Annotated in this window: 55 protein-coding genes and 1 tRNA gene (2 of these 56 cut by a window edge); 33 read left to right on the top strand and 23 right to left on the bottom strand. The window is 70.9% G+C overall.

The window, feature by feature from the left end:
- The 3 genes from BM342_RS01320 to BM342_RS01310 form a co-directional block, all read left to right on the top strand.
- On the top strand, positions 1-567 hold the 3' portion of the coding sequence (locus tag BM342_RS01320) for a formylglycine-generating enzyme family protein (protein WP_092966355.1). It extends 327 nt beyond the left edge of the window; 567 of the gene's 894 nt are visible here — the last part of the coding sequence; its start codon lies beyond the left edge, outside the window; it ends in the stop codon at positions 565-567.
- A gap of 91 nt (positions 568-658) precedes the next feature.
- The gene (locus BM342_RS01315; RefSeq protein WP_143109721.1) at positions 659-1099 is read left to right on the top strand and encodes a hypothetical protein; all 441 of its coding nucleotides are present in this window, start codon (positions 659-661) and stop codon (positions 1097-1099) included.
- Positions 1100-1154: 55 nt separating this feature from the next.
- Complete coding sequence (locus tag BM342_RS01310; RefSeq protein WP_092963735.1) at positions 1155-1766, top strand: DUF305 domain-containing protein; 612 nt, start codon at positions 1155-1157, stop codon at positions 1764-1766.
- Between the two features lie 71 nt (positions 1767-1837).
- On the opposite strand, the gene BM342_RS01305 is transcribed toward BM342_RS01310, so the two are convergent.
- Positions 1838-2341: a DUF805 domain-containing protein gene (locus BM342_RS01305; RefSeq protein WP_092963734.1), complete on the bottom strand. Its 504-nt coding sequence runs from the start codon at positions 2339-2341 to the stop codon at positions 1838-1840.
- 35 nt (positions 2342-2376) lie between these two features.
- Positions 2377-3513 (bottom strand): LLM class flavin-dependent oxidoreductase, encoded by a 1137-nt coding sequence (locus tag BM342_RS01300; protein WP_255368446.1) that lies wholly within the window; start codon positions 3511-3513, stop codon positions 2377-2379.
- A gap of 326 nt (positions 3514-3839) precedes the next feature.
- On the opposite strand from BM342_RS01300, the gene BM342_RS01295 reads away from it, so the two are divergent.
- The 6 genes from BM342_RS01295 to BM342_RS01270 all read left to right on the top strand — a co-directional run bounded on the left by BM342_RS01295 (position 3840) and on the right by BM342_RS01270 (position 13174).
- Positions 3840-5261 (top strand): pyridoxal phosphate-dependent decarboxylase family protein, encoded by a 1422-nt coding sequence (locus BM342_RS01295; protein WP_369823085.1) that lies wholly within the window; start codon positions 3840-3842, stop codon positions 5259-5261.
- Positions 5258-6673, top strand: coding sequence for a lysine N(6)-hydroxylase/L-ornithine N(5)-oxygenase family protein (locus tag BM342_RS01290; RefSeq protein WP_092963732.1), 1416 nt, complete (start codon positions 5258-5260; stop codon positions 6671-6673). Before BM342_RS01295 ends, BM342_RS01290 begins: the two co-directional genes overlap by 4 nt.
- Positions 6670-7254 carry a GNAT family N-acetyltransferase gene (locus tag BM342_RS01285; protein ID WP_092963731.1) on the top strand — a complete coding sequence of 195 codons (585 nt, stop codon included), beginning with the start codon at positions 6670-6672 and terminating at the stop codon, positions 7252-7254. The genes BM342_RS01290 and BM342_RS01285 overlap by 4 nt, the downstream gene beginning before the upstream one ends.
- A 5-nt stretch (positions 7255-7259) precedes the next feature.
- On the top strand, positions 7260-9164 hold the full coding sequence (locus BM342_RS01280) for an IucA/IucC family protein (protein WP_143109720.1): 1905 nt from the start codon (positions 7260-7262) through the stop codon (positions 9162-9164).
- A gap of 10 nt (positions 9165-9174) precedes the next feature.
- The gene (locus BM342_RS01275; protein ID WP_177232007.1) at positions 9175-11964 is read left to right on the top strand and encodes a GNAT family N-acetyltransferase; all 2790 of its coding nucleotides are present in this window, start codon (positions 9175-9177) and stop codon (positions 11962-11964) included.
- A gap of 163 nt (positions 11965-12127) precedes the next feature.
- Entirely contained in the window at positions 12128-13174 is a 1047-nt protein-coding gene (locus tag BM342_RS01270) for an NAD(P)-dependent alcohol dehydrogenase (RefSeq protein WP_092963728.1), read from the top strand.
- Between the two features lie 69 nt (positions 13175-13243).
- On the opposite strand, the gene BM342_RS01265 is transcribed toward BM342_RS01270, so the two are convergent.
- A complete protein-coding gene (locus tag BM342_RS01265) occupies positions 13244-13588 on the bottom strand; it encodes a hypothetical protein (protein WP_092963727.1) in 345 nt (114 codons plus the stop codon).
- Between the two features lie 99 nt (positions 13589-13687).
- On the opposite strand from BM342_RS01265, the gene BM342_RS01260 reads away from it, so the two are divergent.
- Positions 13688-13999: a hypothetical protein gene (locus BM342_RS01260; protein ID WP_092963726.1), complete on the top strand. Its 312-nt coding sequence runs from the start codon at positions 13688-13690 to the stop codon at positions 13997-13999.
- Here the strand turns inward: BM342_RS01260 and BM342_RS01255 are convergent.
- From BM342_RS01255 to BM342_RS01240, 4 genes are all read right to left on the bottom strand, one after another.
- Positions 13987-14766, bottom strand: a complete 780-nt coding sequence (locus BM342_RS01255) for an inositol monophosphatase family protein (protein ID WP_255368741.1) — start codon at positions 14764-14766, stop codon at positions 13987-13989. The genes BM342_RS01260 and BM342_RS01255 overlap by 13 nt on opposite strands.
- Before the next feature lie 104 nt (positions 14767-14870).
- Positions 14871-15284 carry a nitroreductase/quinone reductase family protein gene (locus BM342_RS01250; RefSeq protein ID WP_092963724.1) on the bottom strand — a complete coding sequence of 138 codons (414 nt, stop codon included), beginning with the start codon at positions 15282-15284 and terminating at the stop codon, positions 14871-14873.
- A 65-nt stretch (positions 15285-15349) separates the two neighbouring features.
- A complete protein-coding gene (locus BM342_RS01245; RefSeq protein WP_092963723.1) occupies positions 15350-15937 on the bottom strand; it encodes a GrpB family protein in 588 nt (195 codons plus the stop codon).
- Positions 15934-16356, bottom strand: a complete 423-nt coding sequence (locus tag BM342_RS01240) for a MarR family winged helix-turn-helix transcriptional regulator (protein WP_092963722.1) — start codon at positions 16354-16356, stop codon at positions 15934-15936. The genes BM342_RS01245 and BM342_RS01240 overlap by 4 nt, the downstream gene beginning before the upstream one ends.
- Before the next feature lie 55 nt (positions 16357-16411).
- Here BM342_RS01240 and BM342_RS01235 point away from each other — a divergent pair, with 55 nt between their 5' ends.
- Positions 16412-16750, top strand: a complete 339-nt coding sequence (locus tag BM342_RS01235; RefSeq protein WP_143109718.1) for a DUF2316 family protein — start codon at positions 16412-16414, stop codon at positions 16748-16750.
- A gap of 182 nt (positions 16751-16932) precedes the next feature.
- Here BM342_RS01235 and BM342_RS01230 read toward each other — a convergent pair whose 3' ends face one another.
- Entirely contained in the window at positions 16933-18285 is a 1353-nt protein-coding gene (locus tag BM342_RS01230; protein WP_092963720.1) for an MFS transporter, read from the bottom strand.
- Complete coding sequence (locus tag BM342_RS01225) at positions 18282-21281, bottom strand: alpha-mannosidase (protein ID WP_092963719.1); 3000 nt, start codon at positions 21279-21281, stop codon at positions 18282-18284. The genes BM342_RS01230 and BM342_RS01225 overlap by 4 nt, the downstream gene beginning before the upstream one ends.
- A 95-nt stretch (positions 21282-21376) precedes the next feature.
- On the opposite strand from BM342_RS01225, the gene BM342_RS01220 reads away from it, so the two are divergent.
- The 3 genes from BM342_RS01220 (at position 21377) to BM342_RS01210 (ending at position 24218) form a co-directional block, all read left to right on the top strand.
- On the top strand, positions 21377-21643 hold the full coding sequence (locus BM342_RS01220) for a hypothetical protein (protein WP_092963718.1): 267 nt from the start codon (positions 21377-21379) through the stop codon (positions 21641-21643).
- Positions 21644-21650: 7 nt separating this feature from the next.
- Positions 21651-22661, top strand: a complete 1011-nt coding sequence (locus BM342_RS01215; RefSeq protein WP_092963717.1) for an SDR family oxidoreductase — start codon at positions 21651-21653, stop codon at positions 22659-22661.
- A gap of 84 nt (positions 22662-22745) precedes the next feature.
- The gene (locus BM342_RS01210) at positions 22746-24218 is read left to right on the top strand and encodes an NAD(P)/FAD-dependent oxidoreductase (protein ID WP_092963716.1); all 1473 of its coding nucleotides are present in this window, start codon (positions 22746-22748) and stop codon (positions 24216-24218) included.
- Between the two features lie 7 nt (positions 24219-24225).
- Here BM342_RS01210 and BM342_RS01205 read toward each other — a convergent pair whose 3' ends face one another.
- From BM342_RS01205 to BM342_RS01195, 3 genes are all read right to left on the bottom strand, one after another.
- The gene (locus BM342_RS01205; RefSeq protein ID WP_092963715.1) at positions 24226-25302 is read right to left on the bottom strand and encodes a DUF2278 family protein; all 1077 of its coding nucleotides are present in this window, start codon (positions 25300-25302) and stop codon (positions 24226-24228) included.
- Positions 25303-25420: 118 nt separating this feature from the next.
- Positions 25421-27277, bottom strand: a complete 1857-nt coding sequence (locus tag BM342_RS01200; protein ID WP_092963714.1) for a threonine/serine exporter family protein — start codon at positions 27275-27277, stop codon at positions 25421-25423.
- Positions 27278-27390: 113 nt separating this feature from the next.
- Positions 27391-28143 (bottom strand): IclR family transcriptional regulator, encoded by a 753-nt coding sequence (locus BM342_RS01195; protein ID WP_092963713.1) that lies wholly within the window; start codon positions 28141-28143, stop codon positions 27391-27393.
- A gap of 127 nt (positions 28144-28270) precedes the next feature.
- Between BM342_RS01195 and pcaH the strand changes: the two genes are divergently transcribed.
- Genes pcaH through BM342_RS01155 form a run of 8 tightly spaced genes read left to right on the top strand, consistent with a single transcriptional unit; the run spans position 28271 to position 35010 of the window.
- Positions 28271-29083, top strand: a complete 813-nt coding sequence (gene pcaH, locus BM342_RS01190) for a protocatechuate 3,4-dioxygenase subunit beta (protein WP_092963712.1) — start codon at positions 28271-28273, stop codon at positions 29081-29083.
- A gap of 1 nt (position 29084) precedes the next feature.
- A complete protein-coding gene (pcaG, locus tag BM342_RS01185) occupies positions 29085-29663 on the top strand; it encodes a protocatechuate 3,4-dioxygenase subunit alpha (RefSeq protein WP_092963711.1) in 579 nt (192 codons plus the stop codon).
- On the top strand, positions 29653-31041 hold the full coding sequence (locus tag BM342_RS01180) for a lyase family protein (protein WP_255368445.1): 1389 nt from the start codon (positions 29653-29655) through the stop codon (positions 31039-31041). The genes pcaG and BM342_RS01180 overlap by 11 nt, the downstream gene beginning before the upstream one ends.
- The gene (locus BM342_RS01175; RefSeq protein ID WP_092963710.1) at positions 31038-31853 is read left to right on the top strand and encodes an alpha/beta fold hydrolase; all 816 of its coding nucleotides are present in this window, start codon (positions 31038-31040) and stop codon (positions 31851-31853) included. Before BM342_RS01180 ends, BM342_RS01175 begins: the two co-directional genes overlap by 4 nt.
- On the top strand, positions 31840-32289 hold the full coding sequence (pcaC, locus tag BM342_RS01170) for a 4-carboxymuconolactone decarboxylase (protein ID WP_092963709.1): 450 nt from the start codon (positions 31840-31842) through the stop codon (positions 32287-32289). Before BM342_RS01175 ends, pcaC begins: the two co-directional genes overlap by 14 nt.
- On the top strand, positions 32286-33071 hold the full coding sequence (locus BM342_RS01165; RefSeq protein ID WP_092963708.1) for a 3-oxoacid CoA-transferase subunit A: 786 nt from the start codon (positions 32286-32288) through the stop codon (positions 33069-33071). Before pcaC ends, BM342_RS01165 begins: the two co-directional genes overlap by 4 nt.
- A complete protein-coding gene (locus tag BM342_RS01160) occupies positions 33068-33799 on the top strand; it encodes a 3-oxoacid CoA-transferase subunit B (RefSeq protein WP_092963707.1) in 732 nt (243 codons plus the stop codon). The genes BM342_RS01165 and BM342_RS01160 overlap by 4 nt, the downstream gene beginning before the upstream one ends.
- The gene (locus BM342_RS01155) at positions 33796-35010 is read left to right on the top strand and encodes an acetyl-CoA C-acetyltransferase (protein ID WP_092963706.1); all 1215 of its coding nucleotides are present in this window, start codon (positions 33796-33798) and stop codon (positions 35008-35010) included. Before BM342_RS01160 ends, BM342_RS01155 begins: the two co-directional genes overlap by 4 nt.
- Before the next feature lie 57 nt (positions 35011-35067).
- Here BM342_RS01155 and BM342_RS01150 read toward each other — a convergent pair whose 3' ends face one another.
- The 5 genes from BM342_RS01150 to BM342_RS01130 all read right to left on the bottom strand — a co-directional run bounded on the left by BM342_RS01150 (position 35068) and on the right by BM342_RS01130 (position 39769).
- Positions 35068-35331 carry a hypothetical protein gene (locus BM342_RS01150; protein ID WP_092963705.1) on the bottom strand — a complete coding sequence of 88 codons (264 nt, stop codon included), beginning with the start codon at positions 35329-35331 and terminating at the stop codon, positions 35068-35070.
- A gap of 57 nt (positions 35332-35388) precedes the next feature.
- Positions 35389-36024 (bottom strand): TetR/AcrR family transcriptional regulator, encoded by a 636-nt coding sequence (locus BM342_RS01145; protein WP_092963704.1) that lies wholly within the window; start codon positions 36022-36024, stop codon positions 35389-35391.
- On the bottom strand, positions 36021-37406 hold the full coding sequence (locus BM342_RS01140; RefSeq protein ID WP_092963703.1) for an MATE family efflux transporter: 1386 nt from the start codon (positions 37404-37406) through the stop codon (positions 36021-36023). The genes BM342_RS01145 and BM342_RS01140 overlap by 4 nt, the downstream gene beginning before the upstream one ends.
- Before the next feature lie 18 nt (positions 37407-37424).
- Complete coding sequence (locus BM342_RS01135; protein ID WP_092963702.1) at positions 37425-38423, bottom strand: phosphotransferase family protein; 999 nt, start codon at positions 38421-38423, stop codon at positions 37425-37427.
- A gap of 134 nt (positions 38424-38557) precedes the next feature.
- Positions 38558-39769, bottom strand: coding sequence for an MFS transporter (locus BM342_RS01130; RefSeq protein WP_218154875.1), 1212 nt, complete (start codon positions 39767-39769; stop codon positions 38558-38560).
- 30 nt (positions 39770-39799) lie between these two features.
- Between BM342_RS01130 and BM342_RS01125 the strand changes: the two genes are divergently transcribed.
- Positions 39800-40573 carry a DeoR/GlpR family DNA-binding transcription regulator gene (locus tag BM342_RS01125; RefSeq protein ID WP_092963701.1) on the top strand — a complete coding sequence of 258 codons (774 nt, stop codon included), beginning with the start codon at positions 39800-39802 and terminating at the stop codon, positions 40571-40573.
- Between the two features lie 62 nt (positions 40574-40635).
- Here BM342_RS01125 and BM342_RS01120 read toward each other — a convergent pair whose 3' ends face one another.
- Together BM342_RS01120 and BM342_RS01115 are read right to left on the bottom strand one after the other, a co-directional pair.
- The gene (locus tag BM342_RS01120) at positions 40636-41511 is read right to left on the bottom strand and encodes an AraC family transcriptional regulator (protein ID WP_092963700.1); all 876 of its coding nucleotides are present in this window, start codon (positions 41509-41511) and stop codon (positions 40636-40638) included.
- Positions 41512-41723: 212 nt separating this feature from the next.
- Positions 41724-41807: transfer RNA gene (locus BM342_RS01115), tRNA-Leu, on the bottom strand.
- A 160-nt stretch (positions 41808-41967) separates the two neighbouring features.
- On the opposite strand from BM342_RS01115, the gene BM342_RS01110 reads away from it, so the two are divergent.
- From BM342_RS01110 to pknB, 9 genes are all read left to right on the top strand, one after another.
- Positions 41968-42945, top strand: coding sequence for an HAD-IA family hydrolase (locus BM342_RS01110; protein ID WP_092963699.1), 978 nt, complete (start codon positions 41968-41970; stop codon positions 42943-42945).
- Positions 42942-45458: a glycoside hydrolase family 65 protein gene (locus BM342_RS01105; RefSeq protein ID WP_092963698.1), complete on the top strand. Its 2517-nt coding sequence runs from the start codon at positions 42942-42944 to the stop codon at positions 45456-45458. The genes BM342_RS01110 and BM342_RS01105 overlap by 4 nt, the downstream gene beginning before the upstream one ends.
- A gap of 65 nt (positions 45459-45523) precedes the next feature.
- Positions 45524-46261, top strand: a complete 738-nt coding sequence (locus BM342_RS01100) for an FhaA domain-containing protein (protein ID WP_092963697.1) — start codon at positions 45524-45526, stop codon at positions 46259-46261.
- Entirely contained in the window at positions 46258-46797 is a 540-nt protein-coding gene (locus BM342_RS01095) for an FHA domain-containing protein FhaB/FipA (protein ID WP_092963696.1), read from the top strand. Before BM342_RS01100 ends, BM342_RS01095 begins: the two co-directional genes overlap by 4 nt.
- Before the next feature lie 3 nt (positions 46798-46800).
- On the top strand, positions 46801-48033 hold the full coding sequence (locus BM342_RS01090; RefSeq protein WP_177232005.1) for a PP2C family protein-serine/threonine phosphatase: 1233 nt from the start codon (positions 46801-46803) through the stop codon (positions 48031-48033).
- Between the two features lie 91 nt (positions 48034-48124).
- Positions 48125-49459: an FtsW/RodA/SpoVE family cell cycle protein gene (locus tag BM342_RS01085; protein WP_092966345.1), complete on the top strand. Its 1335-nt coding sequence runs from the start codon at positions 48125-48127 to the stop codon at positions 49457-49459.
- Positions 49456-50913, top strand: coding sequence for a peptidoglycan D,D-transpeptidase FtsI family protein (locus tag BM342_RS01080; RefSeq protein ID WP_092963695.1), 1458 nt, complete (start codon positions 49456-49458; stop codon positions 50911-50913). The genes BM342_RS01085 and BM342_RS01080 overlap by 4 nt, the downstream gene beginning before the upstream one ends.
- Positions 50910-52637, top strand: a complete 1728-nt coding sequence (locus BM342_RS01075; protein WP_092963694.1) for a protein kinase domain-containing protein — start codon at positions 50910-50912, stop codon at positions 52635-52637. The genes BM342_RS01080 and BM342_RS01075 overlap by 4 nt, the downstream gene beginning before the upstream one ends.
- Positions 52638-52718: 81 nt before the next feature.
- Positions 52719-54413, top strand: coding sequence for a Stk1 family PASTA domain-containing Ser/Thr kinase (pknB, locus tag BM342_RS01070; RefSeq protein ID WP_143109717.1), 1695 nt, complete (start codon positions 52719-52721; stop codon positions 54411-54413).
- 89 nt (positions 54414-54502) lie between these two features.
- Here the strand turns inward: pknB and BM342_RS01065 are convergent, their stop codons facing one another.
- Genes BM342_RS01065 through BM342_RS01060 form a run of 3 tightly spaced genes read right to left on the bottom strand, consistent with a single transcriptional unit; the run spans position 54503 to position 56124 of the window.
- Positions 54503-55144, bottom strand: coding sequence for an anthranilate synthase component II (locus BM342_RS01065; protein ID WP_092963692.1), 642 nt, complete (start codon positions 55142-55144; stop codon positions 54503-54505).
- Complete coding sequence (locus BM342_RS19730; RefSeq protein ID WP_177232004.1) at positions 55141-55299, bottom strand: hypothetical protein; 159 nt, start codon at positions 55297-55299, stop codon at positions 55141-55143. Before BM342_RS19730 ends, BM342_RS01065 begins: the two co-directional genes overlap by 4 nt.
- Positions 55300-56124: a class E sortase gene (locus tag BM342_RS01060; protein ID WP_255368444.1), complete on the bottom strand. Its 825-nt coding sequence runs from the start codon at positions 56122-56124 to the stop codon at positions 55300-55302.
- Between the two features lie 71 nt (positions 56125-56195).
- Here BM342_RS01060 and BM342_RS01055 point away from each other — a divergent pair, with 71 nt between their 5' ends.
- Positions 56196-56435, top strand: coding sequence for a cell division protein CrgA (locus BM342_RS01055; protein WP_092963691.1), 240 nt, complete (start codon positions 56196-56198; stop codon positions 56433-56435).
- 139 nt (positions 56436-56574) lie between these two features.
- Here the strand turns inward: BM342_RS01055 and BM342_RS01050 are convergent, their stop codons facing one another.
- Positions 56575-56843, bottom strand: partial view of a rhomboid family intramembrane serine protease gene (locus tag BM342_RS01050; protein WP_092963690.1) — the final stretch only. The gene runs 595 nt beyond the window's last position; only the last 269 of its 864 coding nucleotides appear in the window; the start codon falls outside the window, past its right edge; it ends in the stop codon at positions 56575-56577.

Genomic DNA, 56843 nt, shown 5'->3' with positions numbered 1-56843 from the left:
CCCGGGTCGGGCATCGACGACCGGCTGCGGCATCCGGTCGTGCACATCGCGTTCGAGGATGCCACGGCCTACGCGACCTGGGCGGGCAAGCGACTGCCCACCGAGGCCGAGCACGAGTACGCCGCCCGAGGCGGCGTCGACGGTGCGCGCTTCGCGTGGGGCGACGAGCCGTATCCCGATGGCGTACCGCAGGCGAACTCGTGGCTCGGGCGGTTTCCGTACGACAACCAGGGCGTCGGCGGCACGGCCCCGGTCGGCTCGTACCCGGCCAACGGCTACGGGCTCTTCGACATGATCGGCAACACCTGGGAGTGGACGAGCGACTACTACACGCCCCGGCACCTGCGCCTCTCGGACTCCCCCGTCGATGCGGGCAGGCGCGAGAACCTGCTCGCTGCGGCGAGCGCCCAGGAGGGCTTCGCCGGCACTCCGCGGCGCGTGCTCAAGGGCGGGTCGCACCTCTGCTCGCCCGACTACTGCCTGCGGTTCCGGCCTGCCGCGCGTTCGCCGCAGACCGAGGACACGGGCATGTCGCACATCGGGTTCCGCTGCGCGCGCGACGCGTGAGGCGGCCTTCCTCCAACGCACGGTGATACCCTCTCGGGGTATCGATCGAGCGGATGCCGCGGCATCCGTCATGCGAACGGAGGGGCCGAGCATGCCGCACGCGTTCGCCTCCCGCCTGCTCGGCGTCGTGGCGATCATCATCGGACTGCTCGGCATGCACGCGCTCGGCGCGGCGCCCGCCGATGCGGCACCGCACCATACGGCGTCATCCGCGATGCCCGCGCCCGCCGCATCCGGCCACCACCTCGCGTTGCCCGCCGACTTGGGCGCGCTCGGTGGGGGTGGAACGATCGCCGACCCGACCTGCGATGCCGACTGCATGAGCGGCATGGCCGGCATGCTCGGTTGCGCCGTGCTCGCGATCGGATGCGTCGCGCTGGTCGCGCTCTCGGTGCTCGCACTGCTCGGCCGCCGACGCGTCGCTCCCCTCACCGCACGCACCGCCTTGCGCACCGTGCACGAGTTCGTCGGCGGTCCGCCGCCGGCCCACCTGCGCCCCGACCTGGTCGCCCTCTCGATCAGTCGCACCTGAATCGAACGTGTCGCACCGTTCGATCCAGCTGTAACCAGATGAGAAGGAATCACCCATGAACACCACACGTACGCTCGTCGTGCTCGCGGCCGCCGCAGCGACGACCCTGGCCCTCGCCGGCTGCACCGCCGGCGACTCCGGCACCTCCATGGAGGGCATGGACCACGGGAACGACTCGACCGAGTCGTTCGATGCGGCCGCCGCCTTCGACGACGCCGACGTCATGTTCGCGCAGATGATGATCCCCCACCACGAGCAGGCCGTCGAGATGAGCGACACCGTGCTCGCCATCGACGGGGTCGGCGACCGGGTCATCGCGCTCGCGGAGCAGATCAAGGACGCCCAGCAGCCCGAGATCGATCAGCTCGAGGCCTGGCTCGACGAATGGGGCGCAGGCGCCGGCGACTCCGACGGCATGGCCGATATGGGCCACGGCGACGGCATGATGACCGCCGACGACCTCGCGTCGCTCGAAGCCGCGACCGGCGACGACGCGTCACGCCTGTTCCTCGAGCAGATGATCGTGCACCACGAGGGCGCGATCGACATGGCCGAAGCCGAGGTCGCCGACGGCGAGCACGCGGGCGCCGTCGAGATGGCCCGATCCATCGTCGAGACCCAGGCCGCCGAGATCGACGAGATGCGCGACATCCTCGCGACGCTCTGACGCTGCGCCTCACGGGGGCGTGAACGACGGATGCCGCGGGCCGAGGGTTCGGCCCGCGGCATCCGGTGGGGTCACAAGTCGAAACGAGCACCCTCAGGTCGTGAACTCCTGGCAGCGAGGAGCAGGAGCACGAACCCTCCGGGCGGGATGAGGGCGAGCAGCGCCCACCAGCCGGAGAGGTTCGAATCGTGCAGGCGCCGGACCGCGATCGTGAATCCGGGGATCACGGTGACGATGAGCCAGAGCAGCGCGAAGAGCAGGAAGACCGTCACCGCCGGTGAGCTGGGAGCCACTCCCTGCGACACGCTGAACAGGTGGACGTTCGCGAACAGCCAGGAGCCGAACGGCCCGACCACCAGGTTCGTCTCCGGCATCCGACCCGTGATCAACGTCGGGATGAGCAGCTGTGTCGTGCCGAGGAAGACGACGTTCACCAGCATCCACCACCAGTACTCGCTCCGGCTCGCGCGACCTCTGAGCCGAAACGTCCCGGCCATGAAGCGCCCCATGGCCTGCGGGAGCGACGCACCCGGCCACGGGGCGGTGTCGGATGCTTCGGCGATGGCGTTGTTCACGAGCCGACGCTAGCGAACGTCGAGAGACGTAGCCGTCAGGCGCGACGCGGCGCGAGGTCGAGCAGCGGGGCGACGCCCTCGGCGAACCAGTACGCCTCCTCGAGGTGCGGGTAGCCCGAGAGCACGAACTCCGTGAAGCCGACGGCGCGGTACTCGCGGATGAGCGCGGCGACCTCGTCGAAGCTGCCGACGAGCGCCGTGCCCGCACCGCCGCGCACGAGGCCGATGCCGGCCCAGAGCCCGGGGTGCACCTCGAGGTCCTCGCGACGCAGGCCGCCTCCGACGAGCTCGGCCTGTCGGCGCTGGCCGACCGAGGCGGAGGAGAGGAACGACTCGCGGGCCTTCGCGACGACCTCGGGATCGAGCCCGGCGACGAGTTCGTCGGCGAGACGCCAGGCCTCCTCGCTCGTGGGGCGCGCGATGACGTGCAGGCGGATGCCGTAGCGGAGCGTCCGTCCGCGGGCCGCGGCGGCCTCGCGTACGCGGGCGATCTTCTCGCCGGCCTGCGCCGGGGGCTCGCCCCAGGTCAGGTAGACGTCGCAGTGCTCGGCCGCGACGTCGATCGCGGCATCCGATGAACCGCCCAGGTAGATCTCGGGCTGCACGTCGAGCTTCGGGATCTGCGCGCCCTCGATGGTGTGGAACTCGCCGTCGAGGTCGACGCGTTCGCCGTTCCAGAGCTGCCGGATGATGCCGAGGTACTCGGCGGCGCGCGCGTAACGGGCGTCCTTGTCGATGCGGTCGCCGTATTTGCGCTGCTCGGCGTCGTCGCCGCCGACCACGACGTTCACGCGCAGGCGGTCGCCGCTGTAGCGCTGGAAGGTGGCCGCGACCTGCGCCTGGAGCGTCGGCGACATGAGTCCGGGACGGAACGCGACGAGGTAGTCGAGGTCGCGCGTGTGCTGCGCGAGCGAGCTCGCCGCGACCCAGCTCTCCTCGCTGCGTCCGCCGGTCGGAATGAGCACCGCGTGGTAGCCGAGCTGCTCGACCGAGCGGGCGATCTGCGACAGGTACGCGATGTCGGGCTCGCGCCTCGCGGGCGCCGCCGACTGGCCCGCGTAGGTCATCGCCGAGCCCTGGCTGAGGTCGGTTCGCGAGTCGCCCGTGAGCGGGATGAACCAGTCGAGGATGATGCCGCCGTCGGCTGGTTCTGCGATGGGGGTCTCGGTCACGTCGGGAGCCTAGTCAACGCCCGTGAGCAGCCCTTCGGATGTTGCCGCGCATGACGCGCCGCCCGCCGTCCGCGACCGGTCACGATCTGCCGCTTCACGGGTTCGGAAGGCGGCAGATCGTGACCGCTCGATTCCCGGGCGTGGCGCGCCGCGGCATCCGTCTGATCAGGGATTTCGCACCCAGATACCCCGCAACCGGGGGACGGAACACTTCGTCATGTTGCGCCGTCGATATTAGGTAAGGCTATGCTAACCCCGGCCATCCGGCCGACCGTGACCGACAGGGGGAGCCGACGCACATGCGTGATCTGCTGATGAGTTCGACCGTGACCGAGTACACCGATCTGCTGGGCCGTGCGACGGGCCTCGTGGCCGACCGCGTGGCCTCCGTCACCCAACCGTTCTCGGGCGCGAGCCGGGCCGAACTGCAGCACCTCGTCGACGCGGTCGACCTCGAATCGGCGGGCGTCGGCACGGCCGAGGCACTGCGCGAGGTCGACGAGCTGTTCCTCGAGCACGCGATCTGGTTCCACGACCCGGCGTACACCGCGCACCTGAACTGCCCGGTCGCCCTGCCGGCGGTCGCCGCCGAGGCGATCCTCGCCGCAGTCAACCCCTCGGTCGACACCTACGACCAGTCCGCAGTCGGCACGCTCATGGAGCGGCGCCTGGTCACCTGGACAGCGCAGCGCATCGGCTTCGAGCACGGCGACGGCGTCTTCACCTCGGGCGGCACGCAGTCGAACCTGCACGCGCTGCTACTCGCCCGCGAGTGGACGCTCGGCCGCCACGAGCGCTCGCGCGCCGAGCTGCTGCCGCGCCTGAACATCCTCGCGACCGCGTCGAGCCACTTCAGCGTCGAGAAGTCTGCGCTCCTGCTCGGCCTCGGCGACGACGCCGTGGTGAGCGTTCCCGACGACGGCGAGGGGCGGATGGATGCCGCGGCGCTGGCCGCGTCCCTCGCGGCGATCCGGGCGGCCGGCCGCATCCCGATGGCCGTCGTCGCGACCGCAGGCACGACCGACCGCGGCGTCATCGACCCGGTCGCGGCGATCGCCGAGCACTGCGACGCGCACGAGGTCTGGCTGCACGTCGACGCGGCGTACGGCTGCGGACTGCTCGTCTCGAAGCAGCACCGCGGGCTCATCTCGGGTATCGAGCGCGCCCGCTCGGTCACCGTCGACTTCCACAAGAGCTTCTTCCAGCCGGTCTCGTCGAGCACGATCGTCGTGCGCGAGCCCGGCGACCTCGCCGCCGCAGCGTGGCACGCCGACTACCTGAACCCCCTCGAGAACGACGAGCCCAACCAGGTCGACAAGTCGCTGCAGACGACCCGGCGCTTCGACGCGCTGAAGCTCTGGATGACGCTGCGCGCGCTCGGCGCCGACCGCATCGGCGAGATGTTCGACGAGGTGATCGAGCTGGCGCGCGTCGTCGGCGACGGGATCGCTGCCGACCCCGAACTCGAGCTCGTCGGCCGCTCGCAGCTCAGCACCGTGCTGTTCCGCGTTCGCCCCGAGGGCGCCGACGAGGCCACGCAGGACGCCCTCGTCGCCCAGGTGCGCCGCGTGCTCTTCGAGTCGGGCCGAGCACTCGTCGCGAAGACCGTCATCGACGGGCGGCCGTGCCTGAAGCTCACGCTGCTGAACCCCGAGGCATCCGTCGCCGACATCCGTCACGTGCTCGACCTGGTGAAGGATGCCGCGGCGACCCTCGTCGACCTGCGCGACGTGGAGGTCGTGGCATGAGCGCGGACGAGACCCCGCGCGTGCACGACCTCGTCGGCATCGGCATCGGCCCGTTCAACCTCGGCCTCGCGTGCCTCGTCGAGCCGCTCGCGCTCGACGCCGTGTTCCTCGACCGGGCCGACGGGTTCGCGTGGCACCACGGCATGATGCTCGACGGCGCGACGATCCAGGTGCCGTTCATGGCCGACCTCGTGACCATGGCCGACCCGACCTCGCCGTTCTCGTTCGTGAACTGGCTCAAGCAGAGCGGGCGGCTCTATCCCTTCTACATCCGCGAGAGCTTCTACCCGTTGCGCGCCGAGTACGACGCGTACTGCCGGTGGGCGAGCGAGCAGCTGCCGTCGCTGCGGTGGCGTCGCGACGTCGTGTCGGTCGAGCACGACGAGGCGACCGAGGTCTACACGGTGCGCGCGCTCGACCTCGAGACGCGCGAGGTCGAGACGTACGCCGCACGGCACGTGGTGCTCGGCGTCGGCACTGCGCCGAGCGTTCCGGCCGCACTCCGCGACCTGCCCGGCCTGGTCGTGCACAGCTCCGAGTACCTGCCGAACCGCGAACGCCTGCAGGCGGGCGGCTCGATCACGGTCGTCGGCAGCGGGCAGTCCGCGGCCGAGATCTACCGCGACCTGCTCGGCGAGGCGCGCGGCACGGGCGCAGCCCCGGCTGCCGGTCGCACCGGCGACCCCGACGGGTTCGGTGCGCCCGCGGCATCCGGCTATCACCTCGACTGGATCACCCGATCGCCGCGCTTCTTCCCGATGGAGTACACGAAGCTCACGCTCGAGATGACGAGCCCCGAGTACACCGACCACTTCCACGGCCTGCCGCTCGCCATGCGCCAGCAGCTCGGGCGCGAGCAGCGCTCGCTGTACAAGGGCATCTCGGGCGACCTCATCGACGAGATCTACGACACGCTCTACGAGCTCAGCGCCTCGGGCCCCGTGCCCACGACGCTGCTCACCGACACCGAGCTGGTCGAGGCCGCGTGGGACGGCACCCGGTTCCGCCTGCGCCTGCGGCATGCCCAGCTCGGGGTCGAGCACGAGCGCGAGACCGACGCCCTGGTGCTCGCGACCGGCTACTCGGCACGGGTTCCGGCGTTCCTCGACCCCGTGCGCGACCGACTCGACTGGGACGCGCTCGGCCGGCTCGACGTCGCGCGCGACTACAGCATCGACGGCGGCCGCGGCCGCGTGTTCGTGCAGAACGGCGAGGAGCACACGCACGGCCTCACGGCCCCAGACCTCGGCTTCGGGGCCTGGCGCAACGCGCAGATCATCGCGAACATCTGCGGCCACGAGATCTACCCGCTCGAGCGCAGCATCGCGTTCCAGCAGTTCGGGGTGCCGACGGATGCCGCGTCAGGGGTGGGCGCCGGTGCGCCTGCTCGACCGGCGGAGGTCGTGCGATGACCGTCGTCACCGAGTTCGAGATCACGATCAGGCCGACGGATGCGTCCGGCGACGCCGCGACCGTGCAGCGCTGGCTCGCGCATCCGAAGTCCGCGTTCTGGGGCATGCAGGAGCTCGGCGTCGACGAGGTGGCCGACTACCTCGGCGAGGTCGCGACGCACCCGCACCAGGACTCGTGGGTCGGGTCCGTCGACGGCAGCCAGGCGTTCCTCGCCGAGACATACGATCCGGCGAGCGTGCTGCTCGTCGGCATCCACGACGCGCTTCCGGGCGACCTCGGCATGCACGTGCTCATCGCGCCCGCCGAGGGCCACGCCCGCCACGGACTGACGGATGCCGTGTTCGCGGCCGTCATGCGCTGGTGCTTCGACGAGCTCGGCGCCGAGCGCGTGGTCGTCGAGCCCGACGTGCGCAATGCGGCCATCGCCGTGAAGAACGCCAGGGCCGGATTCCGCGTGCTCGGCGAGGTCGACGTGCCCGAGGGCGCGCACGTGAAGCGCGCGAACCTCTCGGTGTGCATGCGCGCCGACTTCGCGGCATCCGCCCTCGGCTCCCTTCCCGACCACGACCGACTCGGATGACGCGCATGACCCACCAGAACGACACCACCCGCCCGGCGAATCCCGCCGCGCACCTCACCCCGGCCGCGATGGCGACCGCGCAGCGCCACCTCGTGGCCAAGGCGATCGCCGAGTTCACGCACGAGCGCCTGCTCGCGCCCGAGCCGGCCGAGTCGGCCGGCCCCGCGGACGACGTCGGCCCCGCGACATCCGCCCGCTCCTACCGACTCGCCCTCGACGGCGGCCGCGTGGAGTACCGCTTCGACGCCGACCGGTTCGAGCTCGAGCACTGGGTGCTCGACGAGCCGACCCTCGAGCGCCGCGTCGACGGCACGCCGACCCCGCTCGACGCGCAGGCGTTCGTGATCGAGCTGCAGCCGCTGCTCGGCATCCCCGACGCGCTGCTCGCGACCTATCTCGAGGAGATCGCGTCGACGCTCGCCAGCTCGGCGTTCAAGCTGACGCAGGGCGGGCCGACCGCGGCCGAGCTCGCGCGCGCCGACTTCCAGACGATCGAGTCGGCGATGACCGAGGGCCACCCCGGCTTCGTCGCGAACAACGGCCGCATCGGCTTCGGCGTCACAGAGTACTCGGCCTTCGCGCCCGAGGCCGGCGAGCCGTTCAAGCTCGTCTGGCTCGCCGCCCGTCGCGAGTTCACGCATTTCGCCCTCGGCGAGGGCCTCGAGGCGCAGTCGTTCCTGCGCGAGCAGCTCGGCCGCCCGCAGCTCGACGTCTTCGAGGCGCGCCTCGTCGACGCCGGACTCGACCCGGCCGACTACCTGCTGCTGCCCGTGCACCCGTGGCAGTGGGAGCACCGCGTCTCGATCACCTTCGCGCCCGACCTCGCGAAGCAGAACCTCGTGTTCCTCGGCGAGGGGTTCGACCGCTACCTCGCCCAGCAGTCGCTGCGCACGATGTTCAACGCCGACGACTGGAGCCGCGACTACGTCAAGACGGCCCTGTCGATCCAGAACATGGGGTTCCTGCGCGGCCTCTCCCCCGCGTACATGCGGGTCACGCCCGCGATCAACGACTGGGTGGCCGAGCTCGTGGGCGCCGATGAGACGCTCGGCGAGGCCGGGTTCCGCGTGCTGCGCGAGCACGCGTCGATCGGCTACACGGGCGACGCCTACCACCGCACCCGCACGGTCTCGCCGCACCGCAAGATGCTCGCCGCGCTCTGGCGCGAGTCGCCCGTGCCGCTGCTCGCGCCGAACCAGCGGCTCAGCACCATGGCGGCGCTGCTGCATCGGGATGCCTCGGGGGCCTCGGTCGCGAGCGCGCTCGTCGCGGCATCCGCCCTGCCCGCCGTCGAGTGGGTGCGGGCGTACCTGCGCGCCTACCTGCGGCCGCTCGTGCACTGCCTGCGCGCGTACGACCTCGCGTTCATGCCGCACGGCGAGAACCTGATCCTCATCCTCGAGGACGCGGTGCCCGTCGGCGTCTTCATGAAGGACATCGGCGAGGAGGTCGCGCTGCTGTCGGCTCCGCGGGCCGACGCCGCGGGCCGCACGCCCGCCATGCCGCCCGTGCCCGAAGACGTGCAGCGCATCATCGCCGAGGTCGACGACACCGAGAAGGCGCTGGCGATCTTCACCGACGTGTTCGACGGCGTGCTGCGGCACCTCGCCGGCATCCTGCACCGCGACGGCACGCTCGACGAGCAGACGTTCTGGGCGCTCGTGGCCGAGTGCGTCGACGAGCACGAGGTCTCGCACCCGCACCTCGAGTCGGGCATCGACCTGCGCGCCGAGACCTTCGCGCACTCGTGCCTGAACCGCCTCCAGCTGCGCAACACCCTGCAGATGGTCGACATCGCGAACCAGTCGGAGTCGCTCATCTACGCTGGTCGGATGGTGAATCCGATCGCGAGGTCGCGTCGGTTCGGGGCGGATGCCGCGGCATCCGTCACCTCCGACGCCGCAGTGTGAGCCGGCGGCCGTGATCAGCCGCGACGCCCTCGGCATCCCGTTCGTGCGCGGCGACGACGTGTTCGAACTCGCCGCCGCGCAGGGCGAGGCGACGGCGCACGACCGTGGATGGCAGATCGAGGTCGACCGGCGCCGCGCCGAGGGCACCCTCGCGGCGCTCATCGGCCCAGCCGGGCTCGACTGGGACGTCTTCGCGCGCCGCGCCCGGCTCGACGACACGGCCCGTCGGGCGTTCGCCGCGCTCGGCGACGAGGACCGGGCGTTCGTTCGGGCGTACGTCGACGGGGTGCGGCGGGGCATGCGCGAGGGCGCCGCGGGCACCGGCGCGCGTGCCGTCGAGTTCGCCGCACTCGACACGCACTTCGGTGACCGCGCCCCGCTCGACGACTGGCCCGAGCACGCACCGCTCGGGGTGCTGCACGTCGCGCACGCGCTGTTCTCGTCGTTCCCGAGCGTGCTCTGGGCCGAGCACGTCGCGCGCACGGTCGGCGACGATTGGGTCGACGTGTTGACGAGCGGCGACGACGCCGAGCCGGCGTCGGGGAGCAACGCGTGGGCGGTGCACGGGTCGCTGACCTCGTCGGGGTCGCCCGTGCTCGCCGGCGACCCGCATCGGCTGTTCGAGCTGCCGGGCGTCTACCAGCAGGTCGGCCTGGCGTGCGACGAGTTCGACGTCATCGGGCTCGCGTTCCCCGGCGTTCCGGGCATCGCCCACTTCGGACACACGGGCCACGCCGCGTGGGGCATCACGAACGCGATGGCGCACAGCGTCGACGTCTTCCGCGAGCGGCTGCGACGGGTCAGCGGCGGGCACGGCGAGCTCCCACGCGTCGAGGCCCTCGGCCCCGACGGCTGGCGCGCGACCTCCGTCGAGCACTCGCGCATCGAGGTGCGCGGCGGTAACCCGGTCGGGGTCGAGGCCATCGAGACCGAGCGCGGCACGGTCGTCACCGACCTCTCACCGTTGCCGAGCGGCGCATTCGGGGAGTCCGCCGACTTCGAGGCCTGGAGCGTTCGGATGCCCGCGCGCACCGGCCGCGACCTCGGGTTCGCCGCACTGCTGCCGCTGCTGCGCGCCCGCTCGGCGGCCGACGTCGTCGCGGCGTTCGGCCGATGGGTCGACCCGGTCAATCGCCTACTCACCGCGGATCGCCACGGCACGGTGCTCTCGGCGACCGTGGGCCGCGCGCCCGATCGCACGCACGCCGAGCGACGCCTGCCCCTCGACGGTCGGTCCACGCGCCCGGTCGAGGATCGTCGGATGCCGCGAGCGGTCGCCGTCGAGACCGTCGCCGTGAACGCGAACGAGCGCCCGACGCGCGCCGACGTGGATCTCGGCCACGCCTACGCCCCGCCGCATCGCGCACGCCGCATCCGCCACCTGCTCGAGACGCGGCGCCCTGCGAGCGTCGACGAGTTCATGCCGATCTGGGGCGACGCCCGGCTCGGCGGGCTCGACGAGTGGCTCGCGCTGCTGCCGGCCGACGCAGAGCTCGACGGGCTCGAGCTCGAGCCGCGGCGAGCGCGCGACGAACTCCTCGCCTGGGACGGCGTGATGGCCGCCGACTCCCCCGCTGCCGCGCGCTTGGCGGCCTTCCGCGAGGCGCTGGTCGAGCGCGTCGCAGCACTGCCCGAGTTCGAGCGCCTGCACGACCCGCATCCGTTCGGCGCGATCTTCGACCCGTGGATGGGCGCGCGCGGCCGCATCGCCACCGCACTTCCGGGGCTCCTGCACGCACCGGCGCTGGCCGACCGCCGCGACGCGCTCGTGCGCGACGCCCTGGCCGCTGCCGCCGCCCGCGAACCCGAGTCGTGGGGCGACGAGCACCGGCTGCTGCCCCTCCACGTCTTCCTCGACGTGCCCGGGGTCGCCGATCCCGGCCGCGACCTCGACGTCCCGCTGAGCGGCGACGGCGAGTCCGTGCGCTGCACGGGATCCACGCCGGGCGTCACCCGTCGCAGCTGGCGCGGATCCGTCGCCCGCTGGGCGTGGGACCTCGCCGATCGCGACAACAGCCGCTGGAGCGTGCCGTTCGGCGCCTCCGGCGACCCGGCCTCCGCCCACTTCGCCGACCAGCTCGCCGGCTGGGTCGCCGCCGACCCGCCACGAGTCGGCGGCCCGACACCTCCGCCCGCCCGTGACATCCGCCTGCCCGTGACATCCGCTCTCCGAAGAATCGAGCCACGCATGACCGAAAGCGCCACAGCCCTCAGCACTGACCGCCTCACGACCGGCCCCGCCGGCCGGCTCGTGCACACCGCGCACGACCCCGCGCTCGGCACGATCGAGGTCTTCGTGCTCGATCCCGATGCGCACCTCGACGTGATCCACACGTGGGTGACGCAGCCGCGCGCGAGGTTCTGGGGGCTCGGCGAGCTCTCGCGGCAGGAGCTGCGCGACCTCTACGCGTACGTCGACGAGCTCGACACGCACCACGCATTCCTCGTCTTCCGCGACGGAACCCCCGTCGTGCTGCTGCAGACCTACGAGCCCGAGCACGACCCCGTCGGCGAGTGCTACGCGGTCGAGCCGGGCGACGTGGGCCTGCACTTCTTCATCGGCGACCGCGGCGCGCCCGTCGACGCCTTTACGACCCGCATCGCCCGCGTGATCGGCGACTTCCTCTTCCTCTCCCCCGGAGCCGCGCGCCTCATCGTCGAACCCGACGTGCACAACGACGGCGCCGTGAACCGCATGACGCTCATGGGCTTCGTCGCCGGCCCGGTCATCGACCTGCCGAACAAGCAGGGGCAGCTCGCGTTCATGCCCCGCGAGCGCTGGGAGCGGATGCCGCGCTGACACGAACCCGGTCGCGCCTACCGCCGTCTGACCGCCGGCCCATCCAGACGAGCGCGCCCCGACTTCACTCGAATCGTTTCGATCACCCGTGCTGCCGTCATAGGCTGGACACCCGCGCCCATCCCGCGCCCGACCCCACCGCTCGACCCCGAAGGAGTCCGCCGTGCGCACCGTCCACGCCTACGCCGCCCCGTCCGCCACCGAGCCGCTCGTGCCCACGACGATCGAACGTCGCGACGTCGGCCCGAGCGACGTGCTCATCGCCATCCGCTACGCCGGCGTCTGCCACTCCGACATCCACACCGTTCGCGGCGACTGGGGTCGGATCGCGTACCCGCAGGTCGTCGGACACGAGATCGTCGGCGAGGTCGTCGAGGTCGGGGCGGATGTCACGAAGCACGCCGTCGGCGACCGCGTGGGTGTCGGCTGCATGGTCAACTCGTGCCGCGAGTGCGAGAACTGCAAGGCCGGCATGGAGAACTACTGCCTGAAGGGCAACACCCAGACCTACGCCGCGCGCGACCGTGACGGCTCGATCACGCAGGGCGGCTACTCGACCCACATCGTCGTCGACGAGGACTTCGTGCTGCGCGTGCCCGAGGCGATCCCCTACGACGCGGCGGCCCCGCTGCTCTGCGCGGGCATCACGACGTACTCGCCCCTCGCGCACTGGAACGCGGGCCCCGGAAAGCGCGTCGCCGTCGTCGGCCTCGGCGGGCTCGGCCACATGGCCGTCAAGATCGCCGCGGCCATGGGCGCCGAGGTGACCGTGCTCTCGCAGACGCTGTCCAAGCGCGAAGACGGCCTGCGCTTCGGGGCATCCGACTACTACGCGACCAGCGACGACGCGACCTGGGGCGAGCTCGCCAACCGCTTCGACCTCATCATCAACACGGTCAGCGCCCCCATCGACATGCGCAAGTACCTCTCGCTGCTCGCGCTCGACGGCACCTTCGTGAGCGTCGGCGCTCCGCCCGAGCCGCTGCCCGTGCACGTGTTCACGCTGTTCGGCAATCGCCGCTCGTTCGCCGGATCGAGCATCGGCAGCATCGGCGAGACCCAGGAGATGCTCGACTTCTGCGCCGAGCACGGCATCGCCCCCGAGATCGAGCTCATCTCGGCCGACCAGATCAACGACGCCTATGAGCGCGTGCTCTCGAGCGACGTGCGCTACCGCTTCGTGATCGACGCGGAGTCGCTCGCGGGGTAGTCCTCAGGCTTGCGGATGCCGCGGGCGGCCGTCTGCCCCGCGCGGCCTGCGGCATCCGAAACCGAACCGCTACATCCCGGTGACCCGCGCCACCCAGGTGCACGCTGCGAGGAGCAGGAGGAGCGAGCCGAGCACGAACTCGAGCAGCACGGCCGAGCCGGACCGCAGTCGGACGACGGTCAGACTCAGGATGAAGAGGGCGCCGAGCGTCGCCACCCACCTCGCCGCCCAGAAGTAGGCGATCGCGCGCTCGGAGTCGACCGCGCCGGGCATCGGCTGGAAGCCGATCGTGATCGCGCTCGTGAAGAGCAGGTCGACCGTTCCGAAAATGCCGAGGACGAACGCGACCACGGCGGCGAGTCGGCTCCACGAGATGTCCTTGGTTGCGGGAACGTACTCGGTACCGGTCGTCATCGAGCGTCTCCATTCGCCGAGGTCGACCCATCGTCGTGTCGTCGCCTTTCGACGAGAGTAGTGCCGCCGAGGTGATCGGATCAGGTCTACCCTGCCGTCATGCCTCTCGTCTGGGACTCCCATCTCACTCAGACCATCAAGCGCATGGTCTCCGAGGGTTGGGAGCTGATCGACCGAACCGACACGGAGGCGATACTGAAGGCCACCGACAAGGTGCACCACGACAACGACTGGCGGTTCTTCAGCGGCACGCTGATCCCGTGGTTCGGCTCATCGAAGCGGAGCGCCCAGAAACACGGTGAGTTCACGCTTCTCCGAGTCGGCGTGATGGGCCGGATCGTCAGCTGGCGAATCGTCGAGCCGGTCGACCTCCCGTCGAATGCGTGGCCCCCGCCGGGCTATCGTCCGTGACGAGTTGCGGATTCCAGCGCCGCCAGCAACTGGGCGTGGGTCTCTGCATCCGCCGCCGCCAGGAGGCCGTGCTCGCCGGTGTGCAATGCACCACCTGCCAGGTTGGTGACGACGGCACCGGCGGCTCGGCAGAGCGCGATGCCGGCAGCCCAGTGCACGCTGCCTCGGAGGTCGCCGCCGGTGACGTATGCCGCCTGCCGACCATCGGCCACCCACGACAGCGCAAGCGTCGTCGAGAAGCACCGGGGACTGAAACGCGAACGGAACTCCTCGTCGATCAGCAGCCGGGTACCGATCGCAGCGGGGTAGTCACTCTCGAGGTTGACGGTGACGAGGGTCGATGACGGAGAGGGTTCGATGTGGGTGTCGGGATCTGCGCCATCGACGCCCGGGTCCGGTCGCTGCCAGGCCCGCTCGCCGTCGGTCCAGGTCACCCGCCGCGCGATCGGGTCCGCGACGGCGGCCGCCGCAACCACACCGTCGATCTCCAACGCGACGTTCACTGCGAACAGGGGCACGCCCGCCGCGAAGTTGAGCGTGCCGCAGACGGGATCCACGAGCCAACGCCGCGCCGACGCCCCGCTCGCGCCGAACTCCTCGCCGAGGATCGCGTCGAGCGGCCGGTGCGCCGCGAGCACCGACCGGATCGCGCGTTCGGCTTCGAGGTCGGCATCCGTCGTGAAGTCGACACCGGCGTGCGCGAAGCGACGCGTTTCACCACCGAAGCGGGCGCGGGCCACCGCCGCTCCGGCCTGAGCCGCCCGCACGGCTACTTCGGCGTCGGAGGGACCGTCGTCAGTCAACACGACTCAAGTCAACCAACAACGACTGCGCGCCACACGATGGGGCTTCAGCCGAGGCCCGGAACGGCTCAGCCTGCGGTCGGCGTGAGCTGCAGCACCGGGATCCGGCGATCGGTCTTCTCGAGGTAGCCGCCGAACTGCGGCTCCTCGGCGACGATCGCGTCGTACGCCTCGCGCCACTCGTCGCCGGGGATCTCGGTCGCCGTCACGGGGACCTTCACGACCTCGCCGTCGACGAGGGCCTCGAGCTCGAACGTCGGGTTCGCGCGGAGGTTGTGGTACCAGGCGGGGTTCTCGGGCGAGCCGCCCTTCGACGCCACGACGCGCCAGCCCTGCTCATTGCGGAACCCCACGACGGGATTCAGGTGCGTCGCGCCGGACTTCGCTCCGATCGAGTGCAGGATGACGAGCTTCGGGCCCCAGTAGTTCTCGGTGCCCTTGCTGTCGCGGAACTTCTCGATGACGTCTTCATTCCAACCCATGCAGAAGGCCAACGCAGCGCCGGTGCAGAAATTCCGATCCACGCGAAAGTGCTCGCGGCACGGCGCTACTGCGCGCTGTCTGCTCGCCTCGCCTCGCGCGCGGCCCGCGCCCGTGCCTTGATCGCGACGATGACGTCGGTCTTCGCGTCGGCGTAGTCGTTCATGTCGTCCCACTGCCTGCTGATCAAGGACCGCTTGGTGCGCTCGTAGAGTGCGCGGTCGACGGCGTCGGAGCGGAGGTGGTCGCGGAAGAGGAGGTACTCCGGCACCGCGGGATCGTCCCGTTCGAAGAGGTGCACGTGCACGTCGCGCGCCGGGGTGCGCACGAGCCGGTGCCCCGGCTCGCGGACGCGCAGCTCGTATCCGGCCGCCAGCAGCGCGTCGAGGTAGTCCTCCTCGGCGGTGATGTCGTCGACCGTGACCAGGATGTCGACGATGGGCTTCGCCGCCAGGCCGGGCACGGACGTCGACCCGATGTGCTCGATCCCGACCGGCACGGGGGCGAGCGCGTCGAGGATGCGCCGCCGGTGCTCGAGGAAGGTGTCGGCCCACTGCTCGTCGGGTTCGCGGAGCCCGACGACGAGTCGCTCGGCGCCCCCGACGAGCTCGAGCGTCGAGACATCCGGCCGGCGCGGCTTGCGGTTCGCGTTCATTCGAGCAGCGCGTCGAGGATCTCGCCGAACGCCTCGCGCTGCTTCGGGTCGAGACGCCCGAAGAGGTGGGTCTGCACGGCCCGCTCGAGCTGCGGCCTCGCCGAGTCGAGGGCCGTCGCGCCCGCGGGATGCAGCGTGACCTCGACGCCGTTGCGGAGCTTCGTGCGGCTCACGTAGCCGCGCCCCTCCATGCGGGTCAGCAGGTGGGAGAGCCGCGTGCGGTCCCATCCGGCGGCGGCCGCGAGCGCGTTCTGGCGCATGACGCCGTCGGCCTGGTGCAGTTGCACGAGCACCGTCAGCTCGGCTTCGGGCACGTCGGAGGTGCTCACCACGTCGTCGACGATGGCGGCCCGCACGAGTTCGTTGGCGCGCTTCCAGCGCAGCCATTCGGCGACGAGTCGATCAGGATCTGTTGACACTTCAACACTCCAAGTATACTGTTGATTCTGCAACACTTGCAGATCACCAGTGCGCATGCAACTCACGAAGGGGCACATGATGTCGCTCAATGAAGCGGAGATGCGCCGGACCAGCACCGAACTGGTCGGCAACTTCGAACTCACCGGACTCTCGCTCGACCAGGTCGCCGCCGACCTCGGCTTCACACCGACGCGGGTGCACCACGCGATGCACCTCGACGGCCCCACGGATCCGGTCGACACCTGGCTGCTGCGCGACTACCTCGTGCAGGCCGTGCGCGATGCGGGGCGCGATCCGATCCCGTTCACGATCCTCACCGAGCGCTCGAAGCTCAAGGCGCGCATGTGGTTCAGGCTGCGCAAGGCGCCCCGGCACGACTTCGCCGCGGCCTGAATTGGGCGACCGGCAGACCTGACTGACGACCGACCAGGCTCACGCGGCGCAGCGCGTTGGGAGCGGCGCGCCGCGAGCAGCGCGTCGAACGGTCGCGTTCTGCCGCTATCCGGCCCGAATCGCGTCACTTCGTGACCTCTCGCGCGGGCTACGCGGCGCGTCGCGGCGGTCACGCTCCACCGTCAGGCGGCGGGCGACTCCGATCGAGCGGCCGACGCAGGCCCGCGCCGACCCACCAGGAACGGCAGCGCCGACAGCACGCAGCTCACCGCAGGCACGATCGTGAGCGCCAGGAACACCGTCTGCTGCATCGCGGGCGTCACGTCGACGCCGCGCTCGTAGCCGGCGATCACGACGAACACGCCGAATACGAGCACCGCGAGGGCGTTCATGATCTTCGACACGAACGTGAGCGACGCGAACGAGATGCCGTCGTTGCGCACGCCGAGGCGGCGCTCGGCGTCGTCGACCGAGTCGGCGATCATGCTCGCCTGCGTCACGAGGAACACGCCGAGCATGAGCCCGGTCAGGAAGATGAAGACGAGCAGCACGGCGAGGTTCGCGAACCCGACCACGAACATGAGCAGGTAGAGGGCCGCCGCGACGAACGAGCTCCACACCATGACGCGTCGCGGCGACATCCGCCGAAGCAGCAGCGGACTCGTGAAGGACGAGACGACCATGCCCACGATGATGGCCGCGCCGACGAGCGTGAACGCGCCCTCGTCGCCGTAGGCGATCACGACGAAGAGCGCGCCGCCGGCCTGCACGATGAAGCGGCCGAAGCCGAGCACCGAGGCGAGCAGCACGGTGAGCAGCGCCTTGTTCTTGAAGAGCGTCGAGAAGAGCTGACGAACGCTGAGCCCGTCGGATGCCGCGGCGGTCTCACGTTCGCGGGTGAAGAAGAACGCGAGCAGGAACACGCCCATGCCGAGGAACGACGTGACGAAGACGGCGAGCGTCCACCCGCTGCCCGTGGTCTCGGGGCCGAAGCTCAGCAGCTTCGCGAGCCACGGCATGCCGAGCGTCGAGAGGCCGAGCGCGATCGAGCCGAACGCGCGCACGCTGCCGATGACGCGGTTGCGCCGGTCGGGCTCGACGAACGCCGAGCCGATGAGGCCCCAGAACGGCACGTCGCACACGGTGTACGCGAGGCTCCAGAGGATGTACGTGACCCCGAAGAACGCGATCTTCGCGGGCTCCTCGACGTCGGGCACCGAGAACAGCAGCCCCGAGAGCACCGCGACCGGCGCCGCCGAGAACAGGATGTACGGCCGCAGCTTGCCCCACCGCGACCGGGTCATGTCGACGATGCTGCCCATGAGCGGGTCGAGCACGGCGTCGACGAACTTCGAGACGGTGATGATGACCGTGACGGCGGCGAGCCCCCCGGTGCTGACGCCCGCGTACTGCAGCAGGTACACGAGGATGAACGTCGACACCGTCGTGAGTACGAAGTTCTGCCCGAAGCCCGCGGTGACCATGGCCCTCGCCTGGATGCGGGGCGCGATCGTCGTGTGCGTGGCCTGGCTCACCGTCGAGCCTCCAATCGGATGGTCTTGATCTCGAACGGGGTGAACTCGAGCCGATCGAGGTCGACGTGCTCGGCGGTGCCGGCGGGTCGCTCGAGCAGGTCGGTCTCGATCGCGGTGACGGATGCCGCGGCATCCGCCTGCGCATCATGCACGAGCCCCGGAATCGCCACGTGCAGCGCGGTCGTCGTCGCACGCCCGAGGCTCTCGTAGAGGCGCAGCACCACGCCGTCGCCGTGCTCGGCACGCTTGACGGTCTCGATGATCACGCCCGGATCGTCGACGGATGCCGCGGGGCCGAAGGCCGCGGCATCCGTCACGTGCAGCGGGTTGTTGAGGCGGTACGCCTCACGCACGACCTTGGCGAGGTCGCCGGTGGCGAACGGCGTGAACGCGTAGGTGAACCGGTGGCGGCCGCGGTCGGCCGTCTTGTCGGGGAACGTCGGCGCGCGCAGCAGGTTGAGGCTGAGCAGCCCGTTCTTCGCCCGGTGGCCGTACTTCGAGTCGTTCAGCAGCGCGAACCCGCCGGTCGCGTCTTCGGTGGCGATCCACTTGTGCGCGCAGACCTCGAACTGCGCCCGCTCGACCGAGTCGCGCTCGGTGGTGACGCGCTCGAGGTGCCCGAACTGGATCTCGCAGCGCACGGTGTCGGCGTAGTGCGTCGGCCGGAACTCGGCGCGCAGCATGCGGTGCTTCTCGTGCCAGTCGACCTCGGTCTCGAAGCGCACGACGTCGCTGCCGGCCTCGAGCACGATGCGCTGGCGCACGGTGACCGCCTTCGACCGGTACTCCTGCGTGCGCGTGACCGTCGGCCCGTCGACGCGCGTGCCGACGAGGGCCATGCGCAGCACGCGCGTCGGCCGCTTCACGTAGTCGGGGTTGATGTCCCACGCGTTGAACGGCCACACGTACGGGTCGCGGTGCACGACCAGGCGGTTGAGCCCTGCGCCGGCGTGCTCCGCCCCCGCACGGTCGACGCACGAGACGATCACGCCGTCGGCGTCGAAGCGAAGCGTGACGACGCCGTTGCCGAGCGAGTCGTCGCTGAACGCGAGGTCGGATGCCGCGTCGGCCGGCCGCAGCTCGGCGGCGGCGTACGGTCCGACCTCCGCCCGGAACCACGCGTCGCCCACCTTCACGACCTCGTCGCGCGCGTGGCTCGTCAGGTTCAGGGCCGTGGATGCTCCGGCGGCCCGCGGCATCCGCTCGGTCAGGTCGGCCGCGTACGCGTCGAGCGACGCCTCGATGCGCTCGTAGGTGGCGATCGCCTCGCGGTTGACGCGTTCGATCGACGAACCCGGGATGATGTCGTGGAACTGGTTCAGCAGCACCTCGCGCCAGTGGTCGGCGAGCACGGGGCGGGAGTCGTCGCCCACCAGCACGGCGAGCGCCTCGACCTCGTGCAGCTTGCGCTCGACGAGTCGGTTGTGCCGCTTGATCTGCGCCTGCGTCGTGTAGGTGCCCTGATGCGTCTCGAGGTAGAGCTCGCCGACGTGGGTGTGGTCGATCTCGAGCTGCTCGAGCCGGCGGAAGAAGTCGCCCGCGGTCGACCTGCGCAGCTTCGGCAGCCCCCGCAGGCCCTGCCCGTCGGAGCCGTGCTCTCGGTCGACGAGCTCGTGGTGGATCTCGTTCGGCCCGCCGCCGCCGTCGCCCGATCCGTAGACGAGCAGGGCGGTCTCGAGCGCCCGCTCGGGGTAGCGCGCGAGCCCGGTCAGCAGGTTGTCGGCGCCGGCGCGACTGTTGTAGTCGCCCTCCGGCGGCATGTGCACGAGCACGGTCGAGCCGTCGATGCCCTGCCAGTGGAAGGTGCGGTGCGGGAAGTCGTTCGTCTTGTTCCACGCGAGCTTGATCGTCTGGAACCAGTCCATGCCGCTCTTGCGGAGGATCTGGGGCAGGTTGCCGTTGTACCCGAAGGTGTCGGGCAGCCAGCACAGCCGCAGCTGCTCGTCGGTGAGCCCGAACTGCTCCTGCAGGAACGCCCGGCCGACGAGCGCCTGGCGCACGAGCGACTCGCCGGAGGGCAGGTTCGTGTCGGGTTCGACCCAGAACGAGCCCTGCAGTTCCATGCGCCCGTCGGCGACGGCCCGCTTCATGCGGTCGAAGAGAGCCGGATGCTCCTGCTGGATCCAGTGCATCTGCTGCGGCTGGCTCGTGCCGTACACGTAGTCGGGTCGACGCTCGACGGCGTTCATGGCCCGAACGTAGGTTCGCGACGACTTGCGGTGCGTCTCGCGGAGCGGCCAGAGCCAGGCCATGTCGAGGTGCCCGTGCCCGACGGCGTCGTAGGTGAAGTCGCTCGTCGAGGGCGCAGCGAGCGCGGGGGCGAGTGCGGCCCGCGCGCCAGCGAGGTCGCCGCGACGGAACGACGCCCAGCCCGCATCGAGCGCGTCGCGCAGCTCGGCGGCGAGCGCAGCGTCATCGGTCGCGTCCTCGAGCACGAGCAGCGTCAGGTAGTCGTAGTAGAAGGAGTAGGCGAGCTCGTCGCGGGTCGCGAGATGCGCACCGTGATAGCGGCCGCGGCCGGCCTCGTAGAGGATGAATCCGTTGTAGGCGACGTCGGCGTAGAACTCGACGCGCCCGCTCGAGAGGTCGACGCCCTGCACGGGCCGGTATCTGCCACCGCTGTGCGGGTGGTCGCCCTGCTGGAAGACCGTGCTCACCGAATCGAGCAGGTCGCCCTCGGGCGAGAGCACGAGCCCCTCGCCGCGGATGCCGAGCAGCACCACCGGGTCGGCGGCCCCCGCACGCACGGCGGCGGGAACCTCGCCCGTGATCCGCAGCCAGGCGCAGTCGAACACGCCGCCCCACGACGACCCCGGTCGCATCGGCTCGAACGCGGTGCGGTCGAGATCGGCGAACGCGATCGGCTCCGGGGAGCGCACGACCTCGGCACGCAACGGCGCGACCCGCGTGTAGATACGACGACGGATGCCACGCAGTCGCCGGTACTCGCCGGGCCGCCGCGCTGCGAGGCCGAAGAGGAAATCGCCGAACCCCATGTGCCGCCTTCCGATCGGTGGATCACCTCTGGCCGCCCGCGACGGTGCGGTGCGATGGGGGTGTCGCCGCAGCAGTCTAGGCGTACGTTGGAGGCATGACGGACAGCAACAGCACCGAGGCCGAGTATCTCGTCGAGTACGTCGACGGACCGTTGGCCGGCACGACCGAGCGACGAGCCCTCATCGACGGCGAGGTCGAGGAGCGCATCGCGTCGATCGCCGCCGTCCGCGGGTTGGAGTCGATCTTCTGGTACACCGCGGGCGACGAGCGCGAGGCCGAAGACGGCAAGGTCGTGGAGTACCGCTTCGACGCCCCCGACAGTGATCCGGTGCAGTCCGAGAAGGACGACGAGTCGATCTAGGCGCCCCGTGACCGGCAAGCGCATCCTCTTCATCGGCGGCAGCGGCGTCATCAGTTCGGCGTGCGTGGCCCGAGCCGTTGCTGTGGGCCACGAGGTCACGGTGCTGAACCGCGGCACGTCGTCGCGGTACCGACCCCTGCCCGATGGGGTGCGGGTGCTGGCCGCCGACATCCGCGACCCCGAGTCGGTACGCGCCGCGCTCGGGTTCGACACCGCCTCGCCGCTCGAATTCGACGTGGTGTGCGAGTTCCTCGCGTTCACGCCCGAGCACATCCGCACCGACCTCGAGCTCTTCGAAGGGCGCGTCGGCCAGTACGTCTTCATCAGCAGCGCCTCGGCGTACCAGACCCCGCCGAGCCGGCTTCCGGTCACCGAGTCGACCCCGCTCGTGAATCCCGAGTGGCAGTACTCCCGCGACAAGATCGCCTGCGAAGACCTGCTCGTCGAGGCGGTGCGCCGACGCGGGTTCCCGGCGACGATCGTGCGCCCGTCGCACACGTACGACCGCACCCTGCTGCCGACGCTCGGCGGGTACACCGACATCGCGCGCATGCGGGCGGGCAAGCCCGTGGTCGTGCACGGCGACGGCACGAGCCTCTGGACGATCACGCACCACCGCGACTTCGCCGTCGCCTTCGTCGGGCTGCTCGGCAGCCCCCTGGCGGTGGGAGACGCATTCCACATCACGGGCGACCATGCGCCGACGTGGAACCAGATCTACGGATGGCTCGCCGAGGCCGCGGGCGTGCGCGACCCGGAGCTCGTGCACGTGGCGTCCGAGACCATCGCGGCGGTGAACCCCGAGTGGGGCCCTGGGCTGCTGGGCGACAAGGCGCACTCCATGGTCTTCGACAACGCCAAGGTGAAGGCGCTCGTGCCCGAGTTCGCCACCACGATCACGTTCGACCGGGGGGCGCGCGAGATCATGTCGTTCCTCGATGCGACGCCCGACCTGCAACGCGTCGACCCAGGGGCGGATGCAGCGTTCGAACGCATCCTCGCCCTGCCGCGTCGCTGACCGGGTCCGGCGCTCCGCTGCGCGGCGGGGTCGCCGAACCCCCTGAGAACCCGGGGCGGCGACGGGGTCTGTACCGTTGATCCTGTGACGCATGCATCCACGCCCCCTGACGCACCGCTCCCCCACGTCGTGATCGTCGGCGGCGGGTTCGCCGGCGTGAATGCCGCGAAGGCCCTCGCGAAGGCTCCCGTGCGCGTGACGCTCATCGACCGCCGGGTGTACAACACGTTCCAGCCGCTGCTCTACCAGGTGGCGACGGGCGGCCTGAACCCGGGCGACGTCACCCACTTCCTGCGGAGCCTCCGCATCCACCAGCCGAACCTCGACATCGTGCACGAGCACCTCATGGAGATCGACCCCGACGCCAAGTCGGTGCGCCTGCTCGACGGCAAGACGATCGACTACGACTACCTCGTGCTCGCGAACGGCGTGACCACCGCCTACTTCGGCACGCCCGGCGCGAAGGAGCACGCCTTCGCCGTGTACTCGCGGTCGCAGGCGATCCGCATCCGCGACACCCTCTTCACGCGCCTCGAGCTGGCGACCCAGCAGGAGGGGCGCACCGACGGCCTGCACGTGGTGGTCGTCGGCGGCGGCGCGACCGGGGTCGAGATGGCCGGCGCCCTCGCCGAGCTCCGCGACCAGGGGCTCCGCCCGGCGTACCCCGAGCTCGAGGGCGAGGCGTTCCGCATCACGATCGTGCAGCGCGGGCAGGAGCTGCTGAAGCCGTTCATCCCGAAGCTGCGCACCTACGCGGCCAACCAGCTCGTGCACCGCGACGTGGAGCTCTGCCTCGGCGCGGGCGTCGCCGAGGTGCAGGAGCGGGCCGTCGTGCTCACCGACGGCCGGTCGATCCCCTCCGACATGACCATCTGGGCCACGGGCGTCGCACCGCATGAAGAGGTGCAGTACTGGAGCCTCCCCCTCGACGAGCACGACCGCATCAGGGTCGGCGAGGACCTCCAGGTCGTCGGGCTCCCCGGCGTCTTCGCCGCCGGCGACATCGCGATCGCACCGCAGGACCTGCCCCAGCTCGCGCAGCCCGCGATCCAGGGCGGGCACCACATCGGCAAGCAGATCATCCGGATCCTCGCCGGGCAGCCCACCGAGCGCTTCGAGTACTACGACAAGGGCCAGCTCGCCATCATCGGACGCCGGTCGGCGGTCGGCGAGATCCCGGGTATGGCCAACCTGCCCGTGCTGCACTCGATGTCGTTCCTGCGCCACGTGCCCGGGTTCCGCAAGCTCATCGGGCTCACCGGCTACCCGGCCTGGGCCGCCTGGCTGTTCGTGCACATCAACAGCCTGCTCGGCTCCCGCAACCGGCTCAGCACCATGAGCGGGCTCTGGGCGCGCTACGCGTTCCGGCGATACCGCACGCCCGTGCCGATCGTCGGCGACGTGCCCGCGATCCGACCCTCGAAGGCCGAGCGCCTGCGGCTCACCCCCGAGCAGCTCAAGGCGACGGATGCCGCCCTCGCCTCCGATCACGCCGACGAGGTCATCAAGATCGAGTCGCCCACCGAGTCGAGCACGCCCGAGCCCGTCGCCGACTGAGCGCGCCTCAGAAGACGACCGTCCAGCCCTCGTTCCTCGCTTCGTCGGCGGTGTACGCGACACCGTCGACCTTCAGGCCGTGCTCGTCGAGCAGGGTGAGGATGCCGCCGCGGTTGCCGAGCTGCACGCCGGTCGGCATTCCGAACGAGATGGTCGCCCCGGGCGCCAGCGTGCCGCCCGGAACCGGTCCGCGATGCTTCTGCTGATCGGCGAGCTGCCAGCCCGCGAGCTCGATCGACGCGGGCGTCGTGTTGATCAGCGTGACCGTCTCCGCCTCGGGCGCCGGGCCGACCGGGTTCACGAGCGCGCCGACGATGCGCACACGGTGATCGCCTTCGCCGACGGGTGACGTGGCGGGCGACGTGGCGGGTGACGGCGCACCGGACCCGGTCGAGCCCGATCCCGCCGGGGCGCCCTGCGTCCCGCCGACGAGCGTGTGACCCGTCGCGTCATCCGTGTGCCAGGCCTGGCTCTGGAACGCGAGGAACACGGCGACCCAACGGCCGTCGTCGACGAAGTGAAACAGGATGCCGCCGTCCTGGAAGACGCCGTCGTCACCGGTGAACGTTCCGGAGTTCCCCTGGTTCATGTGGATGTCGTGCACGCCGTTGCCCGGCGAGAACCCGAAGATCTTGTCGGGCTTGCCCTGCTCGGGCCCCCACCGCTCACCGAACGCGTACACCTGCACGCTCGGCGTGGCGATCGCACGGTCGACGTAGTGGTCGAACACGTCGGCCAGATCGTTGTCGGGGCCGTCGGCGCTCGGCGGCAGGAGTCTCATGTCGGCGCGGTCGAAGAGGTTGCCTCGGATGAAGTCGAGGCTGACGCCGCCCGGCGTCGACGGCAGCGGGGTCCAGCCCGAGGCGTTCGGAAGCGCATCGAGCAGCGGATGCCGGAAGTCCTCGTCGGCGATGAACAGCAGCTCCGACGGCGCGAGCTTCGAGAGCACGTTGACGGCGATCCGGTAGTCCGTGCCGGCGTCGTCGACGAGATGGATCTGGTAGTGCGGGCTCGACCCGGATCGTTCCTCGCGCCGTTTCGCCACGGCGCGCCCCTTGAGCAACCCGTATGAGTTCAGTGACATCGTCCGACTCCTCTCGCGTGGTGCGCGTCGATCGACGTGTTCGATTCGGATGCTCCGCCGCGAGTCCGAAGGCGGCATCAGGGGCAGCACTGGTCGGCGCCGCGGCATCCGTCTCCGGTCAGAGCACGGGCCGCCCGAAGCGGCTCGACACCGCCGTGCCCGCGAGCACGCCGAGCGAGATCGCCACCATGGTCGCGAGCGTGGTGATGAGCGCGCTCGACCCGGTCGTGTCGCCCCCGAGCGCCGTCGCGACGCCGACGAGTCCGAGTGCGCCGGGCACGAGCAGCCAGAACGCGGGCATGAAGCTCACGAGCGGTGCCGGGCCGGAACGCTGTCGCGCGACGATGACGGTGACGGGAGTGACGACGAGGGCGCCGATGAGCGATGAGAGCACGCCGCCGAAGAAGACCGACCCGAGCACCTGTGCCCCGTACGCGACGTAGAGCACGACGAGGATCCATCCGAGCGACGACCACGGGCCGCACTTGTAGACGACGATGCCGACGCCGAAGAGCGCGACCGCGATCCAGGGCGCCAGCACGCCGAGCGTCGTCGCCGAGCCGCTGACCGCGACCGACGGGATGCCGACGAGCGCGCCCGCCGCGACGACGCCCACGGCGAGGAGCACGAGCTGCATCGCTCCGGCGGCGAGGCGCCCCGCACCCGACATCATCTGCCCGGTCGCGAGCTCGATCGCACCGACGGTGAGCAGGCCCCCCGGCAGCAGGATCACGAGAGGGGCGATGACCGCCGGCAACGCGCCGGAGTCGAGTCCGAGATGCATGCCGATCAGCACTGCGAGGGCGACCGTGAACGCGAGCGCCACGGTGAGCAGCGACTGGTATCGCGCGGGCAGCCGCTCACCGGCGAGCAGCGCAGCACCGACGCCGGCCCCGAGCACGGCGGCCGCGACGACCCCCGACCACGAAGCCCCGAGCAGCACCGCGAGCCCCGCGCTCAGCAGCAGGTACGCCGCTCCCCGCTGCAACGGCGAGTACGGCCGCGGCCGGTCGCGCATCCGCGCGACCCGTTCGCGCAGCTCGGCGGGATCGGCCTCGCCCGACCGTGCATCGTCGACGATGTGCTGCAGCTCGTCGATCTGGTCGAGCAGCAGCAGGCGTTCGCCGCTCGCGATGGCTCCCGTGCTGGTCGTGTCGACTCCTCGCGCCGACACGAGCAGCGCCGTCGGGAACACCACGATCTCGGCGCCGATCAGCTTGTTCGCGCGGGCGACGTCGAGCAGGGTCTCGTGCACGGTCGCGACCGAGTACCCGGCGTCGGTCATCGCGGAGCCGATGTCCTCCATCGCCGCGAGCGTCGCCGTGGCCGGCGGTGCCCACCGGGTCTCGTCGTCGGACGAGTCGCCGGGCTCGCCGCCCACGGGCGACTCCTCGCCCGCGTCGCCCGGAGTGGCGCTCGGCGTCCTGCGGACGAACAGCAGGATGCCGGCCGCGACCACCAGGACCACGGCCGCGATGATCCACGAGAGCACCGAGGTCGTCGGGTCCGCGACCGCCGGCGGAATGCCGGGCACGACGGTGGGCACGGGCGTCTCGGTCGGCGGCTGGGTCGGCGGAGCGCTCTCGGTCGGCTCGACCGTCTCGGTGGGCACGACGGGCTCGCCAGTCGGTTCGTCGGTCGGCTCGGGCGTCGGCGTCGGGGTCTCGGGTTCGGTCGTCGGAGTGGGGGTCGGCTCCGGCGTCGGCGTCGGGGTCGGCGCGTCGCTCTCGACCGGGTCCACCGGCAGCGGCTCGAACGGCCGCGGCTCGAACGGCCGGGGCTCGGCGGGCTGCGATACGGCGGACACCGTCAGCGCACGGGCGGCCGGGGCATCCGAGATCCCGATGACGGATGCCGCCGCGCCGCCGAGCATCCCGAGCGCACCGACGACCAGCGCGGTCGCCAGCCCGACGTGGAACCCGCCGCGGGAGACCCGGCGACGACGTGACGAGGCGGTCGCGGCGCGGAACTCCACGGTGCCCCCGATCCGTCGCGCCCCCGCACGACTCTGGTCCAGCGTATGGCTCGCGGCGCCGAGGCGCGAGGGCCCGTCGCGGCGTCGGAGCGACGACCTCGGCGGAGGCGGTCTCAGCGCCGGTGGCCGAGCGCTCTCGAGATGTCGCGCGCCGCGACACGCAGCTCGACGAGCGCCGGGTCGACCGCCGCCCGCCTGGGCAGCACGACCGAGAGCGCGGCGACCACCTCACCGGTCTCGTCCCGCACGGGAACCGCCACGCCCGTCGAGACCGCCTCGATCGAACCGGGCGCCACGGCGTGTCCGAGCGAGCGCACCTCGGCGAGCTTGCGCCGAAGGGCGGCCGGATCGGTGATCGTCTCGGCGGAGGTCCGCGCGAGCGGCCCGGCGAGGATCCGCTCGCGCACGTCGCGGTCGCCGAACGCGAGGAGCACGAGCCCCGACGACGAGGCGTGCAGCGGCAGTCGCCCGGCCACCCTGATGACGTTCGACCCGGCATCCGGGTCGGAGAGGCGTTCGAGCAGCAGGGCCTCGTCCTGTTCGAGCACGGCGAGCTGCGTGTGCTCGCCGATGCGGGCCTGCACGCGGCCCATCGACGGAAGCGCCGCCTCGCGCAGCCGGAGCGTGTGCGACGAGCGGGTCGCGAGCTCCCAGAGCCTGACGCCCATGCGAATGCGGCGGTCATCATCGCGCTCGAGCAGACCGGACTCCACCAGCTCGCCGACGAGCCGGTGCGCCGTCGACGGCGGCAGGCCGGCCCGCCGGCCGATCTGCGCGGCCGTCTGCACGCTGCGGCTCGGCGTGAAGGTCTCGAGCACGCGCACCACGCGATCGGTCATCGAGTCGCCGGATCCGGAGTTCGCCATGCCGCCATGGTCGCACGCATCGTGTGCTCCGACTCCCATTGAACGGGATTCGCGCGCCCGCGCCGACCGGTCCCGTGCAGGCTGGCCACGTTCCGCCCATCTCGCGTCGAAGGAGACCGACGACCCCATGATCGACACCGTCGCCCCCGCGCCAGAGGCGTTGCTCGCCGCACCCGATCAGGCGTCGCAGTCCGAGATCACCCGCGAGATCGCGCACGCCCACGCCGAGTACGCCCGACGGGAGGCGGCGGGCGAGGCGCTGCCGGCGACCATGCACGACTTCGCGCCGTACCGCTCCAGCATCCTGCGGCATCCGACGAAGAACCCGAAGCTCGTCGACCCCGAGTCGATCGAGCTCGTCTCACCCGCGTTCGGGCAGCGCGACGTCGCCGCGATCGAGTCCGACCTCACGATCCAGCACGCCGGCGAGCCATTGGGCGAGCGGATGGTCGTCGCGGGCCGCCTGCTCGACGCGTGGGGCCGCCCCGTGCGCCACCAGCTCGTCGAACTCTGGCAGGCGAACTCGGCCGGCAGGTACATCCACCAGCGCGACCGGCATCCGGCACCGCTCGACCCGAACTTCACGGGAGCCGGGCGCGCGGTCACGAACGAGCTCGGCGAGTACCGCTTCACGACGATCAAGCCGGGCCCGTACCCCTGGCGCAACCACGTGAACGCGTGGCGGCCCGCCCACATCCACTTCTCGGTATTCGGCAGCGCCTTCACGCAGCGGCTCGTGACGCAGATGTACTTCCCGGGCGACCCGCTCTTCCCGCTCGATCCGATCTCCAACTCGATCCCCCGGCAGCGCGACCGCGACGCGCTCGTCGGGGTGTACGACCACGACCTGACCTCGCCCGAGTGGGCGACCGGGTACCGGTTCGACATCGTCGTCGACGGTCCGGATGCCACGTGGTTCGAGCAAGAGGAAGGCCACTGAGATGGCGGCTCGCCTCCCTGCCTCGCTCGGCCCCCGCACGCGCCGCCCGACCCCGGGCCAGACCGTCGGCCCGTTCTTCGCCTACGGCGTCGAGTACCCCGGCATGAACCGGGTCGCCGCGCCGCACTCGCCCGGTGCGATCGTGCTCGAGGGCACGGTGCTCGACGGCGCGGGCGCCCCCGTTCCCGACGCGTTCGTCGAGATCTGGGGGGCGGATGCCGACGGCTCGATCCCTCGGGCTCGCGGCGCGTTCCGCCGCGACGACCGCACCTTCACCGGCTTCGGCCGGGCCTTCACCGACGACGAGGGGCACTGGGAGTTCTGGACCAGGAATCCCGGACCGGTCGACGGCGCCGCCCCGTTCTTCGCGGCCATCGTCTACGCGCGCGGCCTGCCAGACAAGCTCCACACGCGCATCTACCTGCCCGACGACGCAGCGGCGCTCGCGAACGACCCGCTGCTCGCGTCGCTCGACGACGACGAGGGGTCGAGCCTCGTCGCGACGCGGACCCCAGAAGGCTGGCTGCACCACGACATCCGCCTGCAGGGCGAGAAGGAGACGGTGTTCCTTGTCTACTGACTCGCCCCGCGACCCGACTTCGGTGTCGTTCGAGTCGGGCCTGCTTTCGCCCGTGAGCGTCGGGCACGACGCGGCGGTCTCCGATGCGGCGGTCCTCGATGCGCTCGTCGAGGTCGAGCTCGCACTCGTCAGGGCGTACGGATGCCTCGGGGTCGCCCCCGCCGCCGAGGTCGGCGTCGTCGTCGAGGCCGTCGAGGCCCACGCACTCGACCCCATCGCGATCGCGCGCGACGCGGTCGCGGGCGGCAACCCCGCGATCCCGCTCGCGGCCGCCCTCCGCGACATCGTGCCCCAGCCCGCTCGACGGTGGGTGCACCGGGGCGCGACCTCGCAGGACGTGCTCGACTCCGCGCTCGTGCTCGTCTCGTCGCGGGCCGTCGACGCCGTGCTCGCCGACCTCGACGCGGCCGGTGCGTCGCTCGCGCGGCTCGCATCCGGGCATCGCGACGAGGTCGCCGTCGCCCGCACCCTCACGCAGCACGCGGTGCCCACGACGATCGGCCTGCGGTTCGCGAACCGCCTGCGCGCCCTGCGGCGGGCGACCGAGCGGCTCACGGTCGTGCGTGCCGAGCTGCCCGCCCAGCTCGGCGGCGCCGCCGGCACGCTCGCCTCGTTCGTCGAGCTCGCCGGAGCGGAGGCCGCCGCAGACCTGCCCCGCGCGTTCGCCGCCGAGCTCGGCCTCGCGGCCCCCGAGGCGCCGTGGCACACGAGCCGCTGGCCGGTCACCGAGCTCGGCGATGCGCTCGTGCAGGCGATCGATGCGCTCGGCGCCCTCGCCGCCGACGTCACGACGCTCGGCCGCACCGAGATCGGCGAGCTCTCGGAGGGCATCGGCGGCGGATCCTCCGCGATGCCGCAGAAACGCAACCCGGCCCGATCGGTGCTGATCCGCTCGGCGGCGATCCGGGCACCCCAGCTCGGCGCGACCCTGCACGGGGCCGCGGCCCTCGCGGTCGACGAACGGCCCGACGGAGCCTGGCACGCCGAGTGGCCGACCCTGCGCGACCTGCTGCGACTGGCCCTCGGCGCAGCCGCGAACGGCCGGCTGCTCGCAGCGGGCCTGTCCGTCGACGCCGAGGCGGTGGCCCGCAACCTCGCGCTCACGCGCGGGGCGATCCTCGCCGAACGACTCGCGCTCGCGCTCGGCGCCGACGCGGCGACCGAACTGCTCGATGCGCTCGCCTCCGGGAGCGGAGGCCTCGCGGCCCTGCTCGACGCACGTGGGCTCGACCCCGCACTCGCGGATCCGAGTGCCTACACCGGGCTGGCCGCCCACCTGGTCGACGCGGCCCGCTCGGTCGACGACCCAGCGACGCCGGTGCCAGACCCCCACGACCCCCTCGAGCCCCTCGACCCGAACCGCTCGGAGCCCGCATGACCGTCCCACGCATCCACCTGACCCCGGCGACCGGCCCCGCCGGCGCGCCGCTCCTCGTGCTCGGGCCCTCGCTCGGCACGTCGACGATCCTCTGGGACGACGTCGTGCCCGCACTGGCCTGGACCCATCGCGTCGTCGCCTGGGACCTCCCGGGTCACGGCGCCTCGCCCGCGGCATCCGACGCCTTCACCATGGGCGAACTCGCCGATGCCGTTGCGAACGCGGTCGCCGACCTCGGCGAGCGGCGCGTCCGCTACGCGGGCGTCTCGATCGGCGGCGCGACCGGGCTCGAACTGATGCTGCGGCATCCGGAACTCGTCACCGAAGCGGCGATCGTGGCCTCGGGGGCCCAGCTCGGCACGCCCGACTCGTGGCACGAACGAAGCGCGCAGGTGCGGGAGCAGAGCACGTCGAGCCTCATCATCGCGTCGGCGCAGCGTTGGTTCGCACCCGACTCGATCGCGCGCCGGCCCGAGGCGACCGGCCGGTTGCTGCACGTGCTGCAACAGGCCGACGACGAGAGCTACGCGCTCGCGTGCGAGGCCCTCGCCGCCTACGACGTGCGTGATCGCCTCGACGCGATCGAGGCGCCGGTGCTCGCCGCCTGGGGCGAGCACGACCGGGTCGCGCCCGAGGCCAGGGCCCACGAGATCGCCGCCGGGGTGCGCCGGGGCCGCGCCTCGCGAATCGACGGCGCCGCGCACCTGCCTCCCGCCGAGCAGCCCGAAGCGGTCGCCGACCTGCTGCTGCGGTTCTTCGCCGAGGCCGGCGTGCGGGCCGACGAGATGGGGGCGACGGATGCCTCGGCCTGACGATTCCCGCACCCTCGATGACGCCCGCCGCCACGAGCAGGGCATGCACGTACGCCGTCAGGTGCTCGGCGACGCGCACGTCGATCGTGCGATCGCCACGACGACGCCGCTCACCGCCGGCTTCCAGGACTTCATCACGCGCACCGCCTGGGGCGACATCTGGTCGCGGCCCGGCCTGGACCGCCGCTCGCGATCGATCGCGGTGCTCTCCTCGCTCATCGCGCTCGGCCACGACGAGGAGCTCGCGATGCACCTGAAGGCCGCGGTGCGCAACGGGCTCTCGGTCGACGAGATCACCGAGGTGATCCTGCAGTCCGCGATCTACGCGGGCGTTCCGGCGGCCAACACGGCGTTCCGCGTCGCGCGCGAGGTCTTCGACGACGACTCCATCGCGCAAGACGCGAGCGCGCGAACGGAAGAGGAGCCCACGCCATGATCGACAAGACCGTCGCGGACGCGGCATCGGCCGTGGGCGACATCCCCGACGGCGCGACCGTCATGATCGGCGGCTTCGGCCGCGCGGGTCAGCCGGTCGAGCTCATCGACGCGCTCATCGCGCACGGAGCCGGCGACCTCACGATCGTGAACAACAACGCGGGCAACGGCGAGACCGGTCTCGCGGCCCTGCTCGCGGCCGGGCGCGTGCGCCGCGTCGTCTGCTCGTTCCCGCGCCAGCACGACTCGTGGGTCTTCGACCGCCTGTTCCGCGAGGGAGCGATCGAGCTCGAACTCGTGCCGCAGGGCAACCTCGCCGAGCGCATCCGGGCCGCGGGTGCCGGCATCGGGGCGTTCTTCTCGCCGACCGGAGTCGGCACCGAGCTCGCCGCGGGCCGCGAGGCGCGCACGATCGAGGGACGCGACTACGTGCTCGAGTACCCGATCCGGGCCGATTACGCCCTCGTCTCGGCGCTGCGGGCCGACCGCTGGGGCAACCTCGTCTACCGGCGCACCGCCCGGAACTTCGGGCCGATCATGGCGACCGCGGCCACGACGACCATCGCGCAGGTCGACGAGGTCGTCGGCCTCGGCGACCTCGATCCCGAGACGGTGGTCACGCCCGGCCTCTTCGTCGACCGCGTCGTCGCGGTCGGACCCCGCGCCTGGCTCGACGTCGAAGGCGGCTTCGCGGGGGGCGTCGACCTCGAGGGTCGCCCACTCCGAGCGGCGGCCGCACCCGACCAGGCCGCTGCGCCCACCACCCAGGAGCACGTCCGATGAGCACCCGCATCTCCCGCCGGCAGCTCGCGGCGGTCATCGCCGCCGACATCCCCGAGGGCTCGGTCGTGAACCTCGGCATCGGCGCTCCGACCCTCGTCGCCGACGCGTTGCCTGCGGGCCTCGAGATCGTCCTGCACACCGAGAACGGCATGCTCGGCATGGGGCCGGCGCCCGAGGCATCCGCCGTCGACCCCGATCTCATCAACGCGGGCAAGCAGGCCGTCACCGAGCTGCCGGGCGCCTCGTACTTCCACCACGCCGACTCGTTCGCGATGATGCGCGGCGGCCACCTCGACGTCTGCGTGCTCGGCGCGTTCCAGGTCTCGGAACGGGGCGACCTGGCGAACTGGTCGACCGGAGCACCCGACGCGATCCCCGCGATCGGCGGCGCGATGGACCTCGCGATCGGCGCGAAGTCGGTCTACGTGATGACCGACCTGCTCACGAAGACGGGCGAGTCCAAGCTCGTCGCCTCGTGCACCTATCCCCTCACTGGCGTCGGCTGCGTCACGCGCGTCTACACCGACCACGCGGTCTTCGACGTGGTCGGCGGCGGGTTCGCGATCCGCGAGGCCTTCGGCGAGAACACCCCGCAGTCGCTCTCCGAGCTCACGGGGCTCACGTTCGTCGACCTCCCGGCCATGGGTGCGACGGATGCCACGGAGAAGGACGATCCGAGCACGGGAGCGGATGCCGCGGCATCCGTCATCTCGGGAGTCGCACGATGACCGCGCTCCGCGACGTCGTGATCTGCTCGCCGCTGCGCACCCCCGTGGGACGCCTCGGCGGTTCGCTCGCCGGTGTCTCGGCCGTCGCGCTGGCGACGACGGTGCTCGAGGCGCTCGTCGCCCGCACGGGCCTCGACCCGAACGCCGTCGACGGGGTCATCGGCGCGCAGGGGTACCCGACGATGGAGGCCCCCGCCTTCGGGCGGGTCGCCGCCCTCGACGCGGGCCTGCCCGTCTCTGCGACCGGCTACCAGCTCGACCGCCGCTGCGGCTCGGGCCTGCAGGCCGTCATCAACGCAGCGATGGAGGTGCAGACCGGTGCCTCCGATCTCGTGATCGCCCTCGGCGCCGAGTCGATGTCGAACGCCCCGCTCTACACGGTCGAGGGCCGCCGCGGCATCGTGGGCGCAGGGCTCATGCTGCACGACGCCCTCTCGCGTGGTCGCGAGACCGTCGGCGGCCGGCGCTTTCCGACGCCCGAGGGCAACGTCGGCGCGGCCGAGACGCTGCGCCGCGAGTACGGCATCACGCGCGAGGCCCAGGACGCGTTCGCCCTGCGCTCGCACCGTCGGGCCGTGGCGGCCCAGTCCGCAGGCGCCTTCGACGCCGAACTCGTACCCGTCACCGTGCCGGGGCGTCGCGGCGACACGGTCGTCGACCGCGACGAGCACCCGCGTGCCGACACCTCGCTCGACTCGCTCGCCGCCCTGCGCCCGATCCTCGGACGATCGGATGCCGCGGCGACCGTGACCGCGGGCAACGCGTCGGGGCAGAACGACGCCGCGGCGGCGGCGATCGTGACCACGCCCGAGCGGGCCGCCGAACTCGGACTCGTGCCCATGCTGCGCCTGCGGTCGTGGGCGGTCGCCGGCACCGACCCCGAGCACTTCGGCGTCGCCCCGGTGCCCGCCGCGAACCGCGCCCTCGAGCGGGCCGGCCTCGGCTTCGCCGACCTCGACGTGCTCGAGCTCAACGAGGCGTTCGCCGTGCAGGTGCTCGCCTGCCTCGCCGACTGGGGCCTCGACGCCGAGGATCCCCGCCTCAACCCGCGCGGCTCGGGCATCTCGATCGGCCACCCGATCGCCGCCACCGGGCTCCGCATGCTCGCCACGCTCGCCCACGAGCTCCCGGCGCTCGACGGCACCCTCGCGCTCGAGACCATGTGCATCGGCGGGGGGCAGGCGCTGGCGGCCGTCTTCGAGCGGGTGTGAGTCTCACGCCGGTCGACGGGTTCGCCAGCCGGTCGGCGGGCTGTGAGCCGGTCGGCGCTACTCGGTGAGCCGCTGCCCGAGTGCGGCCTGCAGGCGCGAGATGGCGTAAAGGTCGGGCCAGGTCGAGCCGTTCAGGTAGCCGAGCAGCGCAGCGTGGCTCAGGCCGGCATCCCGCGCCGCGGCTCGGATGCTGCGATCGCCGATCGCCGCGCGAAGCCGGATCGCGAACCGCCTCGCGGCCTCGCCGGCGACATCCGCCGACGGTGCGTCAGGCCAGCCGGGCGCGAGTTCCGCGGGAGTCGGGCGCGAGGTGCGGGGCATGGCCCAACGCTAGCGGGCCGCTGGGCGCAGCCGTCCGACGCCGCACGACGGAGGGGCTCAGGGAGCGAACTCGGCATCGACCACCTCGCGCAGTCGACGGCGCAGGCGGGCGACGATGTCGATGCCCGCGGGGTCGAGGAGCCACTGCACCTGCAGCCCGTCGATGAGGGCGATGAGGTCGCGCGCCGCGCCGTCGAGCACGACACCCGGCCTCAGCAGCCCCCGCTCGGCGATCTCGCGGAGCGCGAGGTCGAAGTCCGCCTCGAGCAGGCGGTACCGATCGACGAAGTAGGCGTGCGCGGGATGCGCCGGGTCGGCGGCCTCGGCCGACAGCGTCGCGAAGAGCTGCACGAGCTCGCGCTGGCCGGCATTGTGGGCGACGAGCCGAATCAGGTGCTCGAAGTGCTCGACGCCGTCGCGCCGGGGGTCGACGTCGACGAAGAAGAGTTCGCCGTTCACCCGGTCGCGTTCCTCGAGCACCGCCGCGAGCAGCAGCTCCTTCGCCGGGAAGTGGTGCAGCAGTCCCGCCCGCGAGACTCCGCAGGCCGCGGCGATCTGAACCATGCTCGCGCCCCGGTAGCCGCCCGCGGCGAATGCGGCGAACGCGGCGGCGATGATCTCGGCTCGGCGGCGTTCGCCCTTCGGGGAGGCGCGCGAGGCGGCAGGGCTCGGTGCGTCGGAGACTCGGGTCATGGTCGTCTCGAGGATACCGACGAGGACGCCGCCCCCGACGAGAGCGCTGACGACCGCACCCGGTTGCGCCGGAAGACCACCCACGCCAAGGCTGCGGAGACCGCATCGCCGACGGGCAGGGCGACGAGGACGCCGATGGGTCCGAACGGCGCCAGCAGCAGCACGAGCGGCGCCTTGACTGCGACGAGCGTGCCGATCGAGATCGCGTACGACGGCGCAGGTCGCCCCAGGGCCTGGAAGGTCGCCGAGATGAGCGGTGCGACGCCCGAGAAGACGAACCCGATCGCGATGACGCGCAGCGCGGCGGCTGCCATCGAGACGCTCTCGGGATCGGAGAGGAAGAGCGAGGCGAGCGGCTCGGCCGCGATGGCGACGATCGCGGATGCCGCGGCTCCGACGCCGATCGTCGCGCGCAGCGCCAACGTGCGGGCCCGGTCCGCACGCGCATCGAGTCCTCGGCCCGCGTTGAACCCGACGATCGGCTGGACCGCCTGCGTGATGCCCATCTGCGGCATGGTGACGAAGGTCTGCACGCGGGTGCAGACCGCGTAGGCGGCGAGCACGACCGTGCCGGCGGCGGCGAGCAGCGCGTTGACGAGCACGGCCAGCACCGTCGCCCCGATGCCGAGCAGGAACGACGGCGCCCCGATCGAGAGCAGCGCGCCGACGGTCGTCCACCGCGGGCGCAGGTGCCGGAGCCCGATCCGGTAGGGCCGACGTCGCTGAACGAAGAAGAACCAGACCGCCATCGCCGCCGACACGGCCTGCCCGGTGACCGTGCCGAGCCCTGCTCCGACGACGCCGAGGTCGAACCCGAAGATCAGGATCGGGTCGAGCACGATCTGCACGACGACGGGCACGACCCAGAGCAGCGTCGAGAACAGCATCCGACCCTCTGCCCGCACGAGCGCCGAGAAGCCGGTCGCGAAGATCGCGCCGCCGATGATGACGGCGCCGTAGGCCTGCGCATCAGGCAGGGTCTCGTCGGTCGCCCCCATCAGGCGCAGCAGCGGTTCGAGGAACACGAGGCCGGTGGCCGTGACGACGACCGCGGTGACCCAGTACACGACGAACGCGTTGCCGGCCGCGCGCGCCGCGGCATCCGTGTCCCGCGCACCGAGGCCGCGTGAGACGAGCGACGCACCGCCCACGCCGACGGTCGTGGCGACCGCGCCGAGCAGCAGCAGCAGCGGGGCGACGAGGTTCACGGCAGCCAGGGCCGTCTCGCCGACTCCGCGGGCGACGAACCACGCGTTGGTCAACGCGTAGACGCCGTAGACGCCCACCGAGAGCGTGGTCTGCGTGCCCGCCCACAGCAGCAGCCGGCCGACCGGGCGCGTGGCCAGGTCTTCGGAGCGGTCCGGGGCGGTGACGTCGGTCAATGGAGCTCCCGGTCCGGATCAGCCGGACACGCGCACGCGGCCGAGCGCGGCCATGACGCCGTCGAGTTCGCGGCGGCCCCAGTCGTACACCTCGGTGTCGGTGTGACCCCGGTACTTCGTCTCGACGACCATGATCATGGCCAGGTAGAGCGAGTACAGGCGGCGGCGCGCGCGTTCGGGTTCGGTCAACGTCGTGATGCCGAATCCGACCATGAAGTCGGTCGGATCGCCGAACGAGGGCATGTCGATGCCCGTGAGCCCGGCCTCGATGAGCGGGTCGCCGTACACGGCACGTTCGTGGTCGAGCACCGCGACGATGCGTCCGTCGCGGATCATCGAGTTCTTGGCCCACAGGTCCAGCTCGACGAGCCGCGGTTCGGTCACCTCGTCGAGTGCATCGGCGTTCGCGACGAGCACGTCGCGGATGTCGGCGGAGCTCCAGCCGAGGTCGATGCCGACCCGTTCGCCGTCGGCGAGCGTGTCCTCGATCATCTTCGTGAACGCCTCGCGCCAGGTCGGCGACCCTTCGCCGAGCAGCGGACCGAAGTGCGGACCGACGATCGTGTTGATCTCGCGGTTGAGCTCGCCCAACTGCCGGTTGCCCGAGGCGACGACCTCGTCATCGAGCAGGCCTGCGCCGGCGGTGAAGCCGAAGTTGTCGGCGTCGACGAACTCCATGAAGAAGAGGTCGGCGTCGACCACCTCGTGCGTGAGGTCGACGTGGTCGATGCGGGGCACGGGCACGCTCGTGCGCTCGGCGACCAGGCGCATGGCCTCGATCTCGGCGCGCATCATGCCGATCTCGCGCGTGAGCACCGCGATCTCCGCGGGCGGTGCGATCTTGAGCACGACCTGCTCACCGTCGCGGAGCGTGATGCGGTAGGCGACGTTGAACCAGCCCTCGGTGATCTCGAACGCGAATCCGTCGTCGACGGGCACTCGTTCGGGGCCGTAGGCCCGTTCGATCAGGCGTCGCAGCACCTCGGGGGTCTGCCGGTTCTTCGTGATGCTCTCCATCGAGCCCTCTCATGATGTGTGTGTGACGGATGTCGGGTGCCGCCGCTCGAGCGGCAGGCGAGCGACCTGCGGTGCCGCTGCACGGCACTCTACACACAAAACAGACATACATGTCGGTTTTGTGGAGAGCGCTCTCAGACCTGCACGGGCTGGAGCGGCGCCCGCGTCCGGCGCTCGGCGAGCGCTCCCGCGAGCAGGAACGCGGCGACGCCGACGACGACCAGCACCGTGAGGCCCCACCGCAGGCCGGCCGCGCCGGTGATGGTGCCGATGAGCGGGCTCGTGACGAGGAACCCGATGCGCATGAGCCAACTCACGATGGTGACGCCGGCACCCTCGCTGACGCCCGGGAGCTTGGCGGCCGCCGTCAGTGCGCTCGGCACGAGCGTGGCCGAGCCGTATCCGGCGAGCGCGAGGCCCACGAACAGCGTGGCCGGGAACGCACTCGTGGTGACCACCAGCAGTCCGCCGGCGGCGATCAGGGCTCCGCCGACGCGTGCGACCGCGACGCGGCCGAAACGCTGGATGAACAGGTCGCCGGTGAAGCGGCCGATGCACTGGCTGCCGAGCACGACCGTGAACGCGATGCCGGCGACCTGCGGCGAGAGGCCGCCGACCTGCACGCCCGCCATCGCGGCCCAGTTGTTGGCGATGTCCTCGACCATCGTTCCGCAGATCGCGATCACCACGAGCGGCAGCGCCGCGAGGAACACCACGCGCCACCGCTGGCCACGACCCGACGCCTCGGCGTCTTCGGACGCCACCGGTTCGGGCGCCGATGCGAGCCGGCCGATCATGAGGCCGCCGGTGCCGACGAGCGCCACGCACGCGACGCCGACGAGGGCCAGGTAGAGCCGCATGTCGATGCCCGCGACGGCGGCCGCGGTCGAGAGGGCTCCGCTGACCACGCCTCCGAGGCTCCACAGCGCGTGCATCGACGAGAGGATCGAGCGACCCACCGCATCCTGCACGCGGATGCCGGCGACGTTCTGCGCGACATCCACGACCGCGTCGAAGAAGCCGGCGAAGAACACGGCCAGCGCGAACACCCAGCCGACGCTCGCCCATGCGGCTCCCGCGATCGCGACCGCGAGCAGCACGGTGCCGACGACCGCGACGCGCACCGGCCCGAACCTCGCGATCAGGGGCGCGGGCAGGGCCGACGAGACGATCGCGCCGACCGCGAAGGAGGCGACGATGAAGCCGAACTCCACGACGCCGAGGCCGAGGCGCTCGGCGAGCAGCGGATACCAGGGCAGCAGCCCCGCGAAGATCGCGCCGTTGCTCGCGAACATCACCCCCACTCCGGCCGACGCGCGTACTCCGGTCTTCATCTCGATCGACATGTCCGGAACGATAGGAGTCAGAATGATCACGTGCAACGATCAGAACGCCAGAAAGTGATCATCCGAGCGGTCGACTCCGGTCGGCGCACGATCGACGAACTCGCCGAGCTGACGGGCGTCTCCCCCATCAGCATCCGTCGCGACCTCGCCGAACTCGCCGAGCAGGGAGCCGTGCAGCGCATCCGCGGCGGTGCGGCGCCCGTGGTCAGTCGCGGCTCCGAGTATCCGTTCGGGCTCCGCACCTCGGAGGACACCGAGGTCAAGCGCACCCTCGCCCGTCACGCGGCCTCGCTCATCCAGCCCGGAGATGCCGTGCTCATCGACAACGGCACCACCGCCCTCGCGGTCGCGCGTGAGCTCGCCGGGCTCGGCATCACCGCGCTGGCGCTCTCGCTCCACGCCGCCGCCGCACTCGCCGCCAAGCCCGGCAACGAGGTCGTGGTGCCCGGCGGCACCGTCGGCCACGACGACCTCTCCTTCACGGATGCCGGCGCGGCCGACGCCGTCAGGGCCATGCGGTTCGACATCGCGATCATCGGCGCGTGCGCCGCCGACCCCGACACCGGGCTGACCGTCGCGACCTGGGGAGACGCGCAGGTCAAGAAGGCCGCCCTCGCATCTTCGCGGCACGTCGTCCTGGTCGCGACGGCCGACAAGTTCGGGCGCACCGCGGCCCACCGGTTCGGCACCCTCGACGACGTCGACACGATCATCACCACGAGCGACGCGCCGCCTGCGCTCGTCCACGACGCCAGGGCGGCGGGCATCGAGCTCGTGCTCCTCGATCCCGCCCAGGCGAGCTGAGGCCGGCGTCGTCGACGCGGGCCGCCGTCGACCGGGCGGTGCCCGGTGAGCGACGCTGCCGGTCACACCTTCTGCGCGCGCTCCACCGGCAGCCACAGCTCGCAGGTCGCGGTGCTGAAGTCCGCGGAACGCTCGAGCACGGCAACGATCGAGGGTCCGGGCCGAAGGCGCCACGGGTTCGACGGGAACCAGTCGGTCGCGGTCGCCGCCCAGGTCTCCTGCAGCGCGGCCGGGTACGGCCCCGACATCCGGAACACCGCCCACTCCCCCGCGGGCACCTCGATCGCGTCGAGGTCGTCGGCGACGGAGGTCTCGGCGCGCACGGCGACACCGTGCAGGTACGTGAGCTCGCTGCCCTCCTCGTAGTCGGGGTCGACGTCTGCGCTCACCTGCAGCAGCCCGGCGGGCTCGGTGTCGCCGAGCCCCTTCAGACGGGCGTGCTCCTCCATCGGGATGGACGCGATGTGCGCCTGGATGTGCGGGTTGGCGCCCTGGTGCACGAGCGGCACGCGAGCAGCGTGCCCCACGAGACGGAAGGCGGGTCGGTCGGAGATACGGGTGTCCATGGGCGAATTCCCTTCGACGGTCAGGCGGAACCTGAGCTGCGGTTGCGAACGAAGGGGGCCGCCGTCGCGACGGACGTCAGCGGGACTCACGCCGTGCACCGCGCGGAACGCCCGGTTGAACGCCTCCGTGGAGCCGTAGCCGTAGCGGACCGCGATGTCGAGCAGGCTCCCTTCGCCGAGCAGGTCGGCCGCAGCGACGGTCATGCGGCGGCGCCGCACGTACTCCGACAGCGGCATGCCGGCGAGCGACGAGAACATCCGGCGCACGTGGTACTCGGTGGTGCCGAGCCCGGCCGCGAAGGCCGCGACGTCGACGACCTCGGTCAGGTCGAGCTCGATGCGCTCGACGATGCGGTTCAGGGTCCCGATCACGTTCCCTCCTTCACCACGAGCCTCGTCGAGCGGATGCCTCCGCACCCGATGATCCCTGCCCGATGCGGTCGGCGTGCCGGCATTCAGGAGAACTCGGCCTTCCATCCGCCCCGCACGACCACAGTCCCCGTGATCTCCGGAAATGTCACGAGCACCCGCGAACGAGAAACGGCCCGGGTCCTCATCGAGGATCCGGGCCGTTCTGTTCGTCGTGCGCGAGGGGGGACTTGAACCCCCACACCCTTGCGAGTACTGGCACCTGAAGCCAGCGCGTCTGCCAATTCCGCCACTCGCGCATCTGTGAGTCGGTCGCACCGAAGTGTGACCAGCCACGAGAGCCTAACATCTTGCAAGACCAAAGGCCATTCGAGCCGACCCCGGCCCGAATCCGTCGCCGTCCGAGGCGCAGGCAACCCCACCGGAACCTCGACCGGGCGCACCCTGAACCCTCCGTGAATGCTCCGAACCGCGGCATCCGCCCTCGCGTTCGCGCACCCCGGCGCAATAGCATCGAACGGCTGGCCCCAGCGCCGCGACCGGCACGACGAAAGGACGGCCGTGACCTCGCCAGACACCCCCGAAACCCGCCCCGGCTCCCCCGCAGACCCCGATCCCGCAGAGCTCGACCTGACCGGCATCGAGGGTTGGCTCTTCGACCTCGACGGCGTGCTGACGCCGACCGCGATCGTGCACATGCATGCGTGGTCGCGCCTGTTCACCCCGTACCTCGAGGCGCACGGCGTCGCGCCCTACGTCGAGGGCGACTACTTCGCGTACATCGACGGCAAGCCGCGGTACGACGGCGTGCGGAGCCTCCTCGAGAGCCGAGGCATCCGCATTCCCGAGGGCGAGGTGACCGACTCCCCCGACGAAGACACGGTGCACGGGCTCGGCAACCGCAAGAACGGCGCCTTCAACGCCACGCTCGCCGACGAGGGCGTCGCCCCGTACCCGGCGAGCGTCGCGTTCCTCGACGCGGTCATCGCGAGCGGATGCCGCGTGGCCGTCGTCTCGAGCTCGAAGAACGCCCCCTCGGTGCTGGCCGCCGCGGGCATCGACGACCGTTTCACCGTCGTGGTCGACGGGCTCGTGGCAGCTCGCGAGGGCATCCGCGGAAAGCCCGCGCCCGACATGTTCGATCGGGCGGCCGAACTGCTCGGCCTGCCGACGACGGCGTGCGCCGTGGTCGAAGACGCCGAGTCGGGCATCAAGGCCGGCGCCGACGGCGACTTCGCGCTCGTGGTGGGCGTCGACCGCGGCGTGGGCCGCGCCGCCCTGCGCGAGCTCGGCGCCGACGTCATCGTCGACGAGCTCGACGAGCTGCTGCCCGCCGTCGCCCGCGCCGCCACCGCCGCCACCGCGCGCGCTGCAGCCGAGACATCCGCCTCCGAAGGCCCGCACCACGACACCGCAGAAGAAAGGGACGCCGAATGAGGTTCGCCGACACCGATCCCCTCGACCGCAACCGGTTCCCCATCGACGAGTGGGCGCTCGTCGAGACCGAGTTCGGACTCGACGACATGGGCACGACCGAGACGCTGTTCGCCGTCGGCAACGGCTACCTGGGCCTGCGCGGCAACATCGAGGAGGGCCGCGACGGGCACCTCCACGGCACGTTCGTGAACGGGTTCCACGAGACGTGGCCGATCCGCCACGCCGAAGAGGCGTTCGGGTTCGCTCGCGTCGGGCAGACGATCGTCAACGCGCCCGATGCGAAGGTGATCCGCCTCTACGTCGACGACGAGCCGCTCGTGGTCACGATCGCCGAACTGGTCGACTACGACCGTCGGCTCGACTTCCGCCAGGGTGCGCTCTCGCGATCGATCGACTGGCGCACGCCCTCGGGCAAGCACGTGCGCATCACGAGCCGACGCATGGTCTCGTTCACCGACCGCCACCTCGCGGTGCTCGACTACGAGGTCGAGATGCTCGACGCCGACGCCGCGGTCACGATCTCGAGCCAGATCCTCAACCGCCAGGACGGCCGCGACGAGTACCGCTCGGGCGTGCAGGAGACTCCGAGCGCGTTCGACCCTCGCAAGGCTGAGTCCTTCGCCGACCGCGTGCTGCAGCCGCGGGTGCAGCGCCACGAGGGCGGCCGGTACATGCTCGGCTACCAGTGCACGAACTCGGGCATGACCATCGCGGTCGGCGTCGAGCACTCGATCGCGACCGAGAACGCGTTCACCGAGTCCGGCAGCATCGGCGAGGACCTCGCCAAGCACATCTACCGGGTGCGCGCCGAGCAGGGCAAGCCGATCCGCGTCACGAAGTACATCAGCTACCACACGGCCCGCAAGGTGCCCGCGCGCGAGCTCGTCGACCGCTGCGACCGCACCCTCGACCGTGGCGCCGAGCTGGGCGTCGCCGAGCTGTTCGAGCACCAGCGCGCGTGGCTCGACGACTTCTGGGAGCGATCGGATGTCGCGATCGACGGTGAGCCCGAGCTCCAGCAGGCCGTGCGGTGGAACCTCTACCAGCTCGCGCAGGCGACCGCCCGCACCGACGGCGACGGCGTCGCGGCGAAGGGCGTGAGCGGCTCGGGCTACGGCGGACACTACTTCTGGGACACCGAGATCTACGTGATGCCGTTCCTCAGCTTCACGGCGCCGATCGTGGCGCGCAACGTGCTGCGGTTCCGTCAGCGCATGCTCGACAACGCGCGCGCCCGCGCCCTCGAGCTGAACCAGCGCGGCGCCCTGTTCCCGTGGCGCACGATCAACGGGCTCGAGTCGTCGGCCTACTACGCGGCCGGCACCGCGCAGTACCACATCGACGCCGACATCTCCTTCGCGCTGTGCCAGTACGTGGCCGCGACGGGCGACACCGACTTCATGGGCCGCGGCGCGATCGACATCCTCGTCGAGACCGCCCGCATGTGGGAGGACCTGGGCTTCTGGCGCTCCGGCGCGACGACCGACGACGTCTTCCACATCCACGGCGTGACGGGCCCAGACGAGTACACGACGGTCGTGAACGACAACCTCTACACGAACGTCATGGCGAGGGCGAACCTCGCCTCCGCGGCATCCGCCGTCGACTCCCTGCAGATGCGCGACCCGGTCGCGTACGCGAAGCTCGTCGCCCGCCTCGGCGTGACGCCCGGCGAGGTGGGCGAATGGCGCCGTGCGGCAGCGCACATGCACATCCCCTACGACGAGCAGCTCGGCGTGCACCCGCAGGACGCGGCGTTCCTCGAGAAGGAGCTGTGGGACCTCGAGAACACGCCAGACACGCGACGACCGCTGCTGCTGCACTACCACCCGCTGGTGATCTACCGCTTCCAGGTGCTGAAGCAGGCCGATGTCGTGCTCGCGCTCTTCCTGCAGGGCGACCGGTTCTCGGCCGAGCAGAAGCTCGCCGACTTCGAGTACTACGACCCGCTGACCACGGGCGACTCGACGCTGTCCGCGGTCGTGCAGTCGATCATCGCGGCCGAGGTCGGGTACCACGACCTCGCGCTCCGCTACTTCCGCTCGGCGCTCTACGTCGACCTGGCCGACCTGCACCACAACGCGGCCGACGGCGTGCACGTCGCGTCCACCGGCGGCGTGTGGGGCGCGCTCGTCAACGGGTTCGGCGGGTTCCGCGACCACGGCGGCGTCTTCACCTTCGACCCGCGCCTGCCCGACGGGTGGTCGCGCCTCGAGTTCCGTGTCACGCTGCGCGGCACGCGCCTGCGCGTCTCCCTCGAGTCCGACGCGATCTCGTTCCACGTCGAGGCCGGCGACTTCGCCGAGGTCTCGGTGCGCGGCCGCAAGGTGCTCGTCAAGGACGGTGCGGATGTCTCGGTGCCGCTCGACGGCCAGGGCCCGCGCCTCACCGGGGCGCCGCACATGCGCGACGTCACGGGATCCCGCCGTTCCGACGGCACCCTGCTGACGGCCTCCATCCCGACGCTCTCGCTCGACCTCGAGGCCGACGAAACCGCCATCCCGGTGGACTGAGGAATCCCGTTCCCAGTCGAGCGGGCTAGCATGTCACACAATCACGGAACCGGATCGGGAGACCTGTGGGCCTACTGGACAACTTCGAGAAAGGTCTCGAGCGCGCCGTCAACGGCGCCTTCGCGAAGACCTTTCGCTCGGGGCTGCAGCCCGTCGAGATCACCGCGGCGCTGAAGCGCGAGATCGACACCAAGGCGGCGGTCGTCTCGCGCGACCGCGTGCTCGTGCCGAACCAGTTCGTCGTGCGGATGTCTCCGGCAGACCACGCGCGCATGACCGCGCTGGGCCCGGCGCTCACCGACGAACTGGTCGACCTCGTGCAGAAGCACGCCGCGAGCCAGCACTTCCAGTTCGCCGGCGGCATCACCATCTCGCTCCAGTCCGACGAGGGCCTGTCCGAGGGTCTCGTGCAGGTCGACTCGCGCAACGTCAAGGGCCAGGTCGCCTGGACCCCCGTGCTCGACATCGGCGGCACGCGGCATCCGATCATCAAGGGCCGCACCGTCATCGGCCGGGGCAGCGAGGCCGACGTCACGATCGACGACTCGGGCGCCTCGCGCCGGCATGCCGAGGTGCAATGGGACGGCTCGCGTGCACGCGTGCGCGACCTCGGGTCGACGAACGGCACCCAGCTCAACGGCGCCCGCATCACCGAGGCGATCCTCGAGCCCGACTCCGTGATCACGATCGGGCGCTCGCGTATCGTGTTCCGGGTGCTCGCCCAAGCCGCAACCCCCGCACCCCGCGTCGACCCAGCGACCGAACGTCACGACGTCGGCGGGTTCTGGGGGCCGGCCGAATGAGCGAACTGACGCTGCTCGTCCTGCAACTCGGGTTCCTGCTGCTGCTGTGGGCGTTCATCTTCGCGATCGTCTACGCGCTGCGCAGCGACCTGTTCGGGCAGCGCGTGCGCAAGCTCCAGCCCGACGCCGCCGCGGCGACGCCCGCTCCTGCCGCGGCGTTCCCGGCCGCAGCGCCGGTCGCAGCCGCAGCAGTGCCCACTTCGCCGGTGTCGCGACCCGCTGCTCCGGCGCCCGCATCCGGTGACGGCCCCATGAAGCTCGTGATCACGAGCGGCCAGAAGGCCGGCACCGAGTTCCCGCTCGGCCGCGACGAGATCACGATCGGCCGCTCGAGCGATTCGGCCATCATCATCCGCGACGACTACACCTCGACGCACCACGCGCGCATGATGCTCTGGAACGGGCAGTGGATGCTGCAGGACCTCGACTCGACGAACGGCACCTTCCTCAACGGCGCCCGCGTGACCGTGCCCGTGCAGATCCCACTCGGAGCGACCATCAAGGTCGGGGCGACGACGTTCGAGCTGCGGCGGTAGCCCATGGTGTCGATCAAGGCGAGCGCCGCGGTCTCGCACGTCGGACGCATCCGCTCCAACAACCAGGACTCCGGGTACGCCGGCCGACGGCTGTTCCTCGTCGCCGACGGCATGGGCGGGCACGCCGGCGGTGACGTCGCGAGCGCGATCGTCACCCAGCGCGTCGCCGACGCCGACGCCGACTACCAGTCCGCTCCCGAGGCCGCCGCCGCGCTCGAGGGCGCCCTGATCTCGGCCAACCGGCGACTCGCCGAGACCGTCGCCGAGCACTCGGAGCTCACCGGCATGGGTACCACCGCAAGCGCCCTGTTGCTCCATGAAGACCGCGTGGTCATCGCGCACATCGGCGATTCGCGTATCTACCTGCTGCGCTCGGGCGAGCTCAGCCAGATCTCCACCGACCACACGTTCGTGCAGCGGCTCGTCGACGCCGGTCGGATCACCGCCGAAGAGGCCATGGTGCACCCGCGCCGTTCCGTGCTCATGCGCGTGCTCGGCGACGTCGAGGCCTCACCCGAGATCGACTCGATGGTGCTCGACACCAGGCCGGGCGACCGCTGGCTGATCTGCTCCGACGGGCTCTCCGGCGTCGTGTCGTTCGACGACCTGCACGAGCAGCTGTCAGCCGACGCAGGCGCGAAGCAGGTCGCCGACCGGCTCGTGAAGGCCTCGCTCGACGGCGGTGCGCCCGACAACGTGACGGTCGTGATCGTCGACATCGGCGATCCGCCCGCACCCGCGACGCCGCCGCTCATCGTGGGCTCCGCGGCCGCGCCGCTCGCCTTCGGGGCGCCGTCCGAGCCGGTTCGTGCCCGCCCGATCCGCCTCACGCCGTTCCGTCCGCACCCGGTGCAGGAGACCCACTTCGAGCCCGACTCCGAGGACTTCTTCGACGAGATCCTCGAAGAGGACGCCCGGCGCCGACGTCGACGCCGCTGGGTCTGGGGCTTCTGGATGTTCGCGCTGATCGCGGCCATCGTCGCGGTCGTCGTGCTCGGCTACCAGTGGACCCAGACCCGCTACTACGTCGGCGAGTCGAACGGTCGCGTGGCCATCTTCCAAGGCATCCAGCAAGACCTCGGACCCTTCTCGCTGCACGAGCTCTACCGCGAGACCGCGGTCGACGTCTCCGAACTGCGAACCTACGACCAGCAGCGCGTCGAGAAGACGATCACGGCCGGGTCGCTCGCCGATGCGATGAAGATCGTGTCGCGATTGGAGGAGTCCCTTGAGTGACGACGGCTTCGGCGGACGCGCGGGCGCCGGTACGGCCGCCACCGGTCAGGCCCCCACGAGCACGCCGCCGACCGGCATCCGTCGCATCCGGATGCCGCAGCGACTGCGCAACCTCGAACTGTGGCTGCTCCTCATGGCCTGCGTCATCAACGCCGGTGCGATCGTGCTCGTGCAACTGGGCGCGCTCGGTCGCATCGACACCCAGTTGGTGCTGCTCGGCGCCGGACTCTCGGTGCTGGTGTTCGGGCTGCACATCGCGATGCGGTTCGTCGCGCGCGACGCCGACCCCTTCCTGCTCCCGATCGCGACCCTGCTCAACGGGCTCGGCATCGCCATGATCTACCGCATCGACATCGCCGACGGCGAGACCGGGTGGCAGAGCGCAGCGGTCCGTCAGATCGCGTGGAGCGCGATCGCGATCATCTGCGCCATCGCGACGATGCTCCTGATCCGCAACCACCGGGTGCTCTTCCGCTACACCTACGTCGCCGGATTCGTCGCGATCATCCTGCTCATGCTGCCGCTCGTGCCCGGACTCGGACAATCGCGAGGCGGCGCACGGGTGTGGATCGGCATCGGCGACATCGCCACGTTCCAACCGGGTGAGATCGCGAAGATCGCCCTCGCGGTCTTCTTCGCCGGATACCTCGTGCGCAACCGCGACTCGCTCTCGATGGTCGGCAAGAAGTTCCTGGGCATGCGGTTCCCGCGCGCCCGCGACCTCGGCCCGCTGCTCATCGTGTGGGCGCTCTCGATGAGCGTCATCGTGTTCCAGCGCGACCTCGGAACCGCGCTGCTCTACTTCGGCCTGTTCCTCGTCATGCTCTACGTCGCGACGAGCCGGCTCTCGTGGGTCGTGCTCGGCCTCGGGCTGTTCATCGCGGGCGCCCTCATCGCGAGCCAAACCCTCGACTACGTCAACAACCGCTTCCAGAACTGGCTCGACCCGCTGAGCGACGCCCGGTACAACGCCGATCCGGGCGGCAGCTACCAGCTCGTGCAGGGCTTGTTCGGCTTGGCCAACGGCGGCCTCATCGGCACCGGATGGGGGCGCGGCAGCCCCGAGCTCACGCCGGTGCCGCAGAGCGACTACATCATCGCCAGCCTCGGCGAGGAGCTCGGCCTCGCGGGCCTGTTCGCGATCCTCGCGCTCTACGTGCTGCTCGTCGCGCGCGGGTTCCGCATCGGCTTCGCCGGCCAGGACGACTTCGGCAAGCTGCTCGGCGTCGGCCTCGCGTTCGTGATCGCCCTGCAGGTCTTCATCGTGGTCGGCGGCGTGACGCGCGTGATCCCGCTCACGGGCCTGACCACACCGTTCCTGGCCGCGGGCGGTTCGTCGCTCGTGGCCAACTGGATCATCATCGCGCTGCTCCTGCGGTTGTCCGATACGGTCCGCAACCATCCGAGGCTGGTGATCGACGGATGAATCGCGAACTCAAGCGCGTCAGCATCTTCGCCCTGCTGATGTTCGTCGCCCTGTTCGTCTCGACGACGGTGATCCAGTACTTCAGCGCCGATTCCCTGGCGGCCGATCCGCGCAACGCGCGCACGCTGTACGCCAGCTATTCGGTCGAACGCGGCCCGATCCTCGTCGGCGGCACGCCGGTCGCGTTCTCGCAGCCGTCCGACGACGACTACAAGTTCCTCCGCGTCTACCCGAACGGCCCGCTCTACGCGGGCATCACGGGGTACATCCCCGTGAACGGCGAGGCCACCGGACTCGAGAGCTCGCTGAACGACTACCTGAGCGGACAGTCGTCGTCGCAGTTCTTCGACAAGATCAACCGCCTGATCTCCGGCCAGGACCCGATGGGTGCCTCGGTGGATGTCGCGATCGACCCGGTCGCCCAGCAGGCCGCCTGGGACGCCCTCGGCGACTACTCCGGGGCCGTCGTCGTGACCGAGCCCGCGACCGGCCGCATCCTCGCGATGGTCACCAAGCCCACGTTCGACCCGAACTCGATGGTCGTGCACGACGGCGCAGAGGTCCAGGCGACGTACGAGGGACTCCTCGCCGACCCGAGCGAGCCGCTCATCAACCGGGCGACCGGCGGCGACATGAACCCTCCCGGCTCGGTGTTCAAGCTCGTCGTCACCGCCGCCGCGCTCGAGTCGGGCCGCTACACGCCCGAGAGCACGTTCCCGAACCCCGGCACGCTGACGCTTCCCGGAACCGACTCGGTCGTCATCAACTCCGGCGGCGGCACCTGCGGCAGCGGCGGCAGCACCGTCACCCTCGCGGACGCCCTGCGGTTCTCGTGCAACATCCCCTTCGCCGAGCTCGGCATGGAACTCGGCGACGACGCGATCCGCGAGCAGGCCGAGAAGTTCGGCTTCAACCACGAGTTCGAGATCCCCACCGCGACCGAGGCCAGCGTCTACCCCCGCGGTCTCGACGAGCCGCAGACCGCGCTCAGCGCGTTCGGACAGTACACGGTGCGGGCGACCCCGCTGCAGATGGCCGTGGTCTCCGCCGCGATCGCCAACGGCGGCATCGTCATGAACCCGAACCTCGTCGACCAGATCACGGCGCCCGACTTCACGCCGCTGCAGGAGTTCGAGACATCCGAATTCGGCCGGGCGATCAGTGAGGATACCGCCAAGACCATGACCGAGATGATGGTGAACGGCGTCGAATCCGGGGCCGCGAGTAATGCAAGAATAGACGGCGTCAGCGTGGCCGGTAAGACGGGTACAGCGGAGAACGGCGAGGACGACCCTTACACCTTGTGGTTCACCGGTTTTGCCCCCGCAGACAACCCTCAGTATGCGATCACGGTACTCGTGGAGGATGGCGGGGGACTTGGTCAGGAGGGGTACGGCAATCTCATCGCCGCACCCATCGCAAAGCAGGTACTAGAGGCGGTGCTGAACAAATGAGACCGAGCGCAGGGCTCACCTTCGGGGGGCGCTACGAACTGCAATCCCGCATCGCGATCGGCGGGATGGGCGAGGTGTGGCAGGCCACCGACCTCGTCATCGGCCGACAGGTCGCGATCAAGATCCTGAAGGACGAATACCTCGGCGACCCCGGGTTCCTCGAGCGCTTCCGCGCCGAGGCCCGTCACGCTGCGCTCGTGAACCACGAGGGCATCGCCAACGTCTTCGACTACGGCGAAGAAGAGGGCAGCGCGTACCTCGTCATGGAGCTCGTGCCCGGCGAGGCGCTCTCGACGATCCTCGAGCGGGAGCACGTGCTCTCGACCGACAAGGTGCTCGACATCGTCGCGCAGACCGCGAACGCGCTCCAGGCGGCCCACGCGGCCGGCCTCGTGCACCGCGACATCAAGCCCGGCAACCTGCTCATCACGCCCGACGGGCGCGTGAAGATCACCGACTTCGGCATCGCGCGGATCGCCGACCAGGTGCCGCTCACCGCCACCGGTCAGGTCATGGGCACGGTGCAGTACCTCTCGCCCGAGCAGGCATCGGGTCACCCGGCCTCGCCGACGACCGACATCTATTCGCTCGGCATCGTGGCGTACGAGGCCCTCGCGGGCCGTCGTCCCTTCACGGGCGAGTCCCAGGTCGCGATCGCCATGGCGCAGATCAACGAGACGCCGCCCGACCTGCCCGTCACCGTCTCCGAGCCCGTGCGCAACCTCGTGTACGCGTGCATCGCCAAGAACCCCGCAGAACGACCGCAGACGGCCTCCCACCTCGCCAGGGCCGCCTCCGCGCTGCGTCGGGGCGACGTGCAGGGCGCCGCAGTCGCAGTGCCCGCCGTGCTCGGTGCCGCAGGCGCCACGGCCGCCACGATGCTCATGCCGCAGCAGGGCGCCACCGCGGCGACGACCGTGCTCGCCACCGGCGAGGCCGCCCCGGGCGACGAGACCGCCGAAGAAGAGGCCGAAGAGAAGAAGCGGAGTCCCTGGACCTGGCCGCTCATCGTCCTCATCGCCGTGCTCGCGATCGTGCTCATCGGCACGATCATCGCGCTCTCGCTCAACAACGGCGGCGAGAAGACCCCCTCGACGTCGAAGCCTCCCACCTCGCGAAGCGCTCCGCCGAGCTCGGCCCCGCCGACGTCCGAGGCGCCGACGACCGCGCAGATCAACGCCGCCGATTTCGTGGGTCTCTCGGTCGACGACGCCCGAGCCAAGCTCGGCGAGCTCGGCATGGTCGCGAACGGTGTCGAGGGCAACCCCGCGGCCGATCCGTCGGGCACGGGCATCGTCTACGAGGTGAACCCGACCGGACCGGTGCCGATCGGTGCCGAGGTGACGGTGACGTACTACGCGGCTCCTGAGACCCCGGCAGCGCCGGGTGCCGCGCCGAACGTCTCCCCGTCGTCCGCTGCTCCCGGAGCATCGATCCAGGTCTCCTGGCCGAGCGCGCAGTGCCCGGCCGGCCAGACCCGCTCGGGCTACCAGGTGAACGTCGACGGGCCGGCTTCGGCGGCTCCGCCGCTCGGTGCCGACGCCACGAACGTGACGATCACGGTGAACGCCGATGCCGCCGACGGCGCGGTCATCAACATCAGCTACCTGTACTTCTGCGGTGCCCTGAGCTCGGCCGCCTCGCCTGCCGCCCAGGTCACCGTCGACGCACCCGCGGTGGAGCCCGACCCCGACGGCACCGGTACCGGCACCACCAACAACTGACGCCGATCCGCCCGCCTCTCCGCAAGGCGGGCGGATCGCATCGCATCGACCGCGACTGAACGAGAGAGGAACCGCGCGCACGTGACTGACGAAGGACAGATTCTCGCCGGGCGCTACCGCGTGGGCCAGCTCATCGGGCGAGGCGGCATGTCGGACGTGCACGAGGGCCAGGACACGCGTCTCGGTCGCCAGGTCGCGATCAAGCTGCTGAAGCCGCAGCTCGCCACCGACCCGGCGTTCCGCATGCGGTTCCGCCAAGAGGCGCAGTCGGCGGCCCGGATGGCGCACCCGACGATCGTCCGCGTGTTCGACGCCGGCGAGGAGACCGTCGCCGACGCGTCGGGTCACGAGGTGCAGCTCCCGTTCATCGTGATGGAGTTCGTCGAAGGCCGCCTGCTCAAGGACATCATCCACGACGGGCCGCTCGAACCCGCGGCAGCCGTTCGCGTCATCGACGGCGTGCTCACGGCGCTCGAATACTCCCACCGCGCCGGGGTCGTGCACCGCGACATCAAGCCCGGCAACATCATGATCACCACCACCGGCCAGGTGAAGGTCATGGACTTCGGCATCGCCCGCGCCGTTTCCGACTCGTCGACGACGGTCGCCCAGACGACGGCGATCCTCGGAACCGCCTCGTACTTCTCGCCCGAGCAGGCGAAGGGCGAGACCGTCGATGCGCGCACCGACCTCTATTCGACGGGCGTCGTGCTCTTCGAGATGCTCACGGGACGCCCCCCGTTCCGTGGCGATACCCCGGTCGCCGTGGCCTATCAGCACGTCAGCGAGCGCCCGGTGAAGCCGAGCGTCATCAACCCCAAGGTCTCGCCTGCACTCGACGCGGTGGTCATGCACGCGCTCGTGAAGACCAGGGAGGGTCGATACCAGACCGCGGCCGAGTTCCGGGCCGACATCGACACCGCGGCATCCGGACGGATCCCGGTGCACCAGCGGTCCGACGAGTCGACCATGCTCTTCGGAGCGCCGACCGGTTCGCTCTCGACATCGGAGTTGGCCCTTCGCCAGCTCACCGAAGACGAGACCATGAACCGCACCCAGCGTCGCCCTCCGGCGGTCTGGATCTGGTCGGGCATCATCGGCGTCATCGTGATCGTGATCGCGGTCATGTACTGGGCCTTCAACCTGCAACCGACGGTCGAGGTGCCCTCCAACGCGCGCGAGGTTCCCGCGTTCGTCGACACCACGTACGAAGACGCCGTCGAGCAGTTGCAGCAACTCGGTCTGCCCGCAACGCGCATCGACGAGACGAGTCCTGATGTCGAGGCCGGTCTGGTGATCCGGACCGATCCGCCGGCAGGTGAGATCGTCGACGCGAACCAGCCGATCACGGTCTACGTGTCGGCAGGCCGTGAATCGATCAAGGTCCCCGATGCGCGGAACGCCACGATCGACACGGCCAAGAAGATGGTGACCGATGCCGGCCTGGTCGCCGGCTCCGAGACACGCACCACCTCGCCGACCGTGGCCGTCGACGTCGTGCTCGGCACGGATCCCGAGGCCGGCACCTCGGTCGAGTCCGGGTCGACCGTGAACTTCACGATCTCGAACGGCATGGTCACGCTGCCAGACCTCACCGAGCAGGCGCTCGACGCCGCCTCGTCGTTGCTGTCGGCGGAGAACCTGCAGCTGACGCCCGTTCCGAAGCCCGATGCCGGCTGCAAGGCCCAGCCCGGGTCGCCGGTGACGCATCAGTCGTTGGCGCCCGGCGACGTTCCGCAGCACTCCTCGGTCGAGCTCACGTACTGCGCGGGCTGACGCGCTGAGCCGTCGGTGAGGCGGAGCCTCACAGACGGTCGCGCTGCCCGATCGCGAGCCCGTCGGTTCGCGAGCGCTCGACCGCAGGGTCAGTCGGCAGCGCGCAACAGGGGATTCAGGCCGGCAGCCCGCTCGGGCGCCTCGGGGAGGCCCGCGACTGCGAGCCAATTGCCGAGCATGCGGTAGCCGCCCTCGGTGAGCACGGACTCGGGATGGAACTGCACGCCGTAGATGGGCGCCTCGACATGGCGGAGGCCCATGATGACCCCGCCGTGCGTACGACTCGTGACCTCGAGCTCGTCGGGCAGGGTGCCGTCGACGACGGCGAGCGAGTGATAGCGCGTCGCGGTGAACGGCTGCGGTACCCCGACGTAGAAGTCGCTCCCGTCGTGCTCGACGCTCGAGGTCTTGCCGTGCATGAGTTCCTCGGCGTTCGTCACGACGCCGCCGAAGGCCTCTGCGATCGCCTGGTGGCCGAGGCAGACACCGAGCAGCGGCGTGCCGGACTCGAGTGCAGCGCGCACGAACGGGATCGAGACGCCGGCATCCGAAGGCTTTCCGGGCCCGGGCGAGAGCAGCACGGCGTCGTACTCCGCGATGCGGTCGGCGACCTCGGCCTCGGGGAACGCGTCGTTGCGAAGCACTTCGGTCTCGGCGCCGAGCTCCTGCAGGTAGCCGTTCAGCGTGTAGACGAAGCTGTCGTAGTTGTCGATGACGAGGATTCGGGTCATTGGTCCACCGTGACGTCGATCGGGTTGACGATTCCGTCGACCCAGGGGAACACCCACGTGAAGAGGGCGTAGACCGCTGCCGCGATGAGCAGCAGCAGCAGGATGATGCGCAGCCAGACCGGGCCGGGAAGGACCCGCCAGAGAGCTCCGTACATTCAGGACCCCCAGGTTGCGACGATGTCGGCGATCTCGGCCGGCGGGCCGGCTGACGCAGGTTGCCACGCGTCGAGCACGCCGTAGGCGACGAGCCGCTCGGCCGTCGAGTAGAGCGGATTGCACGTCGTCAGCGTGATCAGGCGATCGGTCGGCGCCACCGAGGGCTGGCGCGGCACGGCGGCCAGCACGTCGACCGTGTCGGGCGTGACGTACTCGAAGTCACGGAAGCGGTACGTGTACCAGCCGTCCTTCGTCTGGATGTAGATCGGGTCGCCGAGCTGGAACTGCTCGATCTCGTGCATGCCGCCGCCGTACGCGCTGCGGTGCGACGCGATCGCGAAGTTGCCGACCTGGCCCGGCATCTGCGTTCCGGGATAGTGGCCGACGCCCGTCTCGAAGCTGTTCAGCACGTCGAGCCCGTAGCCCTCGGCGATCTGGCGCACCGAGTCGTGGGTTCCGGGCGAGTCGAATCGTGGCACGTACATGACCGCGAACGCCTCGCCGTTCGGATAATCGGCCGGCCCGACCACGGGCTCGCCGTAGTCGGCGGGAGCCGGTGCGGGTGCATCGCCGCGCTCGGCGCGGGCCTGCTCGGCCCAGTCGGCGCTCTGGGCGGATGCCGCGGCCGACTGCTGCCCGGCCATGATCGCGTCGTTCCACCAGAGTTGCCAGCCGAGGAACAGCAGGATCAGCACGCCGGCCGTGAGCAGCAACTCGCCGATCACGCCGACCACGCTCACGCGGTGTCGCGGCTTCGCGCCGTCGGCCTGGGCGTTGCTCGGCCCTCGGTCGCGGCGTCGGCCTTCGGACGGCGACTCGGACATGGGGTCGATTCTATTCCGCCGGCGCAACGCTCGGCTGTGAGTCCCGCGCCGTCTCGGATAGAATCACCCGCATGGCACGTACGAAATCATCGAAGCCCGCACGAGCGGAGCAGGCGAGCGGCGAAGAAGCGCCGAACCCGGTCTGGTTCAAGCCCGTCATGTTCGGCTTCATGCTGCTCGGACTCGCTTGGATCATCGTCTTCTACGTGAGCCAGGGCAAGCTGCCCATCGCAGACCTCGGCTCGTGGAACATCCTCATCGGCTTCGGCATCGCGTTCGTCGGCTTCCTGATGACGACGCGCTGGCGCTGACCGGCACCACTGATCTCACTCGAACGGGCGGATGCGACATCCGCCCGTTTCGCATGCCCGCGCGCGCATGCTGCGGCTCACCCCGTCGCAATTACACGCGTGTAACTCTCTCCCCAGTTGTGGAGAGAGATGTGGACAACTAGAAGGCGCCGATCTTCCAGGTGGCCACGAGCCAGCCGATCGCGAGCAACGCCACCGTGAGCCCGATGAGCAGGCCGATCTGGATGCCGAGGCGGGCGCGCGAACGCGTCTCGAGGAGCACGAGACCCACGAGCGCGCCGCCGATGAGGCCGCCGAGATGCGCCTGCCATGAGATGTTCGCGCCTGGGATGAATCCGATCGCGAGGTTGACGGCCAGCAGGATGTAGAGCTGGGTCATGTTGCCGCCCAGCCGTCGCTGGATGACGA

This window comes from Agromyces sp. CF514 (assembly GCF_900113185.1).
Classification (GTDB): Bacteria; Actinomycetota; Actinomycetes; order Actinomycetales; family Microbacteriaceae; genus Agromyces.
This window is presented reverse-complemented; position numbering and strand designations above follow the sequence as displayed.

Coding starts and splice junctions, on each gene's coding strand:
- BM342_RS01315 (WP_143109721.1), top strand. CDS start 659: ATGCCGCACGCGTTCGCCTCCCGCCTGCTCGGCGTCGTGGCGATCATC.
- BM342_RS01310 (WP_092963735.1), top strand. CDS start 1,155: ATGAACACCACACGTACGCTCGTCGTGCTCGCGGCCGCCGCAGCGACG.
- BM342_RS01290 (WP_092963732.1), top strand. CDS start 5,258: ATGAGCGCGGACGAGACCCCGCGCGTGCACGACCTCGTCGGCATCGGC.
- BM342_RS01285 (WP_092963731.1), top strand. CDS start 6,670: ATGACCGTCGTCACCGAGTTCGAGATCACGATCAGGCCGACGGATGCG.
- BM342_RS01280 (WP_143109720.1), top strand. CDS start 7,260: ATGACCCACCAGAACGACACCACCCGCCCGGCGAATCCCGCCGCGCAC.
- BM342_RS01265 (WP_092963727.1), bottom strand. CDS start 13,588: ATGACGACCGGTACCGAGTACGTTCCCGCAACCAAGGACATCTCGTGG.
- BM342_RS01260 (WP_092963726.1), top strand. CDS start 13,688: ATGCCTCTCGTCTGGGACTCCCATCTCACTCAGACCATCAAGCGCATG.
- BM342_RS01250 (WP_092963724.1), bottom strand. CDS start 15,284: ATGGGTTGGAATGAAGACGTCATCGAGAAGTTCCGCGACAGCAAGGGC.
- BM342_RS01245 (WP_092963723.1), bottom strand. CDS start 15,937: ATGAACGCGAACCGCAAGCCGCGCCGGCCGGATGTCTCGACGCTCGAG.
- BM342_RS01235 (WP_143109718.1), top strand. CDS start 16,412: ATGCAACTCACGAAGGGGCACATGATGTCGCTCAATGAAGCGGAGATG.
- BM342_RS01225 (WP_092963719.1), bottom strand. CDS start 21,281: ATGGGGTTCGGCGATTTCCTCTTCGGCCTCGCAGCGCGGCGGCCCGGC.
- BM342_RS01220 (WP_092963718.1), top strand. CDS start 21,377: ATGACGGACAGCAACAGCACCGAGGCCGAGTATCTCGTCGAGTACGTC.
- BM342_RS01205 (WP_092963715.1), bottom strand. CDS start 25,302: ATGTCACTGAACTCATACGGGTTGCTCAAGGGGCGCGCCGTGGCGAAA.
- BM342_RS01195 (WP_092963713.1), bottom strand. CDS start 28,143: ATGGCGAACTCCGGATCCGGCGACTCGATGACCGATCGCGTGGTGCGC.
- pcaH (WP_092963712.1), top strand. CDS start 28,271: ATGATCGACACCGTCGCCCCCGCGCCAGAGGCGTTGCTCGCCGCACCC.
- pcaG (WP_092963711.1), top strand. CDS start 29,085: ATGGCGGCTCGCCTCCCTGCCTCGCTCGGCCCCCGCACGCGCCGCCCG.
- BM342_RS01175 (WP_092963710.1), top strand. CDS start 31,038: ATGACCGTCCCACGCATCCACCTGACCCCGGCGACCGGCCCCGCCGGC.
- pcaC (WP_092963709.1), top strand. CDS start 31,840: ATGCCTCGGCCTGACGATTCCCGCACCCTCGATGACGCCCGCCGCCAC.
- BM342_RS01165 (WP_092963708.1), top strand. CDS start 32,286: ATGATCGACAAGACCGTCGCGGACGCGGCATCGGCCGTGGGCGACATC.
- BM342_RS01160 (WP_092963707.1), top strand. CDS start 33,068: ATGAGCACCCGCATCTCCCGCCGGCAGCTCGCGGCGGTCATCGCCGCC.
- BM342_RS01155 (WP_092963706.1), top strand. CDS start 33,796: ATGACCGCGCTCCGCGACGTCGTGATCTGCTCGCCGCTGCGCACCCCC.
- BM342_RS01150 (WP_092963705.1), bottom strand. CDS start 35,331: ATGCCCCGCACCTCGCGCCCGACTCCCGCGGAACTCGCGCCCGGCTGG.
- BM342_RS01145 (WP_092963704.1), bottom strand. CDS start 36,024: ATGACCCGAGTCTCCGACGCACCGAGCCCTGCCGCCTCGCGCGCCTCC.
- BM342_RS01135 (WP_092963702.1), bottom strand. CDS start 38,423: ATGGAGAGCATCACGAAGAACCGGCAGACCCCCGAGGTGCTGCGACGC.
- BM342_RS01130 (WP_218154875.1), bottom strand. CDS start 39,769: ATGTCGATCGAGATGAAGACCGGAGTACGCGCGTCGGCCGGAGTGGGG.
- BM342_RS01110 (WP_092963699.1), top strand. CDS start 41,968: ATGCTCCGAACCGCGGCATCCGCCCTCGCGTTCGCGCACCCCGGCGCA.
- BM342_RS01105 (WP_092963698.1), top strand. CDS start 42,942: ATGAGGTTCGCCGACACCGATCCCCTCGACCGCAACCGGTTCCCCATC.
- BM342_RS01095 (WP_092963696.1), top strand. CDS start 46,258: ATGAGCGAACTGACGCTGCTCGTCCTGCAACTCGGGTTCCTGCTGCTG.
- BM342_RS01090 (WP_177232005.1), top strand. CDS start 46,801: ATGGTGTCGATCAAGGCGAGCGCCGCGGTCTCGCACGTCGGACGCATC.
- BM342_RS01085 (WP_092966345.1), top strand. CDS start 48,125: ATGCCGCAGCGACTGCGCAACCTCGAACTGTGGCTGCTCCTCATGGCC.
- BM342_RS01080 (WP_092963695.1), top strand. CDS start 49,456: ATGAATCGCGAACTCAAGCGCGTCAGCATCTTCGCCCTGCTGATGTTC.
- BM342_RS01075 (WP_092963694.1), top strand. CDS start 50,910: ATGAGACCGAGCGCAGGGCTCACCTTCGGGGGGCGCTACGAACTGCAA.
- BM342_RS01065 (WP_092963692.1), bottom strand. CDS start 55,144: ATGACCCGAATCCTCGTCATCGACAACTACGACAGCTTCGTCTACACG.
- BM342_RS19730 (WP_177232004.1), bottom strand. CDS start 55,299: ATGTACGGAGCTCTCTGGCGGGTCCTTCCCGGCCCGGTCTGGCTGCGC.
- BM342_RS01060 (WP_255368444.1), bottom strand. CDS start 56,124: ATGTCCGAGTCGCCGTCCGAAGGCCGACGCCGCGACCGAGGGCCGAGC.
- BM342_RS01055 (WP_092963691.1), top strand. CDS start 56,196: ATGGCACGTACGAAATCATCGAAGCCCGCACGAGCGGAGCAGGCGAGC.